Source organism: Intestinimonas butyriciproducens, from assembly GCF_016901775.1.
In the GTDB taxonomy this organism is placed as follows: Bacteria; Bacillota; Clostridia; order Oscillospirales; family Butyricicoccaceae; genus Pseudobutyricicoccus.
In genome coordinates, this window is sequence record NZ_JACJKW010000023.1 from 1 (window position 1) to 42553 (window position 42553).

Sequence of the window (42553 nt, forward strand, 5' to 3'; positions counted from 1 at the left end):
GGTGTAGATCATGGTGGTGTTCAGGTTTTCATGGCCCAGCACTTCCTTCAATGTGCGCACATCCACGCCATTCTGATACATCAGTGTGGCAGCGGTATGGCGCAGTTTGTGGGCGGAATATTTTTTGCCCCCCAGGCCGGCCATGTCCAGCTGACGGCCCACCATCCATTTTACCGTCTGCTGGTTGATCCGCCGTCCCACCCGGCTGATGAAAAGGGCCTGGGCATCTTCGGGACGGGGTTTGATACGTTTGGGCAAATAGGCTTTGATGGCCTGCTGACAGGCGTCGTTGAGATAGACCATCCGCTCTTTGTTGCCTTTGCCCAGCACCTGAAGGGTGTCCCCCCGCACATCGGAAAGATTGATTCCCACCAGCTCGGAGACACGCAGGCCGCAGTTGAGAAACAGGGTGATGATGCAGTAGTCCCGCTCAGGATAGGCGCTTTCCACATGGCTCAGAAGTTCCACGCTTTCTTCCATGGAAAGATGGCGGGGAAGGGATTTTTTGTTTTTGGGAGATTCCAGATTCTGCACCGGGTTGTGCTCCAATTTATGGACCTTTTCGGTGAGATAGCGGTAAAAGGAACGGAGAGCGGCCACCTTCCGGGCCCGGGCGCTGGAGCCGTTGCCATAGGTGGTGGATGGGCTTTTGTGATAAGTGGGCAGCTCTTTTTGCGCATAGGCCAGGAAATCATAAAGGTCTGTAAGGGTGACGCTTGCGATCAGCGGCAGATCCACCTGATCGATGGAAATTTCTTCCCATGGGGTCTCTGCCGGGACCAGCTGGCGTTTTTTCAGCAAAAAGCGGAAAAATGTGCGCAGATCCAGGTAATATTCCTTGCAGGTCCGTTCCGAACGGCCCCGGATGGTGCTCATGTAATTGAGATAATTGCGGATCTCTTCCGGCGCTTCATAACGATAATCCATAGTTTGCTTCCTTTGCCACAGGGATTGCATCTTTGATGCACTTATAATTTATAATATAGCACAAAACCATAAAATCCACCAGTTTTTCCGTTGTCTCATGGGACGGCCGGCCCTCCGGACTTGATGGGTGGACCGATTTGCGATACCCTGGAATTGTAAGAGAAGCTGTGAAGAGGAAAGGAGCAAGAGCATGAAAAGCTGGAGAGTACCCCGGAATGAGATTCCGGATTTTTCAAAAAAAGATCGAGAGATTTGTCCGGCCACCCGGTTTTTTTGACCAGTTGTCCTTTATCGGAAACGAAGTGGTGGGCTGTTTTGTGCTGGAGACCAGCGAAGGCCCGGTGCTGCTGGATTGTATGGAACCCGATCCGGGGAGTGTAGAGCAGATCGAACAGGGGTTTGATCATCTGGGACTGGATATCCGTCATCTGCAGGCCATCGTGATCACCCATGGCCACGGAGATCATTATGGCCGGGCAGATTATTTCAAAGAAAAATACGGTGCCTCGCTGTATCTTTCCAAAATCGACTGGCAGTTGGCCCAGACTCCCCAAAAAGGAATGCCCTGGGATCCTGTGGTTCTGCCGGTAGACCATTTTCTGGAAGATGGCGAGACGCTGTCCTTTGGCGATACCGCCATTCAGGCGGTGTTTACGCCAGGGCATTCGCCGGGCTGTTTTTCCTTTATTGTGCCTGTCACCGACGAAGGCCGGCCCCATTGTATGGCCATGTGGGGCGGTTCCGGTTTGCTGGCCGATTCCAATGTGCAGGATTATTACCAATCTTTGCTAAAGTTTACTTCGGTTTGCCGTCAATACCATGTAGACGGGGAAATTTCCGCTCATCCCAATCTGGATATGGGGCTGCTGCGGCTACAGATGGTGCGGCAGATCGTGGATGGCGTGCCCAATCCGTTTGTGCTGGGTGAAGAAGGTTATCATTATTATGAGCAGCAATTTTACCAGATGGCCCAGAGAGCCATGGAACGGAAAAAGGCCGAATCCGGGCAATGATCCAGGCACGGCCTGCAAATATCGCAAACAGATGCTGCCGTATCCTGGCGCAGATTTGTCTGAAAATAAGTGAATACAAAAAACTCCGTCCCGCCGGGACGGAGTTTTTTGCGGGAAAAGCATCCCAGAGGATGCAACGGAAAACAAACAAAAAATATGCGGACAGCACAGAATAACAATCACATAGCGGAAAAGAACACAATTTGCAGCCAAACAGGCCCAATGGCCAGAAGAGCCGGCCAAGGCCCGAAAATGGCTGTTTTCCAGGAGGAGGCCTTTTTTACCTCCACTCAATTATACAAAACAACGATTTGGTATAATTGATAATGAAAAATTCAGGCCCCTTCTTCCCGGCTTCTCCTTTTGGATTCCGGGGCCTTTCAAAAAACATTTGCTTGTGATGTTCTTTTCTCTTTCTTTCTCCGGCGCCTACTCCCGGCGGATGGCATCGATGGGATGCATGGCGGCGGCTTTGCGGGCTGGCAAAATCCCAAACAGGATTCCGCAGGATCCAGCGGCGCTTTCGGCCAGCAATAGATACTCCCAGTGAAATTGCACCGGAATCCCCAGCAGTTGTCCGCCGGCAAATAATAAGCCCCAGCCCAGCAGCCCGCCGGCCAGGCCGCCCAGCAAGCAAACAATCACCGCCTCCATGAGATAACTTCCGATGATATCCCTCTTCTGGGCGCCGATGGCCAGATAAATGCCGATTTCCTTTCTCCGGCTTTCCACCGCGGCCGTCATGGAGTTCATCACGCCGATTCCCCCCACCAGCAGCCCGATGCCGCCGATGGCGGTGATGAGCCAGGATACCGTCTGCAAAATAGATGAAAAAGTATCAATATATCCGCTCACATTTTCCGCTTGGAAGGAAGCGCCGTTTGTCTTCCGGCTGAGCTGATCCAGGGCAAAGGCGGTGACGGCCTGGGCGTCGGCTTCATCCTGGGCGGCCAGGGCCAGCTGATTGGTGGAGGAAACGCCGGAAAAAAGGTTGGCTGCTGTATAGGGCACATAAACAAAGGTGGGCAGCGCGTTTTCACCGATGAGTGCGCTGACACCGCTTTTCTGGGAAGCGATGACGCCGATGATCTGATAGCTTTCCATCAGCTGGTCAGTAGAAACCCAGATCTCTTTTCCCACCACATTTTCCCGCCCGTAGGCTTCCAGAGCCAGGGTATCTTCGATCACCGCTACCTTTTGGCAAAGACGCACATCCTCCTGGGATGGCAAGCGGCCGTATTTCACCTGAACATGGAAAATAGAGGAAAATTGTTCGTCCACGCCCCAAAGCAGCATATTGTGTTTTTCGTCCCGCAGCTGGCAGGAGCCATACTGGGAAAAAAGAGGCATAGCCGCTTTCAGACCCGGTACACTTTGGGGCAAAGCCCGGATCTCTTCTGCCGTCATCTGCCCCTGCTCTTCTTTGCCGAATACCATGATCCCGGAAAGGCCGCTTTGCGCCACCTGCCGGGTGATCTGATCCCGGGCGTTGCGGGAGATTTCGCAGATCATATACACCGATGCGATGCCCACGCACACGGCCAGGGCGCAAAGAAAGGTTTTCTGCCGGGCCCGCAGGGCATTTTTCAGTGCCAGAAGGCCCATATCACCCCATCCCATAGGCTTGCTCCCCTTCGGTCACCGCCTGGCCGGCTTTCAGAGAAGAAGGCATGGATATCACCTGTTCCTCTCCGGTGAGTCCGGCGGTGATCTCCACCTGTTCTCCCACTTCCAGACCGGTTTCCACCAGCATTTTTTGTGCTCTCCCCTCCTGCACCACCATCACATATTCCCTGTTTTGTTCGTCCTGGGCCACGCAGGTATAGGGCAAAAGCAAAGCGTCTTCCCTGCTTTCTGTTTTCACTTTCACCGAAACGGTGTAGCCCGGTTTCACATCCTGCACATTGTTGGAAATGGAAAAGATTACATCGGTGCTCACCCCGCCGCTCTGATCCAGCAAAGAAGCGGCTTTGGCATAGGGAGCCACCGATTGGACTTTCCCGGTAAGACGGGTATCGGGAAAGGCGGTAAGGGTCATTTCTGCCGTCATCCCCTGTTTGATTAGCTGGAGGTTTTCCTCTCCCACCTGGGCCTTTACCACCATCTGGCTTAAATCGGCCAGGGTGAAGCAGGGAAGCAGCGGGGAAACGGTCTCCCCTTCTGCGAAAAATACATCCATCACCGTGCCGTCACAGGGGGCGTACAGAATGTATTCCTCCTGCCGGGGCTCTGAGGGATCTTCCATCCCGGAGACGGCAGCACGGGACAAAAGATCCTGGCTGTCTGTTTCCAGACTGCCGTCCTGGGCATCCTGGATGAGGGAGCGAAGCATTTTTTCCGCCGCATCCCCGGTGGCCTGGCGCAGTTTTTCCGGGTCCTCCGTCACTTGCAGGAGGGCCAGGGCATCCCCCTTCTGCACCTCCATTCCCTGGGACACATAGAGCTTTTCCACCCAGGCGGCCCAGGGAGCATACACCTTGGTTTCCGATGCGCTTTCGGTTTTGCCGGACATGGTGACCGCATTGAAAATATCCGCCCGCTCACATCGTACCGTTTCCACCGTTTCCACCTGGTTCATGGCCCGGTAGGGGCTGACCCAAAACATTCCAAACACCAGCAATATGGTAAACGCCAGGCATAAAAATCCTCGCATGGCAGCACCGCCTTTCTTTTTCTCCCTTATATTCTGCAAAAAATCGGTGAGAATATTACAGGCAATTTGCAAACAGGGAGGGGAATATTTTGAGCATTTGCTGCAATGAAGTGTCCTGCATCTATCACAGAATGGGAGAGTGTGTCCTGGACCGGGCCTTGTCTGCCGGTACCTGTCAGGAAGGCGACTGCGTCTATTTTGTGAAAAAGAGAGAAAATAAGTGAGAAATAAAAAAACCGACGCATTGGCCGCCGGTTTTTTGCAGATGGATTCCGTTTTTATTCCTGGTTTGCTGTATTGGGTTTGCTTTGCCGGAATGCGCCCCGGATGGCCTCCCGGATATCCCGCACCGGCAGGATCTCCAGCCCTTCCGGCACTTCCATATCCTCACAGCCGGCGGCGGGGAGAATGCACCGGGAAAAGCCCAGCCGGCTGATTTCCCGCAGGCGCTGGCTGGGGCCGGATACCGCCCGGATCTCTCCGGAAAGGCCCAGTTCCCCGAATACCGCCGTGTGGGGGTCCACCGGCTGTTCCAGATAACTGGAAGCCACCGCAATGGCCGCAGCCAGATCGGCCGCAGGCTCGTCGATCCGCAGGCCGCCCACTACATTGATATAGGAGTCGTAATTGCTCAAAAGCAGTCCGGCCCGTTTTTCCAGAATGGCCAGAAGCAGCACAGCCCGGTTGTAGTCGATGCCGGCGGCCATGCGCCGGGCGGCGCCATAGGCCGTTTTGGCCACCAGGGCCTGGACTTCGGCCAGAAGGGGCCGGGTGCCCTCCAGGGTGCACACGATGCAGCTGCCGGAGGCTCCCTCCGGCCTTCCTGCGATGAGGGCCGCCGAGGGATTGGTCACTTCCTGCAGGCCGGACTGCACCATTTCAAACATACCGATCTCATTGGTGGAGCCGAACCGATTTTTGGCGGCCCGCAGCATCCGATGGGCCGCGTACCGCTCCCCTTCAAAATAAAGAACGGTGTCCACCATATGCTCCAAGACCTTGGGACCGGCAATGCCGCCGTCTTTATTCACATGGCCCACCAGAAAGGTGGAAACGCCCCGCTGCTTGGCATACTGCATCAGCCGCAGAGTGCTTTCCCGCACCTGGGATATGCTGCCGGGCATGGATTGGCTGGTGTCGCTCTGGATGGTCTGAATGGAGTCCACAATGAGGGTCTGAGGGGAAAGACGGTCGGCAGCCTGGAAAATGGCTTCCAGATCGGTTTCCGGCAAAATGAGAAGTCCCGGACACATGGCCCCGATGCGGGAAGCCCGCATACGGATCTGGGCCAGGGACTCTTCCCCTGTTACATAGAGCACAGTTTGCTTTTCGGCCAGGTTCCGGCACACCTGGAGTAGCAGGGTGCTTTTGCCGATGCCCGGCTCCCCGGCCACCAGCACCAGAGAGCCCACCACCAGCCCGCCTCCCAGCACCCGGTCCAGTTCGCTGATGCCGGTGAGCGCTCTTTTGTCAGAGTGCAGGTCGATGTCGCACACCGGGATGGGCTGGACTGCCAGCTTGTTTTTCGGAGCAAGGCTTCCCGGCTTTTCCTCCCGGATGGTCATTTCTTCCAATGTGTTCCACTGGCCGCACTGGGGACACTTCCCCATCCATTTTGCGGTTTCATAGCCGCAGTCGGAACAGACATAAACGGTCTTTTTTTTCACTGTATTTCCTCTTTCTCCCCGGCAAAGCACAGATAGGAGCTGACGATGGCCAGGGATGCTTTGGTCTGATAGGGGTCCTGCCCCAGTTTTTCTGCCTCCTGAGGGTTTGAAAGAAAGCCGCATTCGGCGATGACTGCCGGAGCGGTGACCTTTTCCATCAGATAAACCCCATGGGGAGATGGCTTGATCTTCCGGTCATTTGCCGGGTCCAGGGCCTGGCGGAAGGCATCCTGCATATATTGGGCCAGGATTTGCCCCTCCGGGTCTTTGCCGTAAAAAACCTGGGCTCCATGGTATTTGGCTTGGCTGAACTGGTTCATGTGGATGCTGATGAGGCAGCTTTCGGGGAAGCGCTCGGTCACCTTCACCCGGGCCCGCAGGTCATTTTGCTTGTTCTGCCGCACCGAGGCCCCTTCTTCATAATCCAGGGAAATGTCGCTGTCCCGGGTCATGACACAGTCCACGCCCATAAATTTTAAAAGCATCCGGCTTTTTTGGGCGATGAGCAGATTCAGTTCTTTTTCGGTCTGACCGCTTTGAGCCACCGCTCCCCCGTCCATGCCGCCGTGTCCGGCATCCAATATCACCGCAGGTTCATAGCCTATGGAGCCGGAAACCTGCTGGTGCTGGTTTGTTGGCCCTATATCCATTCGTATAAAGGCACTGGCGGCGAAAGTCAAAAGGGCCAGAAGGACAAAAAGGGCTTTGGGATCGAGTTTTAAGTGGTGTTTCATGGCGCCACCCCTTTCCACTCATCCTTACGCCCTGTTTGCCCGTCCTATGCAGAAAAAAGGTTACAGCACCATGGCTTTTTCGATGTATTTGCGCCCCTCCGGGGTGAAGCGCACCGGCAGAGCAAAGGGGAAACGGTCAAACTGGGTGCACAGGTCGAAATCCTCCCGGGGTGCAAAGGACTGATCTTCCGGGATGAAAAACCGCTGGCCGTCTCCTTTCCGCATGATTTCCACCGCTTTTTCCTTGTCAAAATCCTCCCCCAGCAGCAGAGCGCGGAGGTACTGGGCACAAAGAGTGTCCTCATCGGTGGGGCGGCGGCAGGCCAGCCCCATGCACACCAGGCTCACATGCCTGGGATTCAGCCGGCGGATGTATTCTGCCGTGGCTTTGGCATTGACCAGTGCCCCGGCCAGCAGCACATCGGCCCCGGTGGCGTTTTCCAGCCCTTGGGTACCGGCGCTGGTGGTGTGGATCATGGTACGGCCCTGCACATCGCTCTTCATGATCTCCAGAGGGGAATTGCCAAAGTCGCACCCCTCCTGTTTCCGGCCCTCCCGCTCGCCGCAGAGCAGAAAATCCGGATGCTGCCGTTTCAGCTGATAGGCCTCTTCCAGATTGCCCACGGGATAGATCCGCTCCATCCCCCCGGCAAAGGCGTAGCTTTCCACGCTGTAGGCCCGAAACACATCGATGACCACAGTGACGCCCCGGGCCTCCCTGGCCCCTTCCAGCAGCTGATGAATGGTGATTTCCATAACGATCCCTCCATGCCGTTTTCTTTTTCCTTCTATACTTTAGTCCCTTTCCGCTTAAAGTCAAGACATAATTTTTGAATTGTCGGGAAAAATCGCCGGAGGGCCCAAGTTTCGTTGCAAGGAATAAAACTTTGTGATAAAATTTTTCTGGAAAAAGCTTGGGAAAGTGAAAAGAGGATTCAGAAAGGAGATTTTGCAATGAAACGATTTACCGCATTGCTTCTGGCTTTCTGCATGATGTTCGGCCTGTATGTCCCGGCGCAGGCGGCCGGAAGCGGCATGGACAACTTCCAAAAAACCGAAACCTATCAGGGCCAGTTTGCCGACATCGAGGCCGGTTACTGGGCAGCTTCTTCGGTGCAGCTTTGCTATGAATACGGTCTGATGAAGGGCGCTTCGGCCACGGCCTTCAATCCCAAGGGGGATCTGACGGTGGCCGAGGCCATTGTCATGGCCGACCGTATCCATGAGATTTACCACACCGGCAAGAGCACCCTGGCAAACGGCGATCCCTGGTATCAGCCCTATGTGGACTATGCCGTGGAAAATGGCCTGATCGCTCAGGGGGATTTTTCCAGCTACACCGCTAAGGCCACCCGTGCCCAGATGGCCTATCTGTTCTGCAATGCCCTGCCTCAGGGCACACTGGATGAGATCAACACCATCGCTTCCATCCCCGATGTCAGCGCCAGCCATCCCTATGCCAAGGAGATCCAGACCCTCTATCAGGCAGGCGTTCTCACCGGCAGCGATATGTATGGCACCTTCAACCCGGACAGCTATATCATCCGGGCCGAAGCCGCCGCCATCCTCTCCCGGGTGGCGCTGCCCGATCAGCGGAAAGATGTGGTGCTGATGAAGGCATTCACCCAGGGCAATGTGACCCTGGCCATGCCTCAGGATGCGATCAATGTGGACAATGTCGGTGTGTATTCCCTGGCTTCCTCTGAAGAACAGGCCATGGCCCTGATCAGCGTTTACAGCGATCCTTCTTTCCAGGGAATCGACATTTCCGTCTTGTCCCAGAGCATGATCAGCTCTTTGCTCACCAGCTCCTTTGCCAACACCGGAATTCCGGTCTCCGGCGTGCAGTCTGCCCCGGTGACATTCGGTACGCTCAAGGCCTACCGCAGCACCTGCACGATGACGATGAGCGGTGTGGAAATGGACTGCATCATCTATATCTATATTTCCGGAGCGGATCTGAACATGATCGGCCTGCTGGCCAATGACAACGATGCCGTTCTGACCAATATGGCCAACGGTGTCCGCATCGGCGGCAGTGCTCCTTCTCCCCTGCTGTAATAAAATTTCATGACTTTCCCCAGGCTTTGTCAGACAGGGCCGGCAGAACATTTGGTTCTGCCGGTCCGTTTTTTATATGCTCTCCATGGATCTGGATGAATTTCCCATTCACCCGATGCCGCCGGGGGAATATGATGGAATGAAGGAAACTTCAAATCTGCCTGAGGAGGTTATTCATTTGATGCCTGATAGAGTTTCTCCGGGCCCGCTCTGCGGGAACCATCCGCCCAAAGAGGCCGTCTGCATCCATACCAGAAAGGTTTATGATTCCTGCCGTGATAAGGAATGTTTGCAGGATCTGCGGGTCTATCCCACCCGTTGTTCCCAGGCCATTCTGGATCAGGCCACCAGCGTCAAGGTGAAGGGCGCCGAGCTGCTTTGGTCCTATGTGGATGTGGAGCCCATCGCCTTTAACAAAGGTTTCTACACCGTGGATGTGAAGTATTTTTACAAGATCACCGCCGAGGCCTACTGCGGACTCAGCCGTCCCAAGGAGATCTGCGGTCTGGCCACCTACGACAAGCGCACGGTTCTCTTTGGCAGCGAGGGCAGCGTCCGCATTTTCAGCTCCCAGTATCTGCCCAAGGAGAGCGATCTGCAGAATTTCGAAAAGACCAATCTGCCCATTGGCGTGGTGGAAGTGGTGGATCCTGTGGCTTTGGGGATCAAGGTCACCGAAAGCTGCGGCTGCGGCGACTGCGGTCTCAGCGATATCCCCGACTGCATCTGCCGGTGCTTTGAGGACGATATTGTCATTTGTGATGAGGGCAAAAAGCTCTTTGTCACCCTGGGCCAGTTCAGCATCATCAAGCTGGAGCGGGATATCCAACTGCTCATGCCCGCCTATGACATCTGTATGCCGGAAAAAGACTGCTCCAGCAGCAGCGGCAGCGACGATCCCTGCGATCTGTTCCAGAAGTTCAAATTCCCCGTGGATGAGTTCTTCCCCCCGAAATATTCCGATTATATCAAGGAAAACGGCGGCAGCTGTCAGAATGGCAGCTGTAAAAGCGGCAAACGCTGCTGAATTCTCTTCCTTTTGGAACAAAAAATCCCCCGGCCTTTGGCCGGGGGATTTTTGTCTTGATCAATAGCCGATCTTCCGGTCGATCACATGATGCATGGGCTGGCCCGCAGCAAAGAGGGGCAGATTCTCCAGGAACTGGGAAAGAATGGTGTCGGTGGTGTAGTCCAGAGAGTCGTTGCCCGACACATGGGGTGTCAGGATCACATTGCCCATATCCCACAGGGGATTGTCCGCAGGCAGGGGTTCGGGAGATGCCACATCCAAAGCGGCGCCGCCCAGCAGGCCCTTTTGCAGCATCTGGATCAAAGCGTCCTGGTCCAGAGCGGTGCCCCGGCCAATGTTGAGAAGCAGGGCGTCCTTTTTCATTTTGCTCAGCCGCTGAGCGGTCATGATCTGCTGGGTCTCATGGGTGCCGGGCAGGCACAGGGCCACCACATCGGCTCCTTCAATGGCCTGATCCAGGTCGGCTGTCAGATAGAGCTCATCGATATAATCCGGCTTCTCGCCCGGGGTGCGCTTGACGCCCCGCACGGTAGCGCCCATGGCTTTGCAGCGTTTGGCAAAGTTGCCGCCGATGTTGCCGATGCCCACCACGGTGACGGTGCTGCCATAGAGAGAACGGATTTTGCCCAGGTATTCCCAACGGTGCTGCCGCTGGCCCTCTTCGTATTCCCGCATCCGGCGCATAAGCATCAGGGTGCAGGTGATCAGGTGCTCGGCAATGGCCACGCCATAAGCGCCGCTGGAGTTGGTGAGGATCACCTGGCCATTGGGATACAGCTCATCGGCCACATAGCTGTCGACACCGGCCGAGGCCGTGGCCAGCCAGCGAAGGTTGGGAAGGCTCTTGATCATAGCCGGGGGAATGTTGCCGAAGAACACCTGGCAGTCGGCCACATCTTCCGGGCCGAACTTCCCTTTTTCAAAGACCTTCAGGGTGTATCCCTGTTTTTCCACACCCTGACGCAGCCGTTCTTCCCGCTGAGCGGTCAGATCGGCGATACAGGCGCCCACAATGCTTTTTTCCATGTCATTCACCGTTCCTTTTTCGAATTTTCTTTTCCTGGCGAAGCACCAGCAAGATATGATTCAAATGTCCCCCCAGGATCAGAATGATCCCGGTCATATAGAACCAAAGCATCAGGATCATCACGGCGCCCAAAGAACCATAGAGCACCGAGTAATTGGACAGATTGGACACATAGTAGGAGAAAAAATAAGAGATGAGCGACCAGACCGCCACAAAGAACAGCCCACCAGGAGCGGCCTGGAGAAAACGCAGCCATTTGGCCGGAGCTATTTTATAGAAGAAAGTGATGATGAAGAACAGATACACCGGCATGGCGGTGAAACGCAGCCAGTTCCAGATGCGCACCAGGAAAAAAGGAATGGGCAGCACCCGGGCCGCCAGCGCCAGCAGATTTTCGCTGATGAGCACCAGTCCCAGCAGCAAATACATGGAAAGCAGCACCACCACGGTGACGATCACCGAAAAGAAAAAGTTCAGCTTCCCTTTCCGGGGCTGGCGATAGGCGATGCCGATGGACAGCATCAGGGAATTGACTGCCCGGGAAGTGAAATAGACGGTGAGCACCGAGCCGGCATACACCAGGGTGCCTGGCTGAAGGTTTGTGATATAGCCGATGTATTCGGTGATGAGGGAGACGATCTGTTCCGGCAGCAAAAGGGACAGGTTTTCCATGATCTCCTCCACCGACAGGTGGAAAGAGCTGACCAGAACATTGCTGAAGATCACCAGGGGGAACAGGGTAAAGAGCATATAATAGGCCAGTTCCGCCGAAGAGCGGGCCACATGATCCTTAAAATACCGTTCCACCAGCTGGCTTGTCACATATCGGATTTCCCGCACCCCTTCCAGCAGCTTACCACCGATTCTCGTGAATAAGGCCATGCAGGCTCCTCTCCGGCTGCGGGGGCTGCACAGAAGGCACGCCCAGGGCTATGCCGCAGAAGGGTTTGATGTGCTCCGGCAGGCCAAACAGCGCGGCGATATCCCCTTCCCGCTCCGACTGGGGCGGAATGCCCAGCCAGCATCCGCCAAGGCCCATGGCCTGGGCGGCCAGCAGGATGTTTTCGGTGCAGGCGGCACAGTCCTGCTGATAGAAATGGGGCCCGGGCTGCCTCTGGGTGTCACCGCAGACCAGAATCATCACAGGAGCCTGGGAAAGCATTTTGGAATACGGATGCACCTGCTGGAAGCGATCCAGCAGTTCTCTGTCCCGGCAGACGATAAAATGCCAGGGCTGCTTGTTCATAGCCGAGGGGGCCATGATGCCGGCTTCCAATAGTTTTTCCACCTGCTCCTGGGTCACAGGGTCCGAGGTGAACTGCCTCACGCTTCTCCGGCGAAGAATGGTTTCCAACATGATAAAACCTCCCACGGGCCCCGCAGGCCCAATGATTGTCAAAACAGATCGGAGGGTTCCCCCTCCCTGGCAGCACTTTTTGCGATGCCCTTTCCGAACCAGGTTTTATTATACCATGGAGCGAAGCAACATGGTATATTGGCCATGTTTTCGGTTGTCCCGGAAACGGGACGAGAAAACGGCCGCAAAAATCCGGTATAATAACCGCTTTGCGGTTATTATACCATGACGCCAATGCGGCATGGTATATTGGCCATGTTTTCGGTTGTCCCGGAAACGGGACGAGAAAACGGCCGCAAGATCCGGTATAATAACCGCTTTGCGGTTATTATACCATAGCTGCAAGTCCAAGCAGACTTGCACGCCGCCAATGCGGCGTAAAATCAGCTTTGCTGATTTTTGCTAGGGTGTAACATCAACAGCAGTCGTTTTGCAGGCAAAACGACTGAATGTGCAGCATCCTGCCGCACATGTGCGGCAACTGTTGATATTATAGCACAAAGAATGCGTTCTGGCAAAGGAAGGACAAGCTCCCATGAACAGAATTATATCCCTTACCCATAGACGAAAAAAGGCGAAAAAACCTTTCCAAAAGCCGGGATGCCCTTGGGGCAAAAAACTTGGCCAAGGCGGCAGGGACTTTGGGAGGAAAAGAAAAACACCCTCAAAAAGGGATGAAATCCACTTTCTGAGGGTGTGTGCTTTATCCGATTTGAGGTATTTCCTCCGGGTTGGAGGGCGCTTCTTTCACAGGGGGCTGGATTTTTTCCAGCGTCACCGAAGCTTTGAACAGGTCGCCGTCCACCGTGATGGTAAAGGCTCCGCCCTGGAGCTCCACCAGGTTTTTGGCGATGGCCAGTCCCAGGCCGTTGCCTTCGCTGTGGCGGGAGGCGTCTCCCCGCTTGAACCGCTCCATCAGCTCGGAGGGGTCCACATTCAGCTCATAGGCCGAAATGTTCTTGACGGTAAAGGTGGCCTTCTCTCCCTGCTCCTCCACATCCAGATAGACCCGGGAGGCAGGCAGGGCATATTTGAACACATTGGACAAAAGGTTTTCCACCACACGCCATAATAGCTTGCCGTCGGCTTTGACCCATACGCCCTGGGGCGGCAGCTGAATGCGGAAACAAAGCCCCGATTCCTCCATCTTGTCACTCAGTTCCCCCATCCCCTGACGGATCAGGCTGCACAGTTCCACCGGCGCCAGTTCCACCTGGATATTGCCGCTGGCTGCTTTGGATACTTCAAACAGATCGTCGGTGAGCATTTTCAGCCGCTGGGCTTTCTGGCCGATGATCTGGCAATAGCGAGCGGCATTGGCACTCTGAAGCCCTTCCTTCTGCAAAAGATCGGTATAGGTGATGATGCTGGTGAGCGGAGTGCGGATGTCGTGGGACACATTGGTGATCAGCTCCGATTTCATCCGTTCGCTTTTCAGTTCACTTTCCACGGCGTTGTGCAGGCCGTCGGCGATGGAGTTCACATCGTCGGCCAGGCCGGCGAAGAATCGCTCATCCCCCAGGTCGATCTGATGGGTCAGGTCTCCCTGGCGCACCAGGCTCACCCCTTCCCGCACCTTCTGGTAGGCCGAAGCCATTTTGCCCACAAAAAGCACGGCGGCAATGATCAAGGCGATGCTCAGCGGAAAGACGATGGCCAGAAGCAGGCAGAACAGTCCGTACAGGCCGGTGAACACCATGGCCCGCTTGACGGTGAGTTCCTGCCGGGACAGCTCACGGAAAGACCGGGCCGCCTTGCGGAAAGGAGCCGCCAGCAGCCGGAAGAAATGGCGCAAAAGGCAGCTTTTCCAGAAAGTGCGGGCTTTCAGGCGGCGGCCAAAGGAGAGCAGAATGGCGGTAATCACCAAAAATACGGCCCAGGAACAAAGGGCCAGAAGGTCCGGCTCCTGGTACTGCCAGGAAAGCAGGATGGCCAGGACATACCCGCCCACCGCCAGGCCGCCCAGGGCCAGCAGGACTTCGGTAAAGACACGATCGATAAAATACAGCCGGATGGCATCCCCTTTTCGCTTCCGGCCGCAGGTACGCAGCAGATATCCCAGCAAAAACAGCGTGACAAAGAAGGCGCCGCCGATCTGGGAGAGATACTGAATGGTCAGCTGCCGGTTTTCTGTCACCTGCTGCTGCATCTGGGTGGCATAATCATCGGTAAACCAGATGTAGGCGGTGTCTTCCTCGTTATAGGACAGCAGGGATTCCCGAAGCTGGGCCGACAGCCAGCCATAGCTGTTGGTGTTGAAGGCCCCTCCCGATTGATAGGAGAAATGTTCATCATAAATATCTCCCTCCACGCGGCTTTCCCCCATCCGCATCTTCACTTCCCCCTTTTTCATCAGAAGGAAGATTTCCGCCTGCTGAGCCTGCACGGCCTCTTCTTCCGATGCATTGGCGAAAGTCTTTTCCCCATGGCGGATATAATAGCGCAAAGCGGGCTGGGTTTGCAGGTTGCGCATCTGCCAGCGGTAGTCGGACAGCTGGATGCGGATGAGCTCCTGGGGCAGGCTCTGGATCTGCTGCTGGTTTTCCGATTCAAACCGGGCCAGCGGCTCCGGGGCCTCAGGGCCTTCCCGGCGCATGATGAACTTCCCGTCCTCGCTGCGGGAAAGGGCAAAGGTGCTCTGGCTCACCAGTTCGTCCAGGGCATCCTGCCAGAAGACCCCCTCCGGTGTGGTCAGCTCATAGGCCGTTTCCACGCCTTTCGTATCGTAATTGTAGGAATAGTTGTAAAAGGCTTCGGATACCAGTTGGTAATAGGCATCCTTCAGATTGGACTGGGTGAGGGATTTGCCCGACTGGATGGATTCTTCCCCTTCATACAGGGTAGCCACATGCAAAACGGCGTCCTCCAGCAAAAGGGTGTCCCGGAACACAGCAGAATCGTTTTCATAGCTTTCGGCCAGGGTGGGCATAAAGCTGCCTGCGCTTGCTTTCCCCGCCAGGTCGAAGATCTGACAGGCTCCCCTGGAAAAGCACGCCGCCGCCAACACAAGGGCAATGGCTTTCAAATACCAGGGATGACTAAATTTTCTCGATTTTGTATCCAATTCCCCATACCACCTTCAGATATTTCGGCTCTTTGGGATTGATCTCGATTTTTTCCCGAATGCGCCGTACATGCACCGCAACGGTGTTTTCCGGGCTGTAGGCCGGCTCGTTCCACACCTGCTCATAGATCTGCTCGATGGAAAAGACCCGGCCGGCGTTTTTGGTGAGGAGCAGGAGGATCTTGTATTCCACCGGCGTCATACGCACAGTTTCGCCGTCCACCGTCACCTCCTTGCGCTCGTCGTCCACCACCAGCTCTCCGGTTTGGAACACATGCTCGCGGCTTTCAGCGCTGCCCAGTTTGGTATAGCGCCGCAGCTGGGATTTCACCCGGGCGATCAGCTCCAGGGGATTGAAGGGTTTTGTCACATAATCGTCGGCGCCGATGTTGAGACCCATGATCTTGTCGGTGTCCTCGCTTTTGGCCGACAGCATGATCACCGGAATGTTCCGGCTCTCCCGGATCTTCAAGGTGGCGCGGATGCCGTCCATCCGGGGCATCATCACATCCATGATGATCAGATGAATGGTCTCCTTGTCCAGCACTTCCAGGGCCTCATGGCCGTCGTAGGCTTTGAAGATCTCATACCCTTCGTTTTTCAGATAGATCTCAATGGCTTCCACGATCTCCTGCTGATCGTCGCAGACTAAAATGTTCATCCCCACTTCCCTTTCCTCCTTTGCGGTACATCTGTATGGTATCAGGTGGTTCTTTCTATGGGCTTTATAAAACTCTTTCAAAATTCTTAATTCTTCCAAATGGAAAAACAAGCGGCCGTCGGCCGCTTGTTTTGGTGGCTTGTTCCGGTTTAAAGCACCTTTATCTGAAGGCTCTTCATCACAGAGAAAGCCGCCTGCTGGGCTTCTTCGGTGATGGCCGCCACACAGGCGGAGTCCACCGTGACTTGGGCTTCGGGCCGGGCCGCTTTGCACAAAACGGCGTTGGAGATGACGCAGATGTCGGTGACGACGCCGCACAGCTCGATTTCCTCATATTCCTTGTCTTCCAGCCACTTTGCCAGGGCCATGCTGCCAAAAGCAGGCTTTTCAAACCGGGGGCAGGAAAAAAGCAAACCGGCGGCTTTGCCGTAAAGCCCGTGGCCTTCACTGCCTTTGATGCAGTGGGGAATGGGCAGGTTCTTCCCTTCCTGGGTCCTAAGGTAATCTTCCCCGTGGGTGTCCAGGGTGCAGATAATGTCCTGCCCCTCGGCCTGATAGGCGCTGATTTTCTCACACAGGGCTTCTTCGATCTCCTGGGCCTGGGGGAAGCCCAATGCCCCGTCCACAAAATCCTTTTGATAGTCCACCACGATCAAGAGCTTTTTCATGCTGCCACCTCAGTCCAGTTTCTGAAATTCCAGGGTGTATCCATTGGGATCGGAAAAGAAAAAGGAATACACCGGGAAACGGGGATGGTGCTGGGGAGCTCCCTTTACCTGGCAGGCCGGGTTGTCCTTGATGCGCTGGTACACTTCATCCACCTGCTCCCGGCTTTCGCAGTTGAAGGAGATGCACACACCGGTGGCCATGGGCCGGCCGTCTCCATATTCCACAAAGCCCAGATAGCCATAGCCGGTGTCCAGAATCAGGTTTCCCTCTTTTTCCTGGTAAATGGTCAGCCCCAGTACATTGGTATAATAGTCCCGGGTTTCCTGCTGATTGTGGCAGGGGAAAAAGACCACGCTGGATTCCATCCACTTTTTCATGCTTTCACATCCTCCTCTTTTCATGGATCATTGCATTCATTATAGCAACTTTCCCCCGGCTCCACAAGGAGAGAGATGCAAAACTGCTGCTACAAAAACAAAAGCAGACTGACAGCCATCACGGCCATGCCGGCGATGAGACCATAGATGGAAAGATGGTGTTCCCCATATTCCCGGGCCGCCGGCAGCAGCTCGTCAAAGGAGATAAACACCATGATCCCGCCCACGGCGGCGAACAATACGCCGAATACCCCGTCGTTGAAAAAGGGGCGCAGCACCAGCCAGCCCAGAAGAGCGCCCACCGGTTCGGCCAGACCGGAGCCGAGGGAATAGAAAAAGGCTTTCCGCCGGGAGCCGGTGGCCTGGTAAATGGGAATGGCAACGGCGATGCCCTCCGGGATGTTGTGCAGGGCGATGGCGGCTACGATGGGCAGGGCCAGGGCAGGCTCCTGCAAAGCCGAGACAAAGGTGGCCATGCCTTCGGGGAAATTGTGAATGCCGATGGCCAGAGCGGTGAAAACACCCATGCGCATCAGCCCGGACTCTCCCGGGGCCTTTTCCCCTTTTTGCTCCACCCCTTTGACTTCGTGAGGGTTTTCCTCCGAGGGAATCCATTTGTCGATGAGGGCGATGAGCAGCATGCCGCCGAAAAAAGCCGCTGCGGTGGCCCAGCTTCCTCCCTTTTCCCCCAGGGCGCCGGTGAGGAACTCACGGGCTTTTTCCAGGATATCAGTCATGGACACATAGACCATCACCCCGGCGGAAAAACCCAGGGCAACAGAGAGGAACTTCCGGCTGGTGCGGCGGCTGACCAGGGCGATCAGGCCGCCGATCCCGGTGCTCAGTCCGGCCAGCGCAGTGAGCAGAAAAGCAAACAAGATGGAATGATCCAAAAAAACATCCTCCTTTCGGTGTTTTGATTTATGCAAAAGAACTTTGGGTCAGTGTACCATGTTCCCTCTTTCCGGTCAATGAAAAAAGTCCTCCTCCGGCCAGACGGGAAAAAGGGGAAGAGAAAAATAAACCATGTTTTCCTCTTTCGGGAAGAAATGGAATAAGAAACGGGAAAATTGTGGGAACTGCTGAAAATCTTTGAAAAAATCAGGAGAAAAATCGGAAAAGAGGCAGGTTGCCTTATGCTAACCGGCTGTGCTATCATCCCTTTCGTGATGTGCAGCCACTTCTTTCTGCCAGGCTGCCCATTTTTTTACAAATAAGTTAGCATTGGCTAACTACACAAAACGAAAGGAGCCGGTTTTATCAGAATTTCCTGTTCCACTCTTGTTCTGTCAGCGGCCCTTGTCCTGCTGTCCCTGGCATCCCTGTTTGTAGGGGTGATCAATCTGACGCCGGGTCAGCTCCTCACCGGAGATCTTTCTTTGTGGGAGGTCTTTCTGGTGTCCCGTCTGCCCCGTCTGCTGGCTATTTTGTGCACCGGCGTGGGCATGAGCGTGGCAGGCCTGATCATGCAGCAGCTTTGCAGCAACAAGTTCGTTTCCCCCACTACCGGCGCCACCATTTCTTCGGCCCAGCTGGGGATTTTGCTGGCCTTGCTGTTCATGCCATCCTCCACGCTGTGGAGCCGGGCCCTCTTTTCCTTTGCCGCAGCCATCCTGGGTACCTGGGTCTTTGTCTGGTTTATCCAGCGCATCCGCTTCAAGGATGCGGTGATGGTCCCACTGGTGGGCATTATGTTCGGCAATGTGATCGGCGGCATCACCAGCTATCTGGCCTATCAATACGAAATGACCCAGGCGCTGTCCTCCTGGCTGGTGGGACATTTCTCCCTGGTCACCGCCGGAGGCAGCGAGACGGTCAACATGGACACCGGGGAGGATTTTGGCCAAGGCCGCTTCTCCTTCCCCGGTTCCAGCAGTGAGTCCGCCGCTTCGGAGGAAACCGGTACCGACACCGCCAGCGCCAAAGGGCTGAAGGCCGACGGCACCATTCTGATCCAGGGCGGCACCTTTTCCACCGATACCGCCGATGACTCCATTCACGCCGGCGGGGATATTTCCATTACAGCGGGGACCTTCCAGCTGCAAAGCGGCGACGATGCCATTCATTCCGACAGCAATCTTTTGATCCAGGATGGGGATTTCACCATTCCCTATTGCTATGAGGGCATTGAGGTCCTGTCCATCACCATTGACGGGGGCACCTTCCAAATCACCTCCCAGGACGATGGGCTCAATGCCGCCGGTGGGGCCGACAGTTCCGGCTTTGGAGTGCGTCAGCAGGATCGGTTTGCCTCTTCCGCTTCCTCGGACAGTTTTATTCTGATCAACGGCGGTACTTTCACGATCACTTCTCAGGGAGACTGCATTGATTCCAAAACAGACCTGACCATCAATGGTGGAACCCTGGATCTCACCTGCAACGGCAGCGGCAACACCGCTTTGGATACCGACGGCTCCTACACCAACAATGGGGGCACCGTGACCACCAACGATGGTTCGGAGGAAAACCCCGGGGCCATGGGCGGCGGACAGGGAGGAATGGGCGGCAAAATGGGCGGCGGCCGTCAAAGCAGTGCCGCTCCCCCCTCTTCCACCGCACCTTGACAAGAAAAGAATCATTTGGCACACTAATGGAAACGGGGTCAAAGGGAGCGATGCTTTGTGGGAAAGATCTATGTGACAAGCGACATTCATGGGCAATATCAGAAATACAGGAAGATTTTTGATGCTCTGCCTCTCCGGGAGGAAGACAGCCTGTTTGTGCTGGGAGATGTGGTGGACCGTGGGCCTGAGCCCATGGGCATCCTGCTGGATATGATGGAGCGGCCCAATGTGTTCCCCTTGCTGGGCAACCACGAGATGATGGCTCTGACCTGTCTGAAACTACTGTGCCGGGAGATCACCGAGGATGCTTTGGAGAACCTGGCGCCGGAGGAACTGCAAGGGTTGCTGGACTGGCTGGCCGACGGCGGCCGGGCCACCCTGGATGACTTCACCGCCCTGTCTCCGGAGCAGCGCCAGGCGGTGATGGAGTATTTCGGGGAATTTTCCCTGTACGAAGAGCTCACCGTGGAAGGAAGGGAGTATGTTTTGGTCCATGCCGGACTGGAGAATTTCTCGCCGGAGAAAAAATTGACGGAATACGCTTTGGAAGAGATGATTCTGGCCTGGCCGGACTATGACAAGGTCTATTTTCCCGGGAAATACCTGGTCACCGGCCACACCCCTACCCGGCTCATCCCCCAGAATCAGGGGCAGGACCGGATCTATCAGGGAAACGGCCACATTGCCATAGACTGCGGCTGTGCCTATGGCGGACCTTTGGGTGTGTTTTGTCTCAATGACGGCCGGGAATGGTATTTGGAATAATAGAAAAAGCAGGGCGATCTGAACCGCCCTGCTTTTTTATGCAGCTGCCAGCTGCTTCATTTTCCAGAAGGCCGGGTAGTGTTGCTGCATCCATTCTTCCCCATTTTGTTCCAAAAGATGATCGTGATGGGTTTTCCAGGCATCGAAATAGTCCTGTCCGGTTTCAGCCGCCGTTTTGATGGCGCTTTCCGGCGCCAGCTCATCCAGAAGCTGCCGCAGCAGCTGGCCCCGCAGCCCGGTCTGCCCCCCTTTCAGAAAGGCATCAAACACATAATCCAGGGTGGAATCGCCCAGATAGAGCAGTTGATTCCATTCATCGGGATGGGCGGCGATGTAATCCCCCGGCGAAGAAGAGGAAGCCGGCGAGGACTCCACCTTGCGGAGCAGTTCCGGGATCAGACGGGTGGGGTTGACGCCGCCCCGGCTGATTGCCTGGGAATAGCAGTCCTGCATCTGCATCAGCACATAGTCCTGGGTGTTCAGAACGCTTTGTGCCAGATTCTGGGGGAAGTGCTCCTGGATGTCGGACAGATAGAAACTGCCGTCCCGGGGCGTCCAGTAATCGGTGAGAACATAGCCTTTTTCCCCTTCCTGGAAGGTGAGAATAGCAGGGGTATGACTCCCCTCCCAGGATTCCAGCCCCTCTCCGCTGCAGGCGAAGGCCTGGTACATGGCAATACCATAAAGGATGACGCTGCCATCCTGGGGCGGATCACTGTCTACAAGGACTTTATCCCGCCCCAGTTCCACAAAGCTGCCGCAGCGGACCAGGCTGTCTGTCTGTTCTCCCGGGCTGTTTTGCTCCACAATGGCCTGGAAAACGGCGGCGGCCAGGTCTTCCTGATTGTCCAGTTCCTGTCTGGTAAAGCGGGCCAGTTCCTGCTCCGGCTCTTTGCTCCAAAAGGCGATGACGCCCAGATTGCCGATGCGGTCAAAAGCCTGCTGGGCGCAGTTTCGGAATGCTTCCTGACTTCCCTGGCCCTGTCCCTTGAGATAGACCGTCAGACCATAGGGTTCCCTGGCGGTTTGCAGCTGAACAGAAGCATAGGACAGACCTGCCGGATAAGGCAGGCTTTGGGCCACTTCCACGGTTTTGGGGGCGTTACCCAGGTAGACGGTGGAGAGCTCCCCGGCTTTTGGGGAGGCCTTGGACTCCGGAGGGTCGGTGACCAGGCACACACCGGCAAGGAAGCCTGCGGCCAAAACCAGCAGGATCACCCAGAACCGGGGCTTTTTATAATCCATCACCCGGCGAACCCGTTCTTTGACCCCCACTTCCCCGAAAGCCAGCGGCCCGGTGAGGCTTCGCCGCCCCAGGCTGCACTGGAGCAAGGCCCGGGAATAGGCCCGCCGCTCTTCTTTTTCCATGTTTTTTACCGCTTTTTCATCGCAGGCGGTCTCCATATCCCGGCAGAACAGGATGTAGGCCAGCCACAGAAGGGGCTGGAACCAATAGGCCGAAAGAAGCAGAAAGGCCAAAGGCTTCAGCCAGTGATCCCCCCGGCGGATGTGGGCATTTTCATGGGCCAGCACATATTTCCGGCAGTCTTCTTCCAGGTGATAGGGCAGATAAATGGTGGGACGGAACAGCCCCATCACAAAGGGGGATGATACCCACTGGCTGCCTTTGATCCCCTTCTCCAATAAGGTGGCGTCCGCCAGTCTTTGCCGCAGAAACAGGAAGGAAGCAATGGCATACAGCAGCATCAGTCCAAAGCCCGCTGCCCACACCCGGGAAAGAAGGATGCCCCAGTCCGGACTGTGGGATGGCTCAGGTGCAGCCGCCGTGAGATCGGGGGATACATCCTCTGTCAGAAGGGTGCCCGGCGTCACCTCTTCCCCGGCTCCCGGGGAGAAGGCTTCTTCCAAAGATGGGATCTCCGGCGCAAGGCTCAGCGGGCTTTGGAGGGAAACGGGGCACAAAAGGCGCAGGGCCACGAGAATCCACAGCAGGCAAAAAACCCACCGGGGCCCTTTGCGGAACAGAAAGCGGAGAAGCACCAGCGCCAACACCAGAAAGCCGGCGGCGATGCTCCGGTTCAGCAAGGCGAAAAACAGTTTTTCCATCATGCCCTCCTTTATTTTTCGATGATCCGGCGGATCTCTTCCTCTTCTTCCTTGGAAAGGGCCTGCCGCCGGGCAAAGGCGGCCAGGAAGGCGGGCAGCGATCCCTCAAAGGTTTTTTCCATCATTTCTTCCATCTGGCTCAGCTGCACCTCCTCCTTGCTCACCAAAGCGGTGACAGTGGCGTTTTCGTTTTTCACCACACCCCGATCGCTCAGCCGCTTGATGACGGTATAGGTGGTGGTACGGCTCCAGCCCAACTCCTCCTTGCAGAGTTTGGCCAGTTTGGTGCTGTTGATGGGTTCATTCCGCCACAGAATCAGGCAGAACCGGTATTCACTTTCAAATACCTTGGGAGCGGACATAAAGGCTCCTCCTTTTTATTGAGGGTTTGTCTAATACATTAGACTTTAGAGAGAGTCTAACCCATTAGACGCATTTTGTCAAGAGACAAAATAAAAAAATGACGGGGCCAGGTCAGGGCACCGTCACTCCTTTTTCCGTAGAACACTATGCAACCGGCATTATTTTAATGGTATTTCGATTGTGGTATCATGATGTTAGGATTCCTGTATGAGTACGATGCAGGGCAAAGAAACGATAGAGTGAGAAAGAAAATGATGAGCATGAAAAAATGGATGGCGTTATTGCTGGCCGCGGTTCTGGCCTTGTCCCTTGCGGCTTGCGGTGACAGTTCCCAAAGCGAAGATAAAGGCTTAGATGTATCAGATGAAAATGTAGTAGAGGCAACTTGGCAAGATGTATTCGATGATGTTCAAGAGAATGAGGCAAGGGCACTTACTAATACTTACAAAGTTACAGGGCCTATTGATAAAATCGAAAGTGATTGTTGCGTAGTAGGTGCTTTATATGTATATCTTCCTAGTGATGTATTAGCATCAATAGATACAGATGAAACACCTGAAATTATGTTCATCGGAAAAATAACAGATGTTAGTTCAGCAGAAGGATATTATGAAGGTGGTGCTGTTATTATTGAATTTGGAGATGCAGAGTTAATAGAATTACATTGATTAAAAGCGGCTAGTATCAAATACTAGCCGCTTTCCTATTGACAAATGATTAAACTGCAACGACTTATCAAAGTATAATTTACGAAGAACACAAGCAAAGGAGGAGTGTGGGTGAAGGATATTCTCTCGGCTATCACCGCGTACCGGCAGGAAAGGGGCTGGACAGAGTATCAGCTGGCGGAACGCTCCGGCCTGCCCCAGTCCACCATTTCCTCCTGGTATCGGAAGAACATGGTTCCCACCATTCCGTCTCTGGAGAAGATCTGTACCGCTTTTGGCATTACGCTGTCCCAGCTGTTTGCCGAAGAAGATGCACCTGTTTCCCTGACGGCGGCTCAGAAAAAGCTTCTGGAGCGATGGTCAAGACTGAGCGAAGAACAGCAGGCTGTCGTATTTGCTTTGATTGATAAGATGTAAAAAAGCGAAGAGACCTTTGGGTCCCTTCGCTTTTTTGATGCATAAAAATCAAAGGTTATTTGCTATTTATTCCCACTCGATTACGGTTTTATGGCTTCTACCGTATGTGGTGGACTTATTTGATGACTATTATCAATATATTGGAGTAGTATCTCTATTATTTTGTTTTCAGGGACTTTTTGCGGTCATTTTGCGGTCACGAAAATGGAGGCACAAGATGTTGATTCAGAGGCTGCCTTGCTCCTGATACTCGGCCCTACCCGGGTATACTTTTTCTGCAGCAGAATTGGATGGGCCGTCGTACCAAGGTACAAGGACGATTTCGATTGCTCAACCGGTCTATAGGTCAAGTTTCCTCGCTTTCCAAGCACTGCTTCAATACATCGTAAAACGCCATATCATCATCCACTGATGCCACAGCCGCGTTTATCAACAAGTCCTGATTTGTATTGCCCCAGTTGATCAATGAATTTGTAATCTATAAGAAGTGAGCCAATTAATGACAGCCAGTTAGCTCGCTTCTTATAGATTAAATGGAGGGGAGCATTTCCGCTCCCCTCCATTTCCTGCTGTAGAAAGTGTTTCACAGATTTAAACCGTCAATTCTGCCAGGTTTCTACGCCGCCTTGATTGGTGTGGTTGTGTGCATTGGCGGCTTCCATGATATCGTAGTAGGCCCAGTAGTACGGGCTCACATCGGTAAACTGTGTCAGCTCGTCGGCATGGGTATCCACGTAAGCCTTATCTGCGCTGCGGCCCAGCATCCGGTTGACAATGGCCGCCACTTCTGCACGGGTAATGGTCTCATCGGGACGGAAGGTGCCATCGGCGTAGCCGTTGATCCAGCCGTAGTTGACGGCGCTGACCACCACCTCATAGAACCAGTCATTGGCATGGACGTCAGGGAAAATGTCTGCGCCGCTGGTATCCATGTGGGCAAACCGCATGGCGATGGCCGTAAACTCCGCACGGGTAATGGCCCGGTCGGGCTCATAGAGTCCCTCACCCACGCCGTTGAGAATACCCAGGGATGCCAGCACGCCGACGGGCTCAGCGTACCAGGCGTCGGCAGGCACATCGGTAAAGCTGACGGTGACAGATACCTCCTTGTTCTTCAGAAGGTTGTAGAACATCTGCGCGGCCTGGGTACGGGTCATATTGTCGGTGGGGCCAAACAGGCCCTCGCCGTATCCGCTCAGATACTGGATGTGCTCGCCGGTAATCAGCCAGCTGGAAACGCCGGTGTCATCGGGATCGGCAATGCCGTCGTCAGGCTCCTCGACGGGCGGGGTGACGGTTCCGCCGCCACCGCCGCCACCGCCGCCACCGGTCTGCTCCACAACATTCAGGATTCCACCGGTGACAGCCGTTTCATAGCAATCCGCGTCAAAACCAGGAATCTGACTCATGTCCACGCCGAAGGTATAGGCAGCGGTCTCGTTGGGGAAGGAGAAGGAAACCTCCTTGTACGCTCCTGCAACCTGATCATATTCCAGCGTCAAGGGCGTCTGAACGGTGCCATCCTTGGTCACGGTCAGCTGGGTCAGCTTTGTGGCGTCCATACCGCCAGGCCAGGTACCAGGTGTCACCTGAATCTTGGCGGTGCCGCTGCCGGCCTGGGCGGACGGGGTGACGGTGATGGACAGCGTCAGCTTCGCTTTCTCAATGATGACGGTCTTGGACTCGGTGAAAGAGTAGCTGCCGGTACCGTGGGCCGTTACCTCGTATGTGCCGGGACGGTCCAGGAAGTTCAGGGCGCTGGCGGTGTCAGTAAACTGCTGCGCCGCGTCGCTGTCCTTGGAGATCGACAGGACGTAGTCAGTGCCGATGGCCAGCGGAGCGCCGTCGTTGGTGACGGTGATGGCAGTCGGCTTGCCGGTCGACTGGTACTCCCAGACAGCCGGTGTGATCTCCATCTCAAAACGAGTACTGGTGACCACCACGGTGAAAGTTCTCTCAACGGTTCCCTGATAATTGCCGGTGCCGGTGATGGTTGCGGTGGCCGTTCCGGCCGAGTCATTGTTGGCGTAGGTCACCGTGTAGTCCTGGCTGGTCAGTGCCCGGTCCAGATCGTTGTCGTAAATGGTCACTTCGGGGCGGGCCGCTCCTCCGGTGGAGATGTTGACGGTGGCCGGGACGGTAATGTTAAACGCTGCGTCGTCTGTGATGGTCCGCCGCCCGATGGAGAAGGGAACGCTGGCCGTGCCGGTGTAGTTGTTGCTGCCGGCGGGGGCCTTCACGATGGCCCGGGCGGTATCGCTGCCGGCGTTGGTGTTGTTCTGGTAGCTGTCCACGGCAAAGTCCACGCTCTGGGTGCCGCCCGCTTCGTCGGTAAAGGTTCCGCTGGTCACAGTGGGCTCCTGAGCTCCGGCGTTATACTCCAGAGCGTCATCCGCCACCGTCCAGGCGATGTCACTGCTGCCGATGCTCTTTTGCAGCACCAGCAGGGTGAAGGAACCGTTCTGGCTGCTGTCATAGCTGCCTTTGCCCGTGGCAGTGACCACGTACATACCGGCAGCGGGGATTTCCTCCACCGCGGTGATGGGCTCACCATTTTTTGTGCCCAGATAGTCGTAATAGGCGCACTGCAGGTCATAGTCCACGCCGTACTGCAGCGGATCTCCCTCCGAATTGGTGACTTTGATCAGATCGGTGATGGTTTCTCCCTGTGGAATCAACCGTTCGCCGTAGGTGACAACCACCGTATTCTGCCCACCGAAGGTCATGCCGAAGCCGCCGGAACTGGTTTTGGGCATCAGCATATACCGAACTGTCATGGTGCCGGCATGCTGGGGATCGCCCACCACACTGACAGTGATCACATAGACGCCGGGCTTGGAGAAGGTGAGGTCCAGGCCCGAGACGCTGCAGCCGTCACCAGTGCCGTCCGGTCCGATGACGCCGTTAATCTGAATATACTGGCTGTCGATGGCATGGTCGCCGTGGCGGACGGAAACGGTGGCGCTGGTGGTTGTGGGGACATCCAGCGTGCCGTAATACCGGTCCAGTTCAGCGGTCAGACTGGCTACAGACACCTGGACAATGCTGAAATGCTGCTCCACTTCGCCGCCATAGTTGCCAAGGCCTCTGACGGTGACGGTGGCATTGGAGCCGATGTTGACATTGTCCCGGTAGACCACTTCATAGTCCACACCCGGTGTCAGTTGCATGTCGGTTCCACCGATGGTATCCCACACCTGAACGACCGGCCGGACCTCGTTGCCGCTGTATACAAACTCAGAGGCAGAGAGTTTGCTGACCATGTTGATTCTGTCGTAGGTTCCATCGTAGATGCCGGTGATGGCCTTGGGCTGGATGGTGACCAGCGCCTTGCCGGAAACCGGGTTGGCCCCGGCTGCGGTGACGTAGTAGAACACCGTATAAGTGCCGGCCTCCCGGAAAGCGGGATTGACGGCGGTGTACTGATCGGCTGACGGGCGCAGACTGCTGTCGCCCGCCACCCAGTAATAGCCGACCTGCGCCATCTGGCCGGTGGGCGCGTTGGAGACCTGCACGGAAATTTGATATTCCGTCACACCGTCGTAGGTGCCCGTCACATCAGCCGCCGTTGCAGTCATAGAATTCTCGTTGTTCACGTACAGCAGGAAGGTGGCCGTGGTACCGGTGCGGTTGGCATCCTCGGGAAGGGTCGCGGTAATCATGGTAAACCCGATGCCCTTCAGGGTGAGCCCGCTGCCGCTTACCTCCGCTACGGCGGGATTGCTGCTGCTGAAGGTAATCTTGCTGGCGTCGTAGCCGGTATCGGGCTTTAAGGTCAGATGATTGTCTGCAAGCTCGTAAGTGCCGGCACTGAGCAGGACACTGTCCTCGGATTTTTCAAAGGATGCCTGGAGAGAAGCCTTTGCAATGACTGCGCGCACCTCCCGCGTTACGCCGCTGCCGGCATAGGCTCCGCTGGGATCGTTGATCCGCCAATATACGGTGTAGGTGTCCGCGTCGGTTTGTGTGGGAATGGTTTCAGACCAGGAGCTATCATCCCCGGAGTTCAGCGTGTATTGGACTGTTACGCCATCAGGCAGGTTGTCGGTACCGGAAGCATACACCAGTTCCTGGGGAGCGCCGGTATAGTGCAGATTATGCACCGGGAACACCTGCACATCCAGCTGTCCCTGGACACCGATGAGTACAAAGCTGTCACCGGTGGGATCCGACTGGAAATTCCTGACGGTCTCCAGGGTGACACGGATGTTCTGCAGGACTGTGCTGGATTTAGCCGTAACCGTAACGGTGCCATTGACGACCTGGATTTCGTAGCCGCTGGAATCATTGGAAGAGAAACACAGTGCATCCATCAAGCCGGCAAGGTCGTCTTCATCCGTAATCTGAGAGTTGCTGCTCTCATTGGTGAAAGTGACGGTGATCTGCTTGCTGTCGCCGAAACCGACCTGCAGCGTCTCCTCCGCAACCGCCAGCGATACCTGCGCCTTGTTGATGGTGTAGGTGGCCCGGTCGGCGTTGCCATCGAACTCTGTCTGGCCTACCACGGTCACATCGTAGTTGGCTGCGACCGTCTGATCCATGGCCACGACGTAGATGGCGTAGGTGCCCACATTGCTGCTCTGGGTGGCGTCGGTACCGAGCTCGACATCCAGACTCTCGCCGTTTGCCATGTTGCTGGTAGACGAGGTCAAATCGACGGTGCCCTGACCGTAAAGGCTACTCTTGTCAGCGATCGTTACGGTCACAGGCCGTTTGTTCACGGTGTAGGTGCCTGGCGTGAAGGTGACATTGTAGTTGCCGTAGACACCGTTCGTTGCCGAGATGGTGTAACTGTGCGTAGCGTCGGTGATGGGGCTTGTGTTGGTGGCAGTTGTGGTCAGCTGCAAACCGGTCAGGACGGTGTAGATGCTTTCACCCTGTACAATCCCTTCCTCCGCTGCGGTGCTGGTACTGGTCAGCGCCACGTTGCCGGCTCCGGCGGACACATTCGGCGTATCGCCATAGATTCCGCTCTTGTCGCCGATGGTGACGGCCACAGGCCGGGCTGTGATGGTATACTTGCCGGTTGTGCCGCCGCTCTGGCCTGCGAAGGTTACAGCGTAGTTCTGATTGGACCACTTGCCGATGATGTTATAGGTGCCGACATTCTGAGATCCAGTCACGCTGAGGGTAACGCCCAAATCGTCGCTGCCAATGATGGCATCATCATCAGAAACCGTCCAGTCTGTGTCCTTGTTGGAAGTCACGCTGGGCGCTGTTCCGTCATAGACTTTGGGCTGATCCAGAATGGTGACAGTGACGGGTTTTGCGGTGATGACGCCGGTATTCGTGGTTACAGCCACTGTCCAGGTCTGGCCGTTTTGACTGATCTGACCGTCTGCGGTGTAGTTGTCTGCATCCACACCGCTGCCGAAATTGACGGTATAGGTGACGGTGATGGTCTTGCCGATACCAACGTCCTTGCTGTTGTAAGCGGCAGAAACAGCAGTGACTGTGATATTCTCGATGTTCTGCTGGCCGGAGAGCTGCGGATCAGCAACGGAAGCGTCATCGTTGCCGTCGTACCCTTTGCTCTCGTCCAACTTGCTGGACAGCGTGAGCTGTGCCGGTGCAATCTCAATCTCAACCGTGTTCGCGCTGTAATAATCCGTGTGGGATTCGTATTCCACCTTGTACCAATAGCTCCCGCTCTGGCTCACATTTTTAATCTCGTCGCCGGAGATCCAGTGGCCGGTCTCGCCGGGATTTTGGCTCTCCGAGCCTTTCAAGGCAAAGGAGACGGTGGGAGCGGACACGGCATTCCCGGTGGAACTCACGAAGGTCCAGCCATTGGTCAGATCATGGCTTTGCCCGGTGTAGGAGCCGGAGTAGTTTTGAGCGCCTACCGTCAGTGCCGCGTTGGTGATTTCCAGTGTGCAGTTGCTGGACTGGATGTCAAAGTTGGCATAGCTGGCCTCGGCACCGCTCTTCAGCGCTACGGTGACATCGTAGCGGCCCACAGTGATGGGTTGGGCTTCGCTGCCGTTTTGTTTGAAGGTAAATTCCACGTCGCTCTGCTGGAGCGTCTCGTCAAAGGCGCTGCCCGTGATCTCTGCCGTGAGGACGATGGGCTGACCGGTGTATCCCTCGGTGACAGTGCCATTGACAGCATTCTTCACCGACAGGGCAACGGTTGCCTTGCTGATCGTCACATCGATCTTGTTGCTGGCAGTATCCGTGACCACGGCGGTCACCTGATAGTTGCCCGCGTCCGTGCCGCCCCGCGTGATGACGCCGGTGTCCACAGTGACGGTTTTGGGAGAATCGGAAGCCTTTTTATCGCCCACTGTGCCGGTGGCCCCTTGCTTGAGGGTGAGCGTCAGTTCATCGCCGTCGACCATGCCTGTGGTCTCAGGTGTGCCAGTAAGCTGAACACGCTCCGAACCATTATAGACGCGATCCACCGCGTCCACGCCGGTGACGGTGATGGGCTTGGGGGTGATCTTGCCGCTGACCGTGTCGGTGACCTTGCCGTTCTCGGCTTCTTTGCCGTTGAAGGTGTAGTTGGCGAGATCGGCGTTGGTAGATGTAACCGTATATTCCACGGTGATGGTCTTGCCGTCCTCCACGTTCTTGTTGTCGTAGGTTGCCGAGGCTGTGACGGTGAACTGCTCGGATGCCGCGCCGTCGACGGTGATTCCGGAATCGCTGTAAGCCGTGCCGTTGATCTTGTTGATTACAGCAGTGTTCGTGCCGTCGTAAATCTTCTCCTTGGTCACATCCGGGGTGAGGGTGATCTCCCTGGCGGTGATGCTGACATTCACAAAGCCGATATAGGGCTCGTAGTTGGACGCATCGGCGCCACCGACAGTGACCTTGTACCAGTATTCGCCGCTGTGCGCCACATCCTGGACGGTGAGGCTGTTCCAGTTGGGATCATTCGCATCGGGTTTGGTATCGTCGGTCTTTTTCTGATAGGTGACGGTGTAGTCCCCGCTGTCCAAAGCGCCGTTGACGCCGGTAACGGTGATGGACTTGACCGGGGCGTGGGCCGCTCCGTCATAGGTGCCGGTGTAGCCGTCGGCAGGAGCTGTCAAGGTACGGGGTCTGATGGTAACCGTAATGACCTTGGCCGCAGCGTTGTAGTTGTCATCTCCGGGATAGGAGATGCGAAGATAGAATGTACCGGCGCCCGTGGGGGCAGCAATTTGACCATCGGTGCTGCCGTTTTGGGCGTTCTCCAGGGTATTGTAGAACTGGTAGACCAATCCACCAGTCGGCTGGACAGCCTTTGCGGGCGCTCCGGTCAGCTTGGCATCAACGTCCGTCTTGTAGGCCTCCAAATCTTCCGGTGCATATCCGTAGGTGTAGTCCTGATTCTCCGCCTCGATGGACAAGTCGCCTTTGACGATCTTGAGGGTATAGCTTCCGGAGACCGCCAGATAGTTGCCTCCCGCGTGTCCGGGAACAGAGACCGTCACGGTGATCCCATCATCCGGGGTGACGCGCTTGAGGGTTACAACACCCTGGTCGTCAACCGTGGCGTACTGTTCGTTTTCAGCCGCGATGGAGTAATCAGGGGTCTCCGCCGTGGCCTGGCCGTTGAGCATACCCTGGCCGGTGACCTGAATGGTCCCATCCGTCAGCTTGGCGGTAATGGTATTCGTGGTCCCGTTGTCCCATTGGTTTGGCGACACTGGCGTCAGGACCACATCCTGCTGGGCGCCCTGGATGATAAGGGTGCATTCCACCGGTGTTGCCTTGTAGTTCGTACTGCTGATACCCACCTGTACCGTATAGTTCCCGGCTTCCTTGAACACGGGTTTGACCGTGCTGGCTGCGCCGTAGGAACCGTCATCCTGTTTGACGGCGTAGGTGAAGTTGCCCCAATTCGCTTCGTCAACCGCAACAATGCCGGTTACATCGGGATCCTCGATGGAATGGTTGTTTCCGTCGTAATCCACCGGCGTGGTTTTCCCGGTCAGTGTAACGGTCTTCTGCGTGATGCTGAAGGAGGTAGACGGAATCGTAGCGTTGTAGTTGTTCGAATCATACTTATAATTCACCCGGACATAATAGGTGCCGCAATCTTTCGGAGCTTCTGTCGTGGCACCACTGAATGTCGTGCTCCTGGAGTATTGATAGCCGTTATTAGAAACGTCCCCGGGGAGACTCGCGGCATCCACGTGGATCTTCGTTGTATCATAGGCCGTCCCTGTATACTCCGCGGGCTGCGCGGTGATGTCCGGTAATGAGAGCGTTGCCGGATTGATGCTCCATGTCAGCTCAGATGGCTCGCCGGCCGACCACTGATAATTGGTGGACGACAGGGCGACGTCAATGGTGTACTCATCGCGGTTTGTATGGTAAGCGTCTCTAGCGACATAGGCCACCGCCGCATTGGCATCGTAATTCGCATCGCCTTTATTTCCCACGTAGACCAGCGTGACCGTGTGGGTGGTTTGATCAACCTGGAATTCATAGTCCGATTCGTTGTTCATGGAAAGGGGGTTGCGCCATGTACCATAGGCATAGGTATACACCGACGCACCCTGGGGAATGCTGGGCGCCACAATGGAGCGTGGCTGGATGCTCCAGTCAATTTCGATCTCGCGTACCGTCTCCGCTGTATTTGCCCAACGGTAGTTGTTGTTCGTCAGCCGGGCTTTGGCGGTATAGCTGCCGGCCGAATTGCCGGTATGCGTGTAGGTGTCGTCGTCCACAAATTTCCAGACGGTGCTGCTCTGTCCGGCGAAGCCGTCCTGGCCGGTGGTTGTGGGCAGGTACGTCAGGTTTGGGGTGGGCGTGGGTTTTGCAACCTGCTTGTGATCGATGTGAACCTGAAGCGTCTGTGTTTTATCCTGATACTCGAGATGACCAGGATAGGTAAATGTCACCCGAACGGTGTAATCACCGGCCTGCGTCATGGGCAGACCCGTGACCGTATCGGTATCCGCGGCGGTGTATTTCCAGTTGGATACAGAAACGCCGTCCGGAGCATTTATGACCGTTGCAGTGACTTTCTGCCCAACTTCCAGGCTGCTGATGCGGATGGTGAGCATTCCAGTTTCCCCGTCATCATAGACCAGGTTTCCGATCGCTTCCGCTTCGGCGTTGATCTGGTGCAGGGAAACGGTGAAGTCTCGTTCCACCCAGGTCTTGCCGTTTTCCGTTTTCAGGGTGTAGCTGCTGTTGCTTGGATATTCGGCATCACCAACTTGGGGCAGATCATACATCTCATTGTTGTATGTAAAGCAGACCCGAATCTGATACGTCCCTTCCGTGGTGGGCTGTGTGGTTGTCCACGCCCCATTCACATTGTATTCAGGGGGCTGCGTGCCGGTGGCTTCCTGGAAACCGCTGATTTGCACGGATGCCGTATCACCGACATTCACGGCGCCGGGCAGAATGGACACGTCGTGCAGATCCAGGATATCCTTCTCCACCTTCACCTGCACAGTCAGCTCCTGGGGATCCTCCGTATGGGAATCCGGCGTGCCCACCGGAGCCTCGGTGAATACCGGCCAGTTTTGCCCTGTGCCCGTGGTTATGGTGTACTTCACCGGCACATCCACTGTCTGCTCTGTGCCGAATTCCTCGTCGGAAGGCTCTGCCCAAGACACGGTGCCATATTGACTGAAGCCCGTCAGTTGGTCCGCAATGTCATTGAGAGATTGGGTGGTCAGCGCTGTGATGGTCTTTCCGGTCAGCGGTATGGTGACTGGCGAGTCGAGCTGATCCATGTCATTGTCATGAGCGGGATTTGTGCAGACATAGTAAAGCGTGGCGCTGGTGTCGGTATCCATGGCAGGATTCTCTACGGAACAGGCTTTCCATTGGTGGCCTTGCGGTGTTTTAAATTTTGCGCGCCATTCATTCAACTGCTCTTCACTGAGGGGTTCGTCGGTGTCCGGGTCAAAGAGGCCCGGTCCGGTGGTATCTTGACGCAAAGCGCCCACGGCCTGCCCCTTATTGGGGCACTTCTTCCGCTGGCAGAATTGGACAAAGTAGTTCTCCGTTTCGCAGCTGACAGGAATCTCTTTGATCTCTCCATAATCGTGTCCCAGCGCGGGGATCGGGTGATGATAAAGAATCTCGAGATCTTTGCCGCCGCTGGAGGCACCCCGAACTGTGGTTTTATACTCATCGAATCCAGGCGTGATACAGTCCGGATCTTGGGTATATTGGTACTCCATGGGGGTAATATCGCCGGTGTAGCAGTTGTCGTGATTCTCCAGAGCATCCAATATGTCTAGCGGCACCAGGAAGGTGGTACCCATCAGGCCGGTGTACTGGATCTCCGGATTCTTCGCATCCGTGATGGTGCCTTCGTAGGAGTAGGCGGTATTTTCGTCGTAACCGAAGGCATGGTCGCCGATTGTGATCTGCGTGTTCTCTATGCCGTCATCTTCCACGGTGACTTCCCGCAGGTTCCTGCGGCCAGAGAAGGCACTGGCACCGATGGTGGTCACAGTGCTCGGAATGGTGAGGGTGGTGATCCCGGCGGTCGTGTCTCCCGTGCCCATCCCCAGAGCGAAAGCGGAAGCGCCGATATCGGTCAGCCCCTTCGGCAGCACCAGCTCGTCCTGGTCCCGCAGAGAGCAGCCGGAAAAAGCGCTGTCGCCGATGGCCGTGATCCCGGTGGGAAGGTCAATGCTGGTCAGACCGGTGCTGGCAAAAGCGCTGTTGGGGAGCTTGTTTGGAATCAACTGGCCCGCTTCCTTCGCGGTGATGGTTTCACCCAGGACGACTCCGGTGAGGCCTGCGCAGCTGCGAAAGGCCCCCTGGCCCATGGTGGTCACGTTGGAAAGGTCCAAAGTGTTGATGTCTTCCGTATGGCCTTGATCGGTAAACTTGACGCGGCTGTTGCCGGAAAAGGCCTGTTCGCCGATGTATGTAAGTTCAGAGGCATTCTGAAACTCCACCGTCTGGAGAGAGTTCATATTATAAAAGGCGTTGTCACCGATACCGGTCACGCCGGAGGCAATGTAAACCGCGGAGGGGCTTGACTGTCCCCAAGGACGGCTCAGGAGACTATCCTCATCTGCCGTGTAGTCCGGAATGGAATAGTTGCTTCCGCCTGTCCCTGGTACGACAATTACGATGACATCGTTTACCAGAACCGTTCCTTCATAATGGTTTCTGGTTAGATCGTAACGATACAAATCTGAATTGCCGCCTACAGGAATTGCAGGACTCATTCTATATTGTTTATCGGCCTCAATCGCGGCATTCAATTGATTCAGGATGCCTTGAGCATACTGATATTGCTCCGAGCCTTCTGTCGGCGCGGATGCCGCCGCCCATGCACTGACGGGCAGCAGTGAGAAGGCCATCACGATGGCCAGCAGCAGGCTGCATGTCCGTTTCCAAACTCGTTTCATCCATTACTCCTCCGTTTACTTGGTAGATTCTCGCTGTCTCCCCGATGGGTGCAGCAGGTGTTGAATCAGGTGTGTTTTTGCCCCATGAGCGCTTGTTTCCGGTGGGACATTGGCGAGATAGACCAGCACATCATTCCATTGGTCCAGATCTTCTTCCCGCGGCGTCAGAAATTCCAACTTGTGAGCCAGAAGCGCTCGCTGTGTGTCGGTCAAAAGTTTTAAATCCGATAAATAGATACAACCCATCTGAATGGAAATTAAATCCAACAGTGATTGTTCTGCTGTCATATCTGCATCACCCCTTTCCTGTCTGCGGATACGTTTTCATAGCAATTCCGCCGCCTGCGTCCGATGCGTCCTGCACAGATTGGACACCCGCATTTTTGCGTCCCGGTACGGGAATAGACTGCCGCTTTCCAGACATGACCTTCTGGGCACTGCCACCAGACTTTTCGCCGTGTCCCCGAAGTAACCATTTCCGGTGTCAGGGACCCATTCAGACCGGGATGCCATTGCAGTGCGATTTGGGGTTCCGTACTCGCTAAGTCATTAAAACCCGGCAGTACTTTTCGTCCCGCACAGTAGGGACAGCCACAGCTCCTCATGGTCCGTGATGCAACCGAAGCCGTATAGGAATGCCCCAGACTGCATATCCACCATATTTTGTGGTTTGAGCCGGGCGCAAACTCACGTGGTGACAATTTTCCATTTCGAGTAGGGTGCCACTGGGCCGCAATATCCGGAAATAGACTGGCAAGGTCATTTTCTCCGGGAATGATCCGTTTTCCAGTGCAGACAGGACAGCCGCTGCCTCCGGATGTGCGCGAAACGACAGACGCCTGCCATTCATGTCCTTTTTCACAGACCCACCAGACTTTTCGCCGTGTGCCGGGTGCAATCCGATCCGGCGACAAGTGCCCATTTCGTGTGGGATGCCATTGCCTGGCCAATTGGGGGTACTGAGAAGCCAAATCGTTGCTACCGGAAAGCACCTCGCGATTGGAACACACCGGACAGCCACAGCCCATGACTCTGGATTTGATTTGCGCTTTCCATGTGTGACCTCGTTCACAGACCCACCAAACGATGCGGTGGCTGCCCGGGAGAACCTGCCGTGGTGTTAGGGGGAGATTTTTTGTAGGGTGCCATTGGGCAGCCAAATGCGGAAAACACGCAACCAAATCCGTTTTTCCCGGCAGAGGCAGCTTCCCCGCACAGTAGGGACAGCCTGTTCCACTGCCAGTACGAGTGTAAATGCTCGCTTTCCACGCATGTCCCTCTTTGCAGCGCCACCACATTTTTTTCTTGCTGCCATAAGTCACAGTCTGCGGAGTATATGGGTCATTCTGTTGAGAATCCCATTGATCCAGAAGTGTTTGGTTGCCGGTGCGGATACAGTATGTATCGAGTGTCTCTCGCATGGTATCCCCCCTTTTGGGACAGAATCCCCATTCTGTTTCGTTATGTCCTGATTTTTCCCATGCATATCCAGCTGTTTAAAGTATTTTAACATTGTTATAAAAGAAAAACAAGCAGTTTTTTGCATATGAGCATGGAAATCGAGGCCGCTAATGCTTGATTCATTATCGGCCTGCTTCTGTATGCAATTTTCATACTTGGTATTATGCCGCTCACTTGAGCTACATTTTTATTTTCCCGGGAAGCGTCGTGTTTTTTGGGGGGCCGCCGGAAATGTGCCAAAAAACAAAAACAGTCAAGACAAAATGGGGATTCTGTCCTGTCCTGTTATGAAATCAGTTTCATCTGCTCCAGCGTCCAGGCGTGTTCCACGCCGGTTGAGACCAGATAAATTCTCGTGGTTTCGATACTGCTGTGACCCAGAACATCCGCAAGACGGGCCACATCACGGCAGACCCGGTAAAAAATTCGGGCAAACAGGTGCCGGAGATTGTGGGGAAACACCTTTCCCGGCTCCACGCCAGCTTTTTCACAAATTGCTTTCATCTCAGCCCAAATCTGCTTGCGCGACAAAGGCCGACCGCTTCTGGTGAGAAACAGCTCGCCGGCGGCGATTTTGTTTTTTCTGGCGTATTTGATGAGTTTGCGGCAGAGTTTTCCAGGCATGAGAATGGTACGGATTTTGCCTTTCAGAGAGATCTCCGCTTTGCCCGCTTGTGCTGCTTCTACAGTAATATACTGAACCTCGCTGACCCGAATGCCCGTGGCGCAGATGGTTTCCATGAGCAGTGACAGCCGCTCTTTTCCGGATTCCTCCGCTGTGGCAATCAGACGCTCATACTCCTCTTTTGTGAGTTCCCGATTGGATTCCCGGAACAGACGCCGCTGGAGACGAAGATGCTTGACCCGGCAGTCCTCCCAGCCCTTGAAGGAGAAAAAACGGTCGATGGCTGAGAGCTTTCCATTGACGGTGGTGGGGTTGTAGTTCTCCTCCAGCAGATGCGCTTTCCACGCCGCAACGCTGGACTTTGTGACCTCGCTGCCATTCAAAAATTCAGCAAACAGCCGAACTTCCCGGAGATACTTTTCCACAGTGGCGGTGCTGCGCTCATCCTCCCGCAAAAACTGCCCGAAGGAAACAATCTGTTCTGTTGTAATGGTTCGCTTTTCCATATTGTCCTCCTTTGCAAGATACGCTTAGTGTACCTTGTCTACGGGCAGTCATACAGGGTATTGTAATTTGTTGGTGAGAGGCCGCTCTTTTGGGCGGCCTCTTTGCACATTACTCTACCGGAATGCCCCGTGGCTTGTACTCGTCGCCCAGCCAGATATGAACCGCCTTTTCCAGTTCGAAGTCGAAGCAGGGCTGGGCGGTACGGTCCTTGAGATACCGCTTCAAATCGTCGTGGGCCACGGACTTCTCCGCCTGACGGATGGCGTCCAGATAGTCTTCGCAGGTACCCTTGTCGATCTCGCCGTCCAGCAGGAACACCTCCCCGTCCTTGTGGCAGATATAATCGACGGTGTGAGGACGCTCCCAGGGCGTCAGATACTTGGCCAGCTTGATGCAGCGTGCCGTCTCCTTGCGGGGATGAGCTTCGGGCTGCACCTTATTCAGCTCCACCGCCAGCGTATATGTCACCAGATACTGCGTCAGTTCCAGAGACAGCGGATAATTGTGGGTCTGCGCCATAAGAACAGCCAGCGTCTCCATGACCAAGTCTTCGGCGTCCTCATCGCACTCAAAGGTGTCCAACCAGCGTTCCCGAGTCTCCTCAGGCAGCATCTGAAGCGTCTCCTCGTCCCAGGTGGGCAGATAACACCCCGTGCCCTCCCGCAGCTCGTCCAGCACCTCAGCGGCGTGCAGCGCCGCGTGGAGGGCGGGAGACACCATATAGCGCAGCTCCAGCATCGTTGCATCCGCTTTCAGTGATTCGTAGACCTCATACCGAAGGGTAGGAATCAGCATCGCATTCGTGTGAGGCGTCGTCGCCTGCCAGTCATGTACCTTGTCCAGCACCGCTCCGACCTGCCGCCCCTGGGGGGCGGCGGTCAGAATCCGGGAGAAGGTGCGCAAAGTGGAGTAGTTCATCAAATCCATATCAGTTACCCTCCAGCTTCTTCTTGATTTCTTCAAAGCGGGGATAATTCCAGACAGCGGGGCTGTGGCAGTTCACGACCACACGCAGCAGGGCAAAAAGTTCTGCCATCATCTGCGTGTCGACGTCATCCTTGCCGCGGCTGATGCGCTGCATTACTTCCGTTTTCACCTTATCGTGAAGGGCGTGTACCAGAGCGTCATACTCCCACACATCCTTCTGATAGGCCAGAGCCTTGAGAATCCCGGCGCAGCTGAAAAACACCTTGGCAGGGGCACCCATGGGGATGCAGCAGGGCAGCAGCGACTGCACATTGCCCTCCTCATCCAGGGCCAGGAAATAGGGCGCCAGCTGCATCTGACCCTCCTCACGGGCCATATGGAGCATCTGCCACAGACGAACCTGACGGGCGAGAACCTTGTCACCGTCGGTGTTGTCCACCAGCACCTCGAAGATGAGCAAATCGCCCACATGTTCCACCAGACGACCGGAAATGACCTCCGCCTCCTCGCCGGTGAGATGCTGAATCTCGTCCAGCATCTGCACACGCTGATTGCAGTAGTATATTCCTGATGATGTCCGGGTGAAGTTTGCATATCTGCTGACGAAAATGCCCCATTACGGACTTGCAATGGGTGCGGGGCTGATGGCAACCGGCGGCGCCCGCACCGCAGAAGCGTGCGCCGTCAGAATCGGAGATATCGCATTGCGGGATGGATATGTGGTGATTCCTATCCTTTATCAAATCAAAAACGGGAACCGCATTCCCCGGCTGAAAACAGATGCCGCTTACCGCTATTGTATCTGCGGCTCGCTGATGCATCACATGATTGTTCAGCGAATGGACTATCTCCACAGTCTCGGTTATACAGATGAGGAAATTGCCGAAATGCCTTTGGTCTCTTACCCGGATGACCCTTGCCGGTATGCTGACCCGTCCAGCCTGTCGGCTTTTGTAAAAGAATTGCTCCAACTGTGCGGTTTTCAAAAGGCAAATTTTCAACTGGTAGCGGCCCTGACACGAAGAGAGCCGGATTTGGACAGTGATGGTGTTCCGGACACCGATGTATCGGCTTATGATCTGCGACGCGATTGGGCAGGCCGTGCGATCCATCTCTGCGGGATGACATCTGCCGATGTGGACTATCTCATGGGACACAAAAACTCAGACACCAAGGATAAGGACTATACCAATTATGATGTGCAGTCGGATATTGCCAGACAGCTGGAACGCCATACCTTTCTGTCGGAATACAGCCGGCACCCCTATTATAATGCCATCTGTCCGGTTCCGGGCAAAACAATCGATCTGACGGGATACAGCGCATACCGCATTACCGCGGGCAAAGAGCCCATTGAGGTAACGCTTCGTGTCGCTACCAGCGAAAGTGGAAATCGTCTGGATTTTATCACCGACGGCACAGTAATTTCCTTGCCGGAACCCCAGACCGGTGCAAAGGACGCACCAAGACTGCGGGAAAACCGCCCTGTGATTTCCCCTGTCATCAGCTCTGATAAATATCAGAAGTGGATTGAAGAAGCAGAGCAAATTGACATTTCAAAATGGAATGACAAAAAGGAAGAATGAAAAATGAGCCGAAAAACAAAGCCCTCTGCACAGCATGACGATGTCACCTATATTGCTTATCCAAAAGAAGATGGTTTGCTTCATGTGGAAGGTATGTGCTTTTACAAAGGAAACAAGTATACATATTCGCTCAATGAGCAGAAACAACCAGAAAAGCCCAGTACGGGGAAATTCTATCTTCTCCGTGGCCGAATCAGCCTCCGCTCCCCCAGCAATGGAAAAGTCCTGCAGATGAATGGACCTGCCCGACGCAAAAAGCGGAACCAACTGAAAGCCAACGGCCGTGAACCTTCGGCAGAAACTTTTTCCGTCAAGGCCGACCTTTATCTCGATACCATGAATGAAAAAGTGATTCAAGAAAAGGTCATGGAGAAAGCGAAAGAGCTGTCTGTAAAGAACGCCACCACCTTGGCCGATGCAAACAATGACCTTTATGCCGGCAAAATGCCCATTCCCCGGGCCGTTCAAATTTATGCGGATATTTTCCTGAAACAGCGGAAAGAAAAAGCGCATACCTCTGAGGAAACCTTGCGCCGCAGCAAGCGTGAACTGGAAAACCTGGCTGGTCTGCTGGACAAATATACCATGGATGCTGTTCCCAAGGAAGCTCTTTCCGCTGCCTATAAAAAATTATCCGATAAAAGACGGGGAACGATTTTCCGCCTTGCAGAACAGTTTGAGGAATACTGCCGGGATCGTGGCATCTACTCCGGTGAAAATCCGTTTACCACCTTCCTGGAGGGGAATCCATCCCACAAGAAGCGCAATATCGAAGCCCAGCAGAAAAAGGCGCAGCAGAAGGAGTCGCTTTCTGAAAAAGAGGAGCGCCACCTGATCAAATGATTGCAGAGGCCGATGTTGACGATATTGGAGCAACGGGAGTTCTACTGGAGAAGGAAGGCTTTACCGGCAGCGACGTATGCAAACTCTCCTGGGACGATGTGCGCTTTAATCAGATGGGGCGGGAAGAAACCACGGCGCAGATTGTCATCATCAAAGAGTTTTCTACCGGATCCCCCCGCGATTATACAAAGCCCGTATGCTCCTTCAGCGCCCGGGAACTCTTCCGCCGCGCCGAAGAACTCAAGAGCCGGGGAATTGACCTGAATGGACGCCGGATTCTGGAGAGCAGTTCCGGAAAGCGCATGACCAGCAAAGAACTTGCCGCCTATTGTAAGGGGGCGCTGCTCCGCTGCGGCGTCGGGCCTGATGCTTTGAAGCCAGACCCATCTTCCACCAATGGAGCAGGAAGCCGACTGCTTCAGAGTCATTATCATCACCGTCTGAGAAATAATGGCGTCAAAGACGGCAGCGGAATCAGCGAATTCCTCCTGGGACGCTCTTTGGCGGGAAATGTCACCTGTGACCATTACTGCAGCATGACCAGCCCGGAAGCCCAGGAACATCTTCTGAGTCTCCTGGACCGTGATAAGACACTGGAGCCTCCGTTGCCCGATGAAGTCGTCGTATCAACGGAGCGTTTGGCGACGGCAAAGAGGTCATAACTGTCCGCGCAAAAGAGCCCTGGCGTTTTACTCAAGCAACCGTTACCGTTCGCCTGGAACCCGGGCAGTCCCTGGATGTTACTTCCCCGGGGATGATTAACGGTATCGCAAAAGCAAAAAAGGTGAAGTAACGCAGCAAACAAAATTGAAATATAGAAAGACAGCCGAGGGCCTTATGGTTCTCGGCTGTCTTTTGCGATTAGCCCATCGAATATCATTGGGGGGCGGTCTTATGTTAGAATTTCTGCCAGGCCCCAAATCACAGGATGTATTACCTCAGGAAGCTCAATCATCCTGTGATGCCCCTTGACCCCAAATCACGAGATTTGTTCACCTCCGGTCACCCCTAAATCACAGGATTGGTTCACTTTCCCTTAGACCCAAATCACGGGATTTTTGCGGTCAAAATGGGGTCAAATGCAAAAAATCATAACCACTAGTAAACTAGTGGTTTGCTCAGACCCCATAGGGGTCAGTACTTGCTGACCCCTATAAGGGGTACTGAGGGTTTGTTATCGCATCACAATTTCAGGC

The 42553-nt window shown here is 55.1% G+C and carries 33 protein-coding genes; 11 read left to right on the forward strand and 22 right to left on the reverse strand.

The genetic code is table 11. The annotated features are described in order from the left end of the window. A partial coding sequence (locus H6A25_RS11100; RefSeq protein ID WP_204752190.1) for a tyrosine recombinase XerC occupies window positions 1-927 on the reverse strand: 927 nt, incomplete at its 3' end. A 215-nt stretch (window positions 928-1142) separates the two neighbouring features. On the opposite strand from H6A25_RS11100, the gene H6A25_RS11105 reads away from it, so the two are divergent. Next, window positions 1143-1940, forward strand: a complete 798-nt coding sequence (locus H6A25_RS11105; protein WP_204752191.1) for an MBL fold metallo-hydrolase — start codon at window positions 1143-1145, stop codon at window positions 1938-1940. 429 nt (window positions 1941-2369) lie between these two features. On the opposite strand, the gene H6A25_RS11110 is transcribed toward H6A25_RS11105, so the two are convergent. Together H6A25_RS11110 and H6A25_RS11115 are read right to left on the reverse strand one after the other, a co-directional pair. Next, entirely contained in the window at window positions 2370-3560 is a 1191-nt protein-coding gene (locus H6A25_RS11110; RefSeq protein WP_204752192.1) for an ABC transporter permease, read from the reverse strand. After that, complete coding sequence (locus tag H6A25_RS11115; RefSeq protein ID WP_204752193.1) at window positions 3547-4593, reverse strand: efflux RND transporter periplasmic adaptor subunit; 1047 nt, start codon at window positions 4591-4593, stop codon at window positions 3547-3549. Before H6A25_RS11115 ends, H6A25_RS11110 begins: the two co-directional genes overlap by 14 nt. Window positions 4594-4682: 89 nt before the next feature. Here H6A25_RS11115 and H6A25_RS12985 point away from each other — a divergent pair, with 89 nt between their 5' ends. Then, window positions 4683-4817 carry a hypothetical protein gene (locus H6A25_RS12985; RefSeq protein ID WP_275951899.1) on the forward strand — a complete coding sequence of 45 codons (135 nt, stop codon included), beginning with the start codon at window positions 4683-4685 and terminating at the stop codon, window positions 4815-4817. Between the two features lie 54 nt (window positions 4818-4871). On the opposite strand, the gene radA is transcribed toward H6A25_RS12985, so the two are convergent. From radA to H6A25_RS11125, 3 genes are read right to left on the reverse strand one after another with little or no spacing between them, the layout of a single operon-like run. Further along, complete coding sequence (gene radA / locus H6A25_RS11120; RefSeq protein ID WP_345941610.1) at window positions 4872-6260, reverse strand: DNA repair protein RadA; 1389 nt, start codon at window positions 6258-6260, stop codon at window positions 4872-4874. Further along, window positions 6257-6994 carry an N-acetylmuramoyl-L-alanine amidase gene (locus tag H6A25_RS12885; RefSeq protein ID WP_243423347.1) on the reverse strand — a complete coding sequence of 246 codons (738 nt, stop codon included), beginning with the start codon at window positions 6992-6994 and terminating at the stop codon, window positions 6257-6259. Before H6A25_RS12885 ends, radA begins: the two co-directional genes overlap by 4 nt. Window positions 6995-7054: 60 nt before the next feature. Next, window positions 7055-7750: a 2-phosphosulfolactate phosphatase gene (locus tag H6A25_RS11125; protein WP_204752195.1), complete on the reverse strand. Its 696-nt coding sequence runs from the start codon at window positions 7748-7750 to the stop codon at window positions 7055-7057. 198 nt (window positions 7751-7948) lie between these two features. Between H6A25_RS11125 and H6A25_RS11130 the strand changes: the two genes are divergently transcribed. Next, a complete protein-coding gene (locus H6A25_RS11130; RefSeq protein WP_204752196.1) occupies window positions 7949-9055 on the forward strand; it encodes an S-layer homology domain-containing protein in 1107 nt (368 codons plus the stop codon). 181 nt (window positions 9056-9236) lie between these two features. After that, window positions 9237-10082, forward strand: coding sequence for a hypothetical protein (locus tag H6A25_RS11135; RefSeq protein ID WP_204752197.1), 846 nt, complete (start codon window positions 9237-9239; stop codon window positions 10080-10082). A 60-nt stretch (window positions 10083-10142) separates the two neighbouring features. Here H6A25_RS11135 and H6A25_RS11140 read toward each other — a convergent pair whose 3' ends face one another. The 8 genes from H6A25_RS11140 to zupT form a co-directional block, all read right to left on the reverse strand. Then, a complete protein-coding gene (locus H6A25_RS11140) occupies window positions 10143-11111 on the reverse strand; it encodes a D-2-hydroxyacid dehydrogenase (protein ID WP_204752198.1) in 969 nt (322 codons plus the stop codon). A gap of 1 nt (window position 11112) precedes the next feature. Further along, on the reverse strand, window positions 11113-11994 hold the full coding sequence (locus H6A25_RS11145) for a YihY/virulence factor BrkB family protein (RefSeq protein WP_204752199.1): 882 nt from the start codon (window positions 11992-11994) through the stop codon (window positions 11113-11115). Beyond that, on the reverse strand, window positions 11966-12469 hold the full coding sequence (locus H6A25_RS11150; RefSeq protein WP_204752200.1) for a nitroreductase family protein: 504 nt from the start codon (window positions 12467-12469) through the stop codon (window positions 11966-11968). Before H6A25_RS11150 ends, H6A25_RS11145 begins: the two co-directional genes overlap by 29 nt. 703 nt (window positions 12470-13172) lie before the next feature. Further along, on the reverse strand, window positions 13173-15533 hold the full coding sequence (locus tag H6A25_RS11155) for a histidine kinase dimerization/phospho-acceptor domain-containing protein (RefSeq protein WP_204752201.1): 2361 nt from the start codon (window positions 15531-15533) through the stop codon (window positions 13173-13175). After that, window positions 15508-16194 (reverse strand): response regulator transcription factor, encoded by a 687-nt coding sequence (locus H6A25_RS11160; protein ID WP_204752202.1) that lies wholly within the window; start codon window positions 16192-16194, stop codon window positions 15508-15510. The genes H6A25_RS11155 and H6A25_RS11160 overlap by 26 nt, the downstream gene beginning before the upstream one ends. A 149-nt stretch (window positions 16195-16343) precedes the next feature. Continuing rightward, on the reverse strand, window positions 16344-16862 hold the full coding sequence (locus H6A25_RS11165; RefSeq protein WP_204752203.1) for a cysteine hydrolase family protein: 519 nt from the start codon (window positions 16860-16862) through the stop codon (window positions 16344-16346). 9 nt (window positions 16863-16871) lie between these two features. Continuing rightward, window positions 16872-17240, reverse strand: a complete 369-nt coding sequence (locus H6A25_RS11170) for a VOC family protein (protein WP_204752204.1) — start codon at window positions 17238-17240, stop codon at window positions 16872-16874. An 89-nt stretch (window positions 17241-17329) separates the two neighbouring features. Beyond that, a complete protein-coding gene (zupT, locus tag H6A25_RS11175; protein ID WP_204752205.1) occupies window positions 17330-18133 on the reverse strand; it encodes a zinc transporter ZupT in 804 nt (267 codons plus the stop codon). A gap of 414 nt (window positions 18134-18547) precedes the next feature. Between zupT and H6A25_RS11180 the strand changes: the two genes are divergently transcribed. Next, complete coding sequence (locus H6A25_RS11180; RefSeq protein ID WP_243423349.1) at window positions 18548-19804, forward strand: iron chelate uptake ABC transporter family permease subunit; 1257 nt, start codon at window positions 18548-18550, stop codon at window positions 19802-19804. A gap of 57 nt (window positions 19805-19861) precedes the next feature. Then, window positions 19862-20569: a metallophosphoesterase gene (locus tag H6A25_RS11185; protein ID WP_204752206.1), complete on the forward strand. Its 708-nt coding sequence runs from the start codon at window positions 19862-19864 to the stop codon at window positions 20567-20569. 36 nt (window positions 20570-20605) lie between these two features. Here the strand turns inward: H6A25_RS11185 and H6A25_RS11190 are convergent, their stop codons facing one another. Together H6A25_RS11190 and H6A25_RS11195 are read right to left on the reverse strand one after the other, a co-directional pair. Further along, entirely contained in the window at window positions 20606-22636 is a 2031-nt protein-coding gene (locus H6A25_RS11190; RefSeq protein ID WP_204752207.1) for a M56 family metallopeptidase, read from the reverse strand. A gap of 11 nt (window positions 22637-22647) precedes the next feature. Beyond that, window positions 22648-22998 (reverse strand): BlaI/MecI/CopY family transcriptional regulator, encoded by a 351-nt coding sequence (locus H6A25_RS11195; protein WP_204752208.1) that lies wholly within the window; start codon window positions 22996-22998, stop codon window positions 22648-22650. A gap of 240 nt (window positions 22999-23238) precedes the next feature. Here H6A25_RS11195 and H6A25_RS11200 point away from each other — a divergent pair, with 240 nt between their 5' ends. Continuing rightward, window positions 23239-23667, forward strand: a complete 429-nt coding sequence (locus tag H6A25_RS11200) for a hypothetical protein (protein ID WP_204752209.1) — start codon at window positions 23239-23241, stop codon at window positions 23665-23667. A gap of 111 nt (window positions 23668-23778) precedes the next feature. Further along, window positions 23779-24084: a helix-turn-helix domain-containing protein gene (locus H6A25_RS11205; RefSeq protein ID WP_118426094.1), complete on the forward strand. Its 306-nt coding sequence runs from the start codon at window positions 23779-23781 to the stop codon at window positions 24082-24084. A gap of 599 nt (window positions 24085-24683) precedes the next feature. Here the strand turns inward: H6A25_RS11205 and H6A25_RS11210 are convergent. The 6 genes from H6A25_RS11210 to H6A25_RS11235 all read right to left on the reverse strand — a co-directional run bounded on the left by H6A25_RS11210 (window position 24684) and on the right by H6A25_RS11235 (window position 39466). Beyond that, complete coding sequence (locus H6A25_RS11210) at window positions 24684-35408, reverse strand: S-layer homology domain-containing protein (RefSeq protein WP_204752210.1); 10725 nt, start codon at window positions 35406-35408, stop codon at window positions 24684-24686. Window positions 35409-35423: 15 nt separating this feature from the next. Beyond that, the gene (locus H6A25_RS11215; protein WP_204752211.1) at window positions 35424-35696 is read right to left on the reverse strand and encodes a hypothetical protein; all 273 of its coding nucleotides are present in this window, start codon (window positions 35694-35696) and stop codon (window positions 35424-35426) included. Further along, entirely contained in the window at window positions 35693-36829 is a 1137-nt protein-coding gene (locus tag H6A25_RS11220) for a zinc-ribbon domain-containing protein (RefSeq protein ID WP_204752212.1), read from the reverse strand. The genes H6A25_RS11215 and H6A25_RS11220 overlap by 4 nt, the downstream gene beginning before the upstream one ends. Window positions 36830-37154: 325 nt before the next feature. After that, a complete protein-coding gene (locus tag H6A25_RS11225; protein WP_204752213.1) occupies window positions 37155-38000 on the reverse strand; it encodes a tyrosine-type recombinase/integrase in 846 nt (281 codons plus the stop codon). 109 nt (window positions 38001-38109) lie between these two features. Then, complete coding sequence (locus H6A25_RS11230) at window positions 38110-38928, reverse strand: hypothetical protein (RefSeq protein WP_204752214.1); 819 nt, start codon at window positions 38926-38928, stop codon at window positions 38110-38112. A 1-nt stretch (window position 38929) separates the two neighbouring features. Next, window positions 38930-39466 carry a hypothetical protein gene (locus H6A25_RS11235; protein ID WP_204752215.1) on the reverse strand — a complete coding sequence of 179 codons (537 nt, stop codon included), beginning with the start codon at window positions 39464-39466 and terminating at the stop codon, window positions 38930-38932. A 43-nt stretch (window positions 39467-39509) separates the two neighbouring features. Between H6A25_RS11235 and H6A25_RS11240 the strand changes: the two genes are divergently transcribed. The 3 genes from H6A25_RS11240 to H6A25_RS11250 are packed head-to-tail and all read left to right on the forward strand — an operon-like array spanning window position 39510 to window position 42019. Continuing rightward, entirely contained in the window at window positions 39510-40514 is a 1005-nt protein-coding gene (locus tag H6A25_RS11240; RefSeq protein ID WP_204752216.1) for a hypothetical protein, read from the forward strand. A gap of 3 nt (window positions 40515-40517) precedes the next feature. Then, entirely contained in the window at window positions 40518-41357 is an 840-nt protein-coding gene (locus H6A25_RS11245) for a hypothetical protein (RefSeq protein WP_204752217.1), read from the forward strand. Beyond that, window positions 41354-42019: a hypothetical protein gene (locus H6A25_RS11250; protein ID WP_204752218.1), complete on the forward strand. Its 666-nt coding sequence runs from the start codon at window positions 41354-41356 to the stop codon at window positions 42017-42019. The genes H6A25_RS11245 and H6A25_RS11250 overlap by 4 nt, the downstream gene beginning before the upstream one ends. The last annotated feature ends 534 nt before the right edge of the window (window positions 42020-42553 follow it).

Bases quoted from the DNA above. Each gene is read 5' to 3' on its own strand.
- H6A25_RS11105 (WP_204752191.1), top strand. From the start codon at position 1,143: ATGAGATTCCGGATTTTTCAAAAAAAGATCGAGAGATTTGTCCGGCCA.
- H6A25_RS11110 (WP_204752192.1), bottom strand. From the start codon at position 3,560: ATGGGATGGGGTGATATGGGCCTTCTGGCACTGAAAAATGCCCTGCGG.
- H6A25_RS11115 (WP_204752193.1), bottom strand. From the start codon at position 4,593: ATGCGAGGATTTTTATGCCTGGCGTTTACCATATTGCTGGTGTTTGGA.
- H6A25_RS12885 (WP_243423347.1), bottom strand. From the start codon at position 6,994: ATGAAACACCACTTAAAACTCGATCCCAAAGCCCTTTTTGTCCTTCTG.
- H6A25_RS11125 (WP_204752195.1), bottom strand. From the start codon at position 7,750: ATGGAAATCACCATTCATCAGCTGCTGGAAGGGGCCAGGGAGGCCCGG.
- H6A25_RS11130 (WP_204752196.1), top strand. From the start codon at position 7,949: ATGAAACGATTTACCGCATTGCTTCTGGCTTTCTGCATGATGTTCGGC.
- H6A25_RS11135 (WP_204752197.1), top strand. From the start codon at position 9,237: ATGCCTGATAGAGTTTCTCCGGGCCCGCTCTGCGGGAACCATCCGCCC.
- H6A25_RS11140 (WP_204752198.1), bottom strand. From the start codon at position 11,111: ATGGAAAAAAGCATTGTGGGCGCCTGTATCGCCGATCTGACCGCTCAG.
- H6A25_RS11145 (WP_204752199.1), bottom strand. From the start codon at position 11,994: ATGGCCTTATTCACGAGAATCGGTGGTAAGCTGCTGGAAGGGGTGCGG.
- H6A25_RS11150 (WP_204752200.1), bottom strand. From the start codon at position 12,469: ATGTTGGAAACCATTCTTCGCCGGAGAAGCGTGAGGCAGTTCACCTCG.
- H6A25_RS11160 (WP_204752202.1), bottom strand. From the start codon at position 16,194: ATGAACATTTTAGTCTGCGACGATCAGCAGGAGATCGTGGAAGCCATT.
- H6A25_RS11165 (WP_204752203.1), bottom strand. From the start codon at position 16,862: ATGAAAAAGCTCTTGATCGTGGTGGACTATCAAAAGGATTTTGTGGAC.
- H6A25_RS11170 (WP_204752204.1), bottom strand. From the start codon at position 17,240: ATGAAAAAGTGGATGGAATCCAGCGTGGTCTTTTTCCCCTGCCACAAT.
- H6A25_RS11190 (WP_204752207.1), bottom strand. From the start codon at position 22,636: ATGGAAAAACTGTTTTTCGCCTTGCTGAACCGGAGCATCGCCGCCGGC.
- H6A25_RS11195 (WP_204752208.1), bottom strand. From the start codon at position 22,998: ATGTCCGCTCCCAAGGTATTTGAAAGTGAATACCGGTTCTGCCTGATT.
- H6A25_RS11210 (WP_204752210.1), bottom strand. From the start codon at position 35,408: ATGAAACGAGTTTGGAAACGGACATGCAGCCTGCTGCTGGCCATCGTG.
- H6A25_RS11215 (WP_204752211.1), bottom strand. From the start codon at position 35,696: ATGACAGCAGAACAATCACTGTTGGATTTAATTTCCATTCAGATGGGT.
- H6A25_RS11220 (WP_204752212.1), bottom strand. From the start codon at position 36,829: ATGCGAGAGACACTCGATACATACTGTATCCGCACCGGCAACCAAACA.
- H6A25_RS11225 (WP_204752213.1), bottom strand. From the start codon at position 38,000: ATGGAAAAGCGAACCATTACAACAGAACAGATTGTTTCCTTCGGGCAG.
- H6A25_RS11230 (WP_204752214.1), bottom strand. From the start codon at position 38,928: ATGGATTTGATGAACTACTCCACTTTGCGCACCTTCTCCCGGATTCTG.
- H6A25_RS11235 (WP_204752215.1), bottom strand. From the start codon at position 39,466: ATGCTGGACGAGATTCAGCATCTCACCGGCGAGGAGGCGGAGGTCATT.
- H6A25_RS11245 (WP_204752217.1), top strand. From the start codon at position 40,518: ATGAGCCGAAAAACAAAGCCCTCTGCACAGCATGACGATGTCACCTAT.
- H6A25_RS11250 (WP_204752218.1), top strand. From the start codon at position 41,354: ATGATTGCAGAGGCCGATGTTGACGATATTGGAGCAACGGGAGTTCTA.